This window comes from Paraburkholderia atlantica (assembly GCF_009362785.1).
Taxonomy (GTDB): domain Bacteria; phylum Pseudomonadota; class Gammaproteobacteria; order Burkholderiales; family Burkholderiaceae; genus Paraburkholderia; species Paraburkholderia atlantica.
Map to the genome: position 1 here is coordinate 57,360 of NZ_WHNQ01000009.1, position 54,949 is coordinate 112,308.

The 54,949-nt window shown below is 62.4% G+C and carries 57 protein-coding genes, 2 tRNA genes and 1 riboswitch (2 of these 60 only partly in view); of the genes, 35 read left to right on the plus strand and 24 right to left on the minus strand.

Going from position 1 to position 54,949, the window contains the following annotated elements:
* Positions 1-165: the final stretch of a nucleotide pyrophosphohydrolase gene (locus GCT19_RS15260; protein ID WP_018437752.1), read on the plus strand. It extends 186 nt beyond the left edge of the window; only the last 165 of its 351 coding nucleotides appear in the window; its start codon lies beyond the left edge, outside the window; its stop codon occupies positions 163-165.
* 57 nt (positions 166-222) lie between these two features.
* Here GCT19_RS15260 and GCT19_RS15265 read toward each other — a convergent pair whose 3' ends face one another.
* From GCT19_RS15265 to recA, 8 genes are all read right to left on the minus strand, one after another.
* On the minus strand, positions 223-2,007 hold the full coding sequence (locus GCT19_RS15265) for a PglL family O-oligosaccharyltransferase (protein WP_193727400.1): 1,785 nt from the start codon (positions 2,005-2,007) through the stop codon (positions 223-225).
* A 163-nt stretch (positions 2,008-2,170) separates the two neighbouring features.
* Positions 2,171-2,794 carry a pilin gene (locus GCT19_RS15270; protein ID WP_152852430.1) on the minus strand — a complete coding sequence of 208 codons (624 nt, stop codon included), beginning with the start codon at positions 2,792-2,794 and terminating at the stop codon, positions 2,171-2,173.
* Between the two features lie 157 nt (positions 2,795-2,951).
* Positions 2,952-3,656 carry a TerC family protein gene (locus tag GCT19_RS15275; protein WP_018437749.1) on the minus strand — a complete coding sequence of 235 codons (705 nt, stop codon included), beginning with the start codon at positions 3,654-3,656 and terminating at the stop codon, positions 2,952-2,954.
* Between the two features lie 165 nt (positions 3,657-3,821).
* The gene (gene sucD, locus GCT19_RS15280; protein WP_013090441.1) at positions 3,822-4,703 is read right to left on the minus strand and encodes a succinate--CoA ligase subunit alpha; all 882 of its coding nucleotides are present in this window, start codon (positions 4,701-4,703) and stop codon (positions 3,822-3,824) included.
* Positions 4,704-4,833: 130 nt separating this feature from the next.
* Positions 4,834-6,003 (minus strand): ADP-forming succinate--CoA ligase subunit beta, encoded by a 1,170-nt coding sequence (sucC, locus tag GCT19_RS15285; RefSeq protein ID WP_013090442.1) that lies wholly within the window; start codon positions 6,001-6,003, stop codon positions 4,834-4,836.
* A 55-nt stretch (positions 6,004-6,058) separates the two neighbouring features.
* Positions 6,059-6,733, minus strand: coding sequence for a DUF2889 domain-containing protein (locus tag GCT19_RS15290; RefSeq protein WP_013090443.1), 675 nt, complete (start codon positions 6,731-6,733; stop codon positions 6,059-6,061).
* A 129-nt stretch (positions 6,734-6,862) separates the two neighbouring features.
* Positions 6,863-7,630 carry a recombination regulator RecX gene (gene recX / locus GCT19_RS15295; RefSeq protein ID WP_176136024.1) on the minus strand — a complete coding sequence of 256 codons (768 nt, stop codon included), beginning with the start codon at positions 7,628-7,630 and terminating at the stop codon, positions 6,863-6,865.
* Positions 7,631-7,637: 7 nt separating this feature from the next.
* Positions 7,638-8,714 (minus strand): recombinase RecA, encoded by a 1,077-nt coding sequence (recA, locus tag GCT19_RS15300; protein WP_013090445.1) that lies wholly within the window; start codon positions 8,712-8,714, stop codon positions 7,638-7,640.
* Positions 8,715-8,967: 253 nt separating this feature from the next.
* Between recA and GCT19_RS15305 the strand changes: the two genes are divergently transcribed.
* From GCT19_RS15305 to GCT19_RS15335, 7 genes are all read left to right on the plus strand, one after another.
* The gene (locus tag GCT19_RS15305; protein WP_018437746.1) at positions 8,968-9,765 is read left to right on the plus strand and encodes a response regulator transcription factor; all 798 of its coding nucleotides are present in this window, start codon (positions 8,968-8,970) and stop codon (positions 9,763-9,765) included.
* A gap of 9 nt (positions 9,766-9,774) precedes the next feature.
* Positions 9,775-11,313, plus strand: a complete 1,539-nt coding sequence (locus GCT19_RS15310) for a sensor histidine kinase (RefSeq protein WP_018437745.1) — start codon at positions 9,775-9,777, stop codon at positions 11,311-11,313.
* A 229-nt stretch (positions 11,314-11,542) separates the two neighbouring features.
* Positions 11,543-13,201, plus strand: a complete 1,659-nt coding sequence (locus GCT19_RS15315) for an MFS transporter (RefSeq protein WP_018437744.1) — start codon at positions 11,543-11,545, stop codon at positions 13,199-13,201.
* An 86-nt stretch (positions 13,202-13,287) separates the two neighbouring features.
* Positions 13,288-13,364 (plus strand) — tRNA-Met (locus GCT19_RS15320).
* A gap of 167 nt (positions 13,365-13,531) precedes the next feature.
* Complete coding sequence (locus GCT19_RS15325; RefSeq protein WP_152852431.1) at positions 13,532-14,494, plus strand: ABC-three component system protein; 963 nt, start codon at positions 13,532-13,534, stop codon at positions 14,492-14,494.
* Positions 14,481-14,741: an ABC-three component system middle component 6 gene (locus tag GCT19_RS15330; RefSeq protein ID WP_152852432.1), complete on the plus strand. Its 261-nt coding sequence runs from the start codon at positions 14,481-14,483 to the stop codon at positions 14,739-14,741. The genes GCT19_RS15325 and GCT19_RS15330 overlap by 14 nt, the downstream gene beginning before the upstream one ends.
* Entirely contained in the window at positions 14,732-16,465 is a 1,734-nt protein-coding gene (locus GCT19_RS15335; RefSeq protein ID WP_152852433.1) for a DUF2326 domain-containing protein, read from the plus strand. The genes GCT19_RS15330 and GCT19_RS15335 overlap by 10 nt, the downstream gene beginning before the upstream one ends.
* A gap of 186 nt (positions 16,466-16,651) precedes the next feature.
* On the opposite strand, the gene GCT19_RS15340 is transcribed toward GCT19_RS15335, so the two are convergent.
* The 3 genes from GCT19_RS15340 to GCT19_RS15350 are packed head-to-tail and all read right to left on the minus strand — an operon-like array spanning position 16,652 to position 18,656.
* Positions 16,652-16,966: a hypothetical protein gene (locus GCT19_RS15340; protein WP_152852434.1), complete on the minus strand. Its 315-nt coding sequence runs from the start codon at positions 16,964-16,966 to the stop codon at positions 16,652-16,654.
* Positions 16,963-18,018 (minus strand): phage integrase, encoded by a 1,056-nt coding sequence (locus GCT19_RS15345; protein WP_152852435.1) that lies wholly within the window; start codon positions 18,016-18,018, stop codon positions 16,963-16,965. Before GCT19_RS15345 ends, GCT19_RS15340 begins: the two co-directional genes overlap by 4 nt.
* A complete protein-coding gene (locus GCT19_RS15350) occupies positions 18,018-18,656 on the minus strand; it encodes a hypothetical protein (protein WP_152852436.1) in 639 nt (212 codons plus the stop codon). The genes GCT19_RS15345 and GCT19_RS15350 overlap by 1 nt, the downstream gene beginning before the upstream one ends.
* A gap of 158 nt (positions 18,657-18,814) precedes the next feature.
* Here GCT19_RS15350 and GCT19_RS42740 point away from each other — a divergent pair, with 158 nt between their 5' ends.
* The 13 genes from GCT19_RS42740 (at position 18,815) to GCT19_RS15410 (ending at position 27,163) form a co-directional block, all read left to right on the plus strand.
* Positions 18,815-18,976, plus strand: a complete 162-nt coding sequence (locus GCT19_RS42740) for a hypothetical protein (RefSeq protein WP_193727401.1) — start codon at positions 18,815-18,817, stop codon at positions 18,974-18,976.
* Positions 18,973-20,277, plus strand: coding sequence for a replication initiation factor domain-containing protein (locus GCT19_RS15355; protein WP_321576811.1), 1,305 nt, complete (start codon positions 18,973-18,975; stop codon positions 20,275-20,277). The genes GCT19_RS42740 and GCT19_RS15355 overlap by 4 nt, the downstream gene beginning before the upstream one ends.
* Entirely contained in the window at positions 20,256-20,567 is a 312-nt protein-coding gene (locus GCT19_RS15360) for a hypothetical protein (RefSeq protein ID WP_076929418.1), read from the plus strand. Before GCT19_RS15355 ends, GCT19_RS15360 begins: the two co-directional genes overlap by 22 nt.
* Positions 20,568-20,569: 2 nt before the next feature.
* Positions 20,570-20,773, plus strand: a complete 204-nt coding sequence (locus GCT19_RS15365) for a hypothetical protein (protein WP_152852437.1) — start codon at positions 20,570-20,572, stop codon at positions 20,771-20,773.
* Entirely contained in the window at positions 20,770-21,069 is a 300-nt protein-coding gene (locus GCT19_RS15370; RefSeq protein WP_152852438.1) for a hypothetical protein, read from the plus strand. Before GCT19_RS15365 ends, GCT19_RS15370 begins: the two co-directional genes overlap by 4 nt.
* 46 nt (positions 21,070-21,115) lie before the next feature.
* A complete protein-coding gene (locus GCT19_RS15375) occupies positions 21,116-21,346 on the plus strand; it encodes a hypothetical protein (protein ID WP_152852439.1) in 231 nt (76 codons plus the stop codon).
* 161 nt (positions 21,347-21,507) lie between these two features.
* Positions 21,508-23,046 carry a hypothetical protein gene (locus GCT19_RS15380; RefSeq protein WP_152852440.1) on the plus strand — a complete coding sequence of 513 codons (1,539 nt, stop codon included), beginning with the start codon at positions 21,508-21,510 and terminating at the stop codon, positions 23,044-23,046.
* Between the two features lie 8 nt (positions 23,047-23,054).
* Positions 23,055-23,348, plus strand: coding sequence for a DUF2523 family protein (locus GCT19_RS15385; RefSeq protein ID WP_152852441.1), 294 nt, complete (start codon positions 23,055-23,057; stop codon positions 23,346-23,348).
* A gap of 4 nt (positions 23,349-23,352) precedes the next feature.
* Complete coding sequence (locus GCT19_RS15390; RefSeq protein WP_152852442.1) at positions 23,353-24,465, plus strand: zonular occludens toxin domain-containing protein; 1,113 nt, start codon at positions 23,353-23,355, stop codon at positions 24,463-24,465.
* Positions 24,462-25,856 (plus strand): type II secretion system protein GspD, encoded by a 1,395-nt coding sequence (locus GCT19_RS15395; RefSeq protein ID WP_152852443.1) that lies wholly within the window; start codon positions 24,462-24,464, stop codon positions 25,854-25,856. Before GCT19_RS15390 ends, GCT19_RS15395 begins: the two co-directional genes overlap by 4 nt.
* 222 nt (positions 25,857-26,078) lie before the next feature.
* Positions 26,079-26,315: a hypothetical protein gene (locus GCT19_RS15400; RefSeq protein ID WP_152852444.1), complete on the plus strand. Its 237-nt coding sequence runs from the start codon at positions 26,079-26,081 to the stop codon at positions 26,313-26,315.
* A 97-nt stretch (positions 26,316-26,412) separates the two neighbouring features.
* Positions 26,413-26,985 carry a hypothetical protein gene (locus GCT19_RS15405; protein WP_152852445.1) on the plus strand — a complete coding sequence of 191 codons (573 nt, stop codon included), beginning with the start codon at positions 26,413-26,415 and terminating at the stop codon, positions 26,983-26,985.
* Positions 26,986-27,091: 106 nt separating this feature from the next.
* A tRNA-Met gene (locus tag GCT19_RS15410) sits at positions 27,092-27,163 on the plus strand.
* Positions 27,164-27,231: 68 nt separating this feature from the next.
* Here GCT19_RS15410 and GCT19_RS15415 read toward each other — a convergent pair.
* Positions 27,232-28,443 (minus strand): MFS transporter, encoded by a 1,212-nt coding sequence (locus tag GCT19_RS15415; RefSeq protein ID WP_152852446.1) that lies wholly within the window; start codon positions 28,441-28,443, stop codon positions 27,232-27,234.
* A gap of 343 nt (positions 28,444-28,786) precedes the next feature.
* On the opposite strand from GCT19_RS15415, the gene GCT19_RS15425 reads away from it, so the two are divergent.
* On the plus strand, positions 28,787-29,122 hold the full coding sequence (locus tag GCT19_RS15425) for a hypothetical protein (RefSeq protein ID WP_152852448.1): 336 nt from the start codon (positions 28,787-28,789) through the stop codon (positions 29,120-29,122).
* A 77-nt stretch (positions 29,123-29,199) separates the two neighbouring features.
* Here GCT19_RS15425 and GCT19_RS15430 read toward each other — a convergent pair whose 3' ends face one another.
* Positions 29,200-29,643 carry a MarR family winged helix-turn-helix transcriptional regulator gene (locus tag GCT19_RS15430; RefSeq protein ID WP_026229127.1) on the minus strand — a complete coding sequence of 148 codons (444 nt, stop codon included), beginning with the start codon at positions 29,641-29,643 and terminating at the stop codon, positions 29,200-29,202.
* Between the two features lie 194 nt (positions 29,644-29,837).
* Here GCT19_RS15430 and GCT19_RS15435 point away from each other — a divergent pair, with 194 nt between their 5' ends.
* Positions 29,838-31,325, plus strand: a complete 1,488-nt coding sequence (locus tag GCT19_RS15435; protein WP_152852509.1) for a DHA2 family efflux MFS transporter permease subunit — start codon at positions 29,838-29,840, stop codon at positions 31,323-31,325.
* Positions 31,326-31,348: 23 nt separating this feature from the next.
* On the opposite strand, the gene GCT19_RS15440 is transcribed toward GCT19_RS15435, so the two are convergent.
* Positions 31,349-32,062 (minus strand): FadR/GntR family transcriptional regulator, encoded by a 714-nt coding sequence (locus tag GCT19_RS15440; RefSeq protein WP_018437737.1) that lies wholly within the window; start codon positions 32,060-32,062, stop codon positions 31,349-31,351.
* A gap of 134 nt (positions 32,063-32,196) precedes the next feature.
* Here GCT19_RS15440 and dgoD point away from each other — a divergent pair, with 134 nt between their 5' ends.
* Together dgoD and GCT19_RS15450 are read left to right on the plus strand one after the other, a co-directional pair.
* The gene (dgoD, locus tag GCT19_RS15445; RefSeq protein WP_018437736.1) at positions 32,197-33,345 is read left to right on the plus strand and encodes a galactonate dehydratase; all 1,149 of its coding nucleotides are present in this window, start codon (positions 32,197-32,199) and stop codon (positions 33,343-33,345) included.
* Positions 33,346-33,525: 180 nt separating this feature from the next.
* Positions 33,526-33,828 carry a hypothetical protein gene (locus GCT19_RS15450; protein WP_018437735.1) on the plus strand — a complete coding sequence of 101 codons (303 nt, stop codon included), beginning with the start codon at positions 33,526-33,528 and terminating at the stop codon, positions 33,826-33,828.
* A 180-nt stretch (positions 33,829-34,008) separates the two neighbouring features.
* On the opposite strand, the gene GCT19_RS15455 is transcribed toward GCT19_RS15450, so the two are convergent.
* Both GCT19_RS15455 and copC read right to left on the minus strand, forming a co-directional pair.
* Positions 34,009-34,938: a CopD family protein gene (locus GCT19_RS15455; RefSeq protein ID WP_152852449.1), complete on the minus strand. Its 930-nt coding sequence runs from the start codon at positions 34,936-34,938 to the stop codon at positions 34,009-34,011.
* On the minus strand, positions 34,935-35,312 hold the full coding sequence (gene copC / locus GCT19_RS15460) for a copper homeostasis periplasmic binding protein CopC (protein WP_152852450.1): 378 nt from the start codon (positions 35,310-35,312) through the stop codon (positions 34,935-34,937). The genes GCT19_RS15455 and copC overlap by 4 nt, the downstream gene beginning before the upstream one ends.
* Before the next feature lie 350 nt (positions 35,313-35,662).
* Between copC and GCT19_RS15465 the strand changes: the two genes are divergently transcribed.
* The 4 genes from GCT19_RS15465 (at position 35,663) to GCT19_RS15480 (ending at position 40,253) form a co-directional block, all read left to right on the plus strand.
* On the plus strand, positions 35,663-36,394 hold the full coding sequence (locus tag GCT19_RS15465; RefSeq protein ID WP_035492164.1) for a c-type cytochrome: 732 nt from the start codon (positions 35,663-35,665) through the stop codon (positions 36,392-36,394).
* Positions 36,395-36,415: 21 nt separating this feature from the next.
* Positions 36,416-37,717, plus strand: coding sequence for a c-type cytochrome (locus tag GCT19_RS15470; RefSeq protein ID WP_152852451.1), 1,302 nt, complete (start codon positions 36,416-36,418; stop codon positions 37,715-37,717).
* Positions 37,718-37,849: 132 nt separating this feature from the next.
* On the plus strand, positions 37,850-38,470 hold the full coding sequence (gene trhA / locus GCT19_RS15475) for a PAQR family membrane homeostasis protein TrhA (RefSeq protein ID WP_013090468.1): 621 nt from the start codon (positions 37,850-37,852) through the stop codon (positions 38,468-38,470).
* A 226-nt stretch (positions 38,471-38,696) separates the two neighbouring features.
* Positions 38,697-40,253: a DEAD/DEAH box helicase gene (locus tag GCT19_RS15480; protein ID WP_018437729.1), complete on the plus strand. Its 1,557-nt coding sequence runs from the start codon at positions 38,697-38,699 to the stop codon at positions 40,251-40,253.
* Positions 40,254-40,312: 59 nt separating this feature from the next.
* Here GCT19_RS15480 and GCT19_RS15485 read toward each other — a convergent pair whose 3' ends face one another.
* From GCT19_RS15485 to ggt, 4 genes are all read right to left on the minus strand, one after another.
* Complete coding sequence (locus GCT19_RS15485) at positions 40,313-40,846, minus strand: hypothetical protein (RefSeq protein WP_026229124.1); 534 nt, start codon at positions 40,844-40,846, stop codon at positions 40,313-40,315.
* A gap of 99 nt (positions 40,847-40,945) precedes the next feature.
* Positions 40,946-41,773 (minus strand): ferritin-like domain-containing protein, encoded by an 828-nt coding sequence (locus tag GCT19_RS15490; RefSeq protein WP_018437727.1) that lies wholly within the window; start codon positions 41,771-41,773, stop codon positions 40,946-40,948.
* Between the two features lie 341 nt (positions 41,774-42,114).
* A complete protein-coding gene (locus GCT19_RS15495) occupies positions 42,115-43,485 on the minus strand; it encodes an MFS transporter (protein WP_152852452.1) in 1,371 nt (456 codons plus the stop codon).
* A gap of 184 nt (positions 43,486-43,669) precedes the next feature.
* Positions 43,670-45,310 (minus strand): gamma-glutamyltransferase, encoded by a 1,641-nt coding sequence (gene ggt / locus GCT19_RS15500; protein WP_018437725.1) that lies wholly within the window; start codon positions 45,308-45,310, stop codon positions 43,670-43,672.
* Positions 45,311-45,646: 336 nt separating this feature from the next.
* On the opposite strand from ggt, the gene GCT19_RS15505 reads away from it, so the two are divergent.
* The 3 genes from GCT19_RS15505 (at position 45,647) to GCT19_RS15515 (ending at position 47,684) form a co-directional block, all read left to right on the plus strand.
* A complete protein-coding gene (locus GCT19_RS15505) occupies positions 45,647-46,426 on the plus strand; it encodes a DeoR/GlpR family DNA-binding transcription regulator (RefSeq protein WP_026229122.1) in 780 nt (259 codons plus the stop codon).
* Positions 46,427-46,733: 307 nt separating this feature from the next.
* The gene (locus GCT19_RS15510; RefSeq protein ID WP_013090475.1) at positions 46,734-46,931 is read left to right on the plus strand and encodes a hypothetical protein; all 198 of its coding nucleotides are present in this window, start codon (positions 46,734-46,736) and stop codon (positions 46,929-46,931) included.
* 99 nt (positions 46,932-47,030) lie between these two features.
* Positions 47,031-47,684: a TetR/AcrR family transcriptional regulator gene (locus GCT19_RS15515; RefSeq protein WP_152852453.1), complete on the plus strand. Its 654-nt coding sequence runs from the start codon at positions 47,031-47,033 to the stop codon at positions 47,682-47,684.
* A gap of 59 nt (positions 47,685-47,743) precedes the next feature.
* On the opposite strand, the gene GCT19_RS15520 is transcribed toward GCT19_RS15515, so the two are convergent.
* Entirely contained in the window at positions 47,744-48,103 is a 360-nt protein-coding gene (locus tag GCT19_RS15520) for a hypothetical protein (protein ID WP_018437722.1), read from the minus strand.
* Between the two features lie 213 nt (positions 48,104-48,316).
* Here GCT19_RS15520 and glpD point away from each other — a divergent pair, with 213 nt between their 5' ends.
* The 3 genes from glpD (at position 48,317) to GCT19_RS15535 (ending at position 52,322) form a co-directional block, all read left to right on the plus strand.
* Positions 48,317-49,846 (plus strand): glycerol-3-phosphate dehydrogenase, encoded by a 1,530-nt coding sequence (gene glpD, locus GCT19_RS15525; protein WP_184251365.1) that lies wholly within the window; start codon positions 48,317-48,319, stop codon positions 49,844-49,846.
* Between the two features lie 166 nt (positions 49,847-50,012).
* Positions 50,013-51,512: a glycerol kinase GlpK gene (gene glpK, locus GCT19_RS15530; protein WP_152852455.1), complete on the plus strand. Its 1,500-nt coding sequence runs from the start codon at positions 50,013-50,015 to the stop codon at positions 51,510-51,512.
* A 123-nt stretch (positions 51,513-51,635) separates the two neighbouring features.
* Entirely contained in the window at positions 51,636-52,322 is a 687-nt protein-coding gene (locus tag GCT19_RS15535) for an HAD family hydrolase (protein ID WP_152852456.1), read from the plus strand.
* Between the two features lie 94 nt (positions 52,323-52,416).
* Here GCT19_RS15535 and ribB read toward each other — a convergent pair whose 3' ends face one another.
* The 3 genes from ribB to GCT19_RS15550 all read right to left on the minus strand — a co-directional run.
* Complete coding sequence (gene ribB / locus GCT19_RS15540) at positions 52,417-53,136, minus strand: 3,4-dihydroxy-2-butanone-4-phosphate synthase (protein WP_152852457.1); 720 nt, start codon at positions 53,134-53,136, stop codon at positions 52,417-52,419.
* A 146-nt stretch (positions 53,137-53,282) separates the two neighbouring features.
* A riboswitch (FMN riboswitch) is annotated at positions 53,283-53,466 on the minus strand.
* 115 nt (positions 53,467-53,581) lie between these two features.
* Complete coding sequence (locus GCT19_RS15545) at positions 53,582-54,289, minus strand: helix-turn-helix domain-containing protein (protein ID WP_152852458.1); 708 nt, start codon at positions 54,287-54,289, stop codon at positions 53,582-53,584.
* A gap of 130 nt (positions 54,290-54,419) precedes the next feature.
* Positions 54,420-54,949 carry the final stretch of an MFS transporter gene (locus tag GCT19_RS15550; protein ID WP_152852459.1) on the minus strand. Its footprint extends 637 nt past the window's final position, so 530 of the gene's 1,167 nt are visible here — the last part of the coding sequence; the start codon falls outside the window, past its right edge — the gene reads right to left on this strand; it ends in the stop codon at positions 54,420-54,422.

The following is a 54,949-nucleotide window of genomic DNA, read 5'->3' on the forward strand; positions in this document are numbered from 1 at the left end:
AACCTCCGGCACGAGTGCGCCGACGTGTTCATGTACCTGCTGCTGGTCGCCCATACTGCGGGCTTCGATCTCGTCGACGCGGCAGCGGAAAAACTGAAGCTCAACGAAGCGCGCTACCCCGTCGACAAGGCGAAAGGCACCGCCGCGAAGTATTCAGAGCTTTGAGCTTCGTGGCGCGGAGACCCGTCTTGGCGCGAGCATGGCCAAGCCTCCGCAGTCCGATCAGTCTTCGTCGCTGTCGTCATCCGGTGCCGCGTCCGATGCCGGCGTGCCATAGCGTTTCACCAACTGCTCCCTGAAGCCCGCGAGCGACTTCTGCTCATCGACGAGCTGGTACAGATAGCCGAGCTGCACCGGCCAGTCCTTCAGTTCCTCCGCGAAAATCCGCAAGCGTTCGACCGTATCGAGCGCCGCCGCGGTGTCGCCGGCCAGCGCCTGCAGCACCGCGTAGCGTCGCAGCACCGTTTCGCCCGGCAACAGCGCGATCGCCCGCTTGTGCATCGCGAGCTTGCGTTGCAAGTTCAGTGGATTCATCGGTTGCAGCGTCGCCAGACCATATTCGCCCCACGCGCCGAACATGAACGACGGATCGGCGCCGTACTGCTCGGCTGGACGCTGGCCGTAGTACAGCACCTCGGCACGCGCATAGTCGCGATACACCGGATACAGCGCGGCGAGTCCGCCGAATACCACCACCGCGAACGCGCCGAGCGACAGATTCGCCGGCACCATGCGCAAGGGCCGCGTTTCGAGCAGACCGAACACGAACATCGCGGGCAGCAGGAAGAACATGTACTGCTGCGGATACTCGACGAGCGCATGCATCGTGAGCACGCCGATCAGCGCGATGCCGAACACGCGCGTGGCGCTTTGCGGCGCACGCACGACGCGCACGAGCCAGGCAACGAGACCCACGAGCACGATCGCGAGACCGATCAGGCCGGTTTTCGCGAGCAGATCGACGAAGATGTCGTGCGAGTTGTTGGCGATTTCGACGCCGCCGAGTTGCCTGACGAGCTCGAACTGATAGCTCGGGAATTCGCCCCAGCCGACGCCGAGCAGCGGATGCTGCTTGAACATCGTCCAGCCGTATTTCAATAGCGCGATGCGCGGCGCGATCTGACCGGCATCCTGGAAGCGCTCGGCCGCCGACTGCCCGAGTTCGAGGTGAAAGCGCACGTTGGCCCAGCGGATCACCGCATTGACGACGAAAAACAGCACCCCGAGCGCGATCGGCACCAGCCAGTCACGGTTGCTACGGCGCGATCGCGGTTCGTTGCGAGTCTGCGCGAAGGCCATCCAGAAGCCGGCCACGACGATCACACCCATCTGCAGCCACGGACCACGGGACACGGTCAGCGCGAGGCCGACCGAGAAAATCGTCGACACGAGCAGCCAGATAGGCACCGCGATGCGGCGCGTCTGCACGAGGTACAGCGCACCCGCCATCGCGAACGCAATATACGTCGCGAGGTGGTTCGCCTGCGCCATGTTGCCAAACGGCCGGCGGTCGACGGTGATGTTGTACGCGACGACGAGCGGAGCCACGCGCGCCTCGAGGTGAAACAGCTGGATCACCTGACTGAACACCGCGAACAGACCGCCCACGATCAACGCCCCCGCCGCCCAGCGCAACGCGGTCTCGTCGAGCTTCACGCGCGCGAAGCCATAGCCCACGTGCACGGCCATCCACGCAGCGAGCAGGAAGCCCGCGCCGAGCCAGTTCATCGACGGCTCAGCGACCGGCAGCACGAACGTCTGCACGACCAGCACGAGGCCGAACAGCAAGGGCACGAGCGCGACCGTCGGCGACGCGAAGCTCACGCGCGGCCGCGTGGTCGCGACCATCAGCATGACGGCCGCCCCGGTCAGCAGATACAGCGCAAGTGACGTGAATTCGGAGTAGAAGGTTGGGATCGGATACGTATGGTTGGCAACCGCGTAGGGCAGAATCAACGCAAGAGCCAGCAGTACGAGAGACAGGTAGCGCGCGAAAGGGGTGGGCATCGAATCAACGGTGGGCGTCAGCAACCGGCGCACTATACAAAAATTTCGTTGCACTGTGCGCCGGTTCGGCCGAAATAGGCTGCAAATCAGCCCTTTACGTTGTGGCTTCGAGTCGTCCGGTCAGCGCCGGGTCGTCGTCTCGTTCGCCCATTCATCTGCCCCCTTACGATCGGCATTCAGGCGGTGCCAGGTTCGCTGCGAGCGTGGGTGCTTCGCCCGGCATCGGCCCCGAACCCGGCGCCGGCAACGACGACGCGCTCTTGCCGCTCGCGAAGCATTCCCACGTCAGCGCGCCCGTCTGCACCGTGTCCTTGCTCAACGCGACACGTGCGCTCGGCGCGTCGGCGTTGTCCGGCACCGAGGGCACCAGCGTCATCGTGTTCGCGCCGGCCTGCGCGACGCGCGTCGAGTACGTGATCGTGATCTGGCCGGTGTCGTCGTCGATCTGGATGGACTCGACGTTGCGCGTGGCGGGCGGCGACGCATAGCCGCCGCTGAACGCGTTGCCGCTCGCGGCGTTTTCTGCCACCGCGAGCCGCGCCGACGCCGCCAGCGACAAGCCCTCGCCGACCCGGCTGCGCGCCAGATAGTCCTGATACGCGGGTATCGCGTAGGCTGCGATCACGCCGACGATCGCCAGCACGATCATCAACTCGATCAGCGTGAAACCGACGCCGCAGCGCCGGCAAAGGCGTGCGAACCAATGCTCGCGCCAGCGTGCGCGGCGTGACCTACGCGAAAATTGCGTCGATTGAGAGTAAGGGGAATATGGCAGGGTAACGATCATCGGCAGACTCCTGATACGAGAAACGCCTGGCCCGTGGATCGGGAACAGGCGTTTCAATCGTAGCGAGCGAAGCTCGCGCGTCACAGTCAGCCGGATGGCCAGGCTTGCATTCGGACGTCATCGCGGATTAGGCCGCGGCGCACCGTCAATGCCGTGCTCACACCGCCGCCCGTTTCGCGTTACGGCGCTTCAACAAATAACCGACGATCACGACGAACAGCGCGCCCGCGATGCTCATCCCGTATTCGGCGACGGGCGTGTCGAGGATCGGCCAGCGGTCGCCGGCCGGGTCGTTGACCATCAGACCGCCCGCGATCCAGCCGAGCAGACCCGCACCGAATAGCACGATGCCCGGAAAGCGATCGAGCAGCTTCAGAATCAGCTGGCTGCCCCACACGATCAGCGGAATGCTCACGACGAGGCCAAAGATCACCAGAGCCAGCCTGTGCTCGTGCTCCGCGGCCTCGGCCGCGCCCGCGATCGCGATCACGTTGTCCACGCTCATCACCGCGTCCGCGATGATGATCGTCTTCACCGCCGAGATCAGCTTGTCGGCCGGCTTCACGTTGTCGTGAACGTCGTGCGCGGGCGCGAGCAGGCGCACACCGATCCACAGCAGCAGCAGGCCGCCCGCGAACTTCAGGAACGGCACATCGAGCAGCGCGACCGCGAACGCGATCAGCACGACCCGCAGCAGGATCGCGCCGGCGGTCCCCCAGACGATGCCGCGCATGCGCTGCGACTGCGGCAGGTTGCGACAGGCGAGCGCAATGACGACCGCGTTATCGCCGCCGAGCAGAACGTCGATGACGATGATCTGAAAGACCGCGCCCCAATTGAGCGTCGTGAAGAATTCGAGCATGGAAAAAAGAATAAGAAAAAATCGACCGGGCGGACAGCAAGACGGCGCGAGCACGGACGAAAAAAAGCGGGGGAGTCTGCACTCCCCCGCTTTTCGGGACCGCTCGCTCACGAAAGGACTTCGTAAGCGTATCAAAATCGCGCGCCTACGGCACGCGAATTCGATTTACAGCATCGCCTTCAGAAGACGCGCCATTTCCGACGGGTTCTTCGTGACCTTGATACCGCATGCGTCCATGATTTCCAGCTTCGCTTCAGCGGTGTCAGCACCGCCCGAGATCAGCGCGCCGGCGTGGCCCATGCGCTTGCCCGGAGGCGCCGTGACGCCAGCGATGAAGCCAACCACCGGCTTCTTCATGTTGTCCTTGATCCAGTGCGCGGCGTTCGCCTCGTCCGGACCGCCGATTTCGCCGATCATGATGACGGCATCCGTATCCGGATCGTCGTTGAACATCTTCATCACGTCGATGTGCTTCAGACCGTTGATCGGGTCGCCGCCGATACCGACTGCCGACGACTGGCCGAGGCCGATCGCGGTCAGCTGGCCGACTGCTTCATACGTCAGCGTGCCCGAACGCGACACGACGCCGATGCGGCCCTTGCGGTGGATGTGACCCGGCATGATGCCGATCTTCAGCTCGTCCGGCGTGATCGTGCCCGGGCAGTTCGGTCCGAGCAGCAGCGTCTTGCGGTTTTCGCGACGCATACGGTCCTTGATCTCGATCATGTCGCGGACAGGGATGCCTTCCGTGATACAGATTGCGAGATCCAGGTCGGCTTCGACTGCTTCCCAGATGGCTGCCGCAGCGCCTGCCGGCGGAACGTAAATCACCGACACGGTTGCGCCCGTTTCAGCCTTGGCTTCAGCGACGCTCGCGTAGATGGGGATGCCTTCGAAATCTTCGCCGGCGCGCTTCGGGTTCACGCCCGCGACGTACGCTTCGCGGCCGTTTGCGTATTCACGGCATGCACGCGTGTGGAACTGACCGGTCTTGCCGGTGATGCCCTGCGTGATGACCTTGGTGTCTTTGTTGATCAGAATCGACATGTATTGACCTCTGTTCGTTTGGCGTCGCGCGGTAGCGCCACGCGGCGCGATGCTTCACGCCTGTGTCGCTCGCGCGCCGCCACTCGTCATTTTGGCAAATGAGCTGGTAAATGCGCCGTAGACAGGTGGCTTACGCCTTGCCCGAAGCAGCCGCGACGACCTTCTGAGCCGCTTCTTCCATGCTGTCCGCCGAGATGATCGGCAGGCCGGATTCGGCGAGCATCTTCTTGCCCAGGTCTTCGTTCGTGCCCTTCATGCGGACCACGAGCGGCACCTTCAGCGACACGGCCTTCGACGCCGCGATCACGCCTTCCGCGATCACGTCGCAGCGCATGATGCCACCGAAGATGTTGACCAGAATCGCGGTCAGGTTCGGGTTCTTCAGCATGATCTTGAACGCTTCGGTGACCTTCTCGGTCGTCGCACCACCGCCGACGTCGAGGAAGTTCGCCGGTTCGCCGCCGAACAGCTTGATGGTGTCCATCGTTGCCATTGCGAGGCCAGCGCCGTTCACGAGGCAGCCGATGTTGCCGTCGAGCGAGATGTACGCGAGGTCGAACTTCGACGCTTCGATTTCAGCCGGATCTTCTTCGTCCAGATCGCGGTACGCGACGATTTCCGGGTGACGGAACAGCGCATTCGAGTCGAAGTTGAACTTCGCATCGAGTGCGATGACCTTGCCGTCGCCGGTCAGGATCAGCGGGTTGATTTCGGCGAGCGATGCGTCGGTTTCCCAGAATGCCTTGTACAGGCCTTGCAGGATCGCGCGGGCTTGCGGGATCGAAGCGTCGGGCACGCCGATCTTCTTCGCGAGGTCGTCTGCTTCCGAGTCCTTCAGGCCGGTCGACGGATCGACGGCAACCTTGTGGATCAGCTCAGGCGTCTTTTCCGCAACTTCTTCGACGTCCATGCCGCCTTCGCTCGACGCCATCACGACGATCTTCTGCGAAACGCGATCGATCACGAGACCGACATACAGTTCCTTCTTGATGTCAGCGCCTTCTTCGATCAGAAGGCGATTGACCTTCTGGCCTTCCGGACCGGTCTGGTGCGTGACGAGCTGCATGCCGAGGATCTGGTTCGAGTACTCGCGAACCTGTTCCAGCGACTTGGCGACCTTGACACCGCCGCCCTTGCCACGGCCACCTGCGTGGATCTGAGCCTTGACGACCCACACCGGGCCGCCGAGCTCTTCAGCGGCCTTGACCGCATCATCCACCGAGAAGACCGGCTTGCCGCGCGGTACCGCGACGCCGAATTTCCGCAGGATTTCCTTACCCTGGTACTCGTGAATCTTCATGCGTGATTCCCTTCAGTCTGAGAGTTGGATAGAACTTCGATTCCGTTGCCGCCGTTCAGGCCGACGCGTCGCCGCTTGGTGCGCGGGCCGCCGCGTCGTCCGACGAGGCCGCGCGTTCCGCCGGACGCGGTGCGTGGCCATACCAGCGCGGATAAAACTGTTTCACCGCCTCGCCGTCGAAACGCAGCGCGTGGCAGCGTCCCAACTGGAATGGCGGTTTGTCGTTGGAATGCTCGCCTGTGCCGTTGGACGATTCGTCTCCCGAACCCGCGTTCGCGCCCGGCGTGCCTTCATCGGTGTTCCACACTTCGCCGGCGAACGCCTGGATCGCGGCGGTCGGCAGCATCGCGCACAGCTCGGTGAGATGCGTGCAACCGGCCGTGCCGGCCAGCAAACGGGCAGCATCGCGACGGAAGTTGTGGAACAGATTGAGCCCGATGAGGGCACGGTAGGCGGGATTGCTGGCCTGGCATAACCCTGGATAGGGCACCCAGTCGGACGACGCCTCGGCGTCGACGACATTGAGCTTGCGATCGATGGTGATGCGAAGCCAGAGTTCATGGATCGGCTGACCATTGGGCCGGATTCCCGACGGAAGCGCCACATCGCGAGGCTTTTCGTCGGTCAGGCACGCTTCCACATCCCACAGGCCATCGGCTCGCTCGTAAGCTTCCGCTCTGATTGCGCGACGGTGGCGCAACTGACGGGACACTGGCGGGGAGAGCGACATGCGGGAAGGAAAGGCCGGATTGGAAAACCTCTGGATTTTAGCATAACGGGTATTTGGGACAGCCCCGATTGCGCATGGCCTCGAGCCGGGTTACGGCACGGCAATCGACCGGCCGTCAGGGCTGACGTGCTAGTCGCGGTTCCAGATGTCGTCGACACCCTTCAGGATCTTGCCGATCGTCGCGCCGGAGAAGCCGCGCGACGCCAGGAAGCGCGCCTGCTTCGCGCGCTCCGCCGGCGTTTGTGGCAGCTGGCCGAACTTCTTGCGCCAGACCGCCTGGGCGCGCGCGAGTTCGGTTTCGCGCAATTGCGCACTCGCCTCTTCGACGAGCGCCGGGTTCAGCGCGTGCTGCTTCAGTTCGCCGAGGATGCGGCTCGTGCCGAGCCGCGATGCGCGCCGGTGAACCAGACTTTCCGCGAAGCGCGAGTCCGATAGCCAGTTTTCGGCTTCCAGCGAGTCAAGCACCGCGTCGAGCGAATCGGTTTCCTCGACATACGGTTTCAGCTTGCGCGCGAGTTCGGCGCGGCTATATTCGCGGCGCGACAGATAGCCGAGTGCGCGTGCTTTCAACGAACGGGTTGGGCGTTGGGATTTTCTGCTGTCGTCCTGGTCGGCCTGCCCCGGCTTTGCTTCGCCGGCCTGGCGACGCGAGCGGGTGTAGGTGACTTCGGACGGGGGTGGGGAATCGCTCGCGGAGAAATCCGGGCTGGACGATGCTGCAGGGGATGCAGACCGCGTGCGCTGCGGGCCGCGGCCTGCGGCGCGGTCGTGTGCGTCGAACGATTCGAACGGATCGAATGGATCGCCGGAATCAGGCGATCCATCCGCCGTGTCGCGCGGGCCGTCCGGATAGCGTCCGGAGTCGGAACCGGACAACGGCCGGCCTTTGCGTATCACGTGATGCTTACTCTTCTTCGTCCGCGACTTCAGCGTCCGCGCCGGTCACGGCGTCCGCCATCGCGGTAACGCCCAGCGATTCGCGGATACGGTTTTCGATTTCGCGAGCGATGTCCGGATTTTCGCGCAGGAATTCACGCGCGTTGTCTTTGCCCTGACCAATCCGCTCGCCGTTGTAGCTGTACCATGCGCCGGCTTTATCGACGATCTTCGCCTGCACGCCGAGGTCGATGATTTCGCCCTGACGCGAGATGCCCTCGCCGTACAGGATGTCGAAGATCGCTTCGCGGAACGGCGGCGATACCTTGTTCTTGACGACCTTCACGCGCGTTTCGTTGCCGATCACTTCGTCGTTCTTCTTGATCGAACCGATGCGGCGAATGTCCAGACGCACCGACGCGTAGAACTTCAGCGCGTTACCGCCCGTGGTGGTTTCCGGGTTGCCGAACATCACGCCGATCTTCATGCGGATCTGGTTGATGAAGATCACGAGGCAGTTCGTGCGCTTGATCGTGCCGGTCAGCTTGCGCAGTGCCTGCGACATCAGACGCGCCTGCAGACCCGGCAGCGAGTCGCCCATTTCGCCTTCGATTTCCGCCTTCGGCACCAGCGCCGCGACCGAGTCGATCACGATCATGTCGATCGAGCCCGAGCGCACCAGCGCGTCGGCGATTTCGAGCGCCTGCTCGCCGGTGTCCGGCTGCGAGACCAGCAGGTCGGCGACGTTCACGCCGAGCTTGCCCGCATATTGAATGTCCAGCGCGTGTTCCGCGTCGATGAACGCCGCGGTGCCGCCGAGCTTCTGCATTTCGGCGATGACCTGCAGCGTCAGCGTGGTTTTACCGGACGATTCCGGACCGTAGATTTCGACCACGCGGCCGCGCGGCAAACCGCCGACGCCCAGTGCGATGTCGAGGCCGAGCGATCCGGTGGAGACCACCTGGATGTCTTCGACTGCCTCACCTGCGCCGAGCCGCATGACCGACCCTTTGCCGAACTGCTTTTCGATCTGCGCGAGCGCGGCGGCGAGAGCCTTGCTCTTTTCAGCAGTCAGTCCAGCCGAGCCTTTCTTGCTTTCTTCCATGAATCGTCCTTTGCTATGATGAACGGCGTCTGAGGCAGGTGTACGTCCGGAATTCGGCTCGAATTGAGCGCAGTCTTCAGGACATCACACGAAACGCAGACACTGTATAAAAAAACAGTGGTTTTGGCAAGCGCGATATGATGCGAACGCGCATTTTTACTGTCGCGTCACCCCCACTACCCACAATAATGTTCGGAGACCGCTGCGCGCCGGGGCAAGCCCCACGGTGCCGGCAAAGCCAGGCTGGCGCACCATGCGAATTCTGATTGCCGAAGACGACAGCATACTCGCGGACGGTCTGGTTCGATCACTCCGCCAATCGGCCTATGCGGTCGATCACGTCAAAAGCGGCGTAGAAGCCGATACCGCGTTGTCAATGCAGACGTTCGACCTATTGATCCTCGATCTGGGCCTGCCGCGCATGTCCGGGCTCGAGGTGCTGCGCCGCCTGCGCGCGCGCAATTCGAACCTGCCGGTGCTGATCCTGACCGCCGCAGACAGCGTCGACGAACGCGTCAAAGGCCTCGATCTCGGCGCCGACGATTACATGGCCAAGCCCTTCGCGCTGAACGAACTCGAAGCGCGCGTCCGCGCGCTGACGCGGCGCGGCGCCGGCGGCGGCCCGACCGTCGTGCGGCATGGCTCGCTGTCGTTCGATCAGGTGGGCCGCATCGCCTATGTCAACGACCAGGTGATCGACCTGTCCGCGCGCGAGCTCGGTCTGCTCGAAGTGCTGCTGCAGCGGATCGGCCGGCTGGTCTCGAAAGAGCAGTTGGTCGACCATCTGTGCGAATGGGGCGAGGAAGTCAGCAACAACGCGATCGAAGTCTACGTGCACCGGCTGCGCAAGAAGATCGAGCCGAGCGGCGTGCGCATCATCACCGTGCGCGGGCTCGGCTACTGCCTCGAAAAAGCGGCGCCGCCGGCCAATGCGAACGCGCCCGCCGCCACTGCCGGCTCCGAGTCGCAAACGGCACAAGCGGCACAAGCGGCACCACCGTCCACCGCGCCGTCGTCCGCCGCGATGCCGGCGAGCCATCACTACAAATAGAGGCCAGCGATGTCCGCACGCGCTGATCGCGCCACGGCGCACGCGGCGGACCTCGACGAGGCGCGCGACGCGCGCTACGCCAATCCGTTCGCCCCGCCCGACGAAACCGAGGCCGCAGCCGAAGCGCGTCCGCGCTCGCTGTTCGGCGAGATTCTCGACTGGATGCTCGCCCCGCTGCTGCTGCTGTGGCCGATGAGCCTCGCGGTCACTTATCTGGTCGCGAAGTCGATCGCGAACGGGCCGTTCGACCGCGCGCTCGAAACCGACGCCTATGTGCTCGCGCGCCAGATCCATCCGGTCAACGGCGTCGCGGAGCTGTCGCTGCCCGAGTCGACGCGCGATTTCCTGCGCGCCGACAACGTCGACAGCGTGTTCTTCCAGGTGCTCGGCACGCGCGGCGAACTGGTGGCCGGCGAGCGCGACATGCCGCTGCCGCACGAGGAAGACCGCCCGCCACCGGGCCTCGTCGAATTCCGCGACGACGTACTGCGCGGCAACGACATCCGCGTCGCATATACCACCGTCGAGTTTCCGCAGACGCCGGGCGCGCAGCCCGTGCTGGTGCAGGTCGCCGAAACGCTCGACAAGCGCAGCCAGCTCGCCAACGACATCATCAAGGGCGTGATCCTGCCGCAATTCGTGATCCTGCCGCTCGCGATTCTGCTCGTGTGGTTCGGGCTGTCGCGCGGGCTCGAGCCGCTGCATGCGCTGCAGGCCCATATCCGCGCGCGCCGGCCCGACGATCTGTCGCCGCTCGAAGCGCGCCGCGCGCCGCCGGAAATCGAGCCGCTCGTCACGTCGTTCAACGATCTGCTCACGCGCCTCGAACAGAACATGGAGTTGCAAAAGCGCTTCATCGCCGACGCCGCGCATCAGATGAAAACGCCGCTCGCCGGCCTGCGCACGCAGGCCGAGCTCGCGCTGCGCCAGAACGCGTCGGCCGAAGTGCATCGCTCGCTCGAACAGATCGCGACCAGCTCCGAGCACGCCGCGCGGCTCGTCACACAGCTGCTCGCGCTCGCGCGCGCGGAGAACCGTCGGTCGGGGCAGATCTTCACGCCGGTCGAACTCGGCGAACTCGCGCGCAGCGCGGTGCGCGAATGGGTGCAGGCCGCGCTCGCGAAGCAGATGGACCTCGGCTACGAAGCGCCCGACGAGCCGGTCGAAGTCGCCGGCAATCCGGTGATGCTGCGCGAAATGCTGTCGAATCTGATCGACAACGCGATCCGCTATACGCCGGCGGGCGGCCGCATCACCGTGCGCGTGCGCCACGACGCCCCGGCGCGGCTCGTGCATCTGGAAGTCGAGGACACCGGGCTCGGCATTCCGGCCAGCGAGCGCTCGCGCGTGGTCGAGCGCTTCTACCGGATTCTGGGCCGCGAGGGCGACGGCAGCGGCCTCGGTCTCGCGATCGTGCGCGAGATCGCGGCGATGCACGGCGGCGAGCTCGCCATCGACGACAACGTCTATCAGGAGTCGCCACGGCTCGCCGGCACCCTGGTGCGCGTCAGCTTGCACGTGCTCGAACGGGGGCGGGACTTACCCTAACATGGCCGGATCGCCAGCTTGACCGTCAGCGTGTTTTTGAGATATTTCAGGGCGGATTGCGCAAACATCGCCGCACATTGACCGAAGTTGAGCGTCTCTCTGCCGGTTTACCGGACTACCCCAGGTTGTGGCGTCGAGTCAGAACGCCGTAAGTTTCCACTCCAATAATCGGTTGCACGGGGACGCCTGCGCTGGCGATCCGTGTGTATATCAATATTGGAGACGACATATGGCTACCGTTGGCGGGCAACTCTCGCACGCGCCGATGACGCGCGATGAGAAGCGGGTGATCTTCGCATCGTCGCTGGGTACGGTTTTCGAGTGGTACGACTTTTATCTGGCCGGCTCGCTTGCGGCCTTCATCAGCAAGAGCTTCTTTTCCGGCGTCAATCCGACCGCGGCGTTCATCTTCACGCTGCTCAGCTTCGCCGCGGGCTTCGCGGTGCGGCCGTTCGGCGCGGTCGTATTCGGACGGCTCGGCGACATGGTCGGGCGCAAGTACACGTTCCTGATCACGATCATCATCATGGGCCTGTCGACGTTCCTCGTCGGCTTCCTGCCGGGCTATGCGGCGATCGGCATCGCTTCGCCGGTGATCTTCATCGCGATGCGTCTGCTGCAGGGTCTCGCGCTCGGCGGCGAGTACGGCGGCGCCGCGACCTACGTGGCCGAACACGCGCCGGCGAACCGCCGCGGCTTCTACACCGCGTGGATCCAGACCACCGCGACGCTAGGCCTGTTCCTGTCGCTGCTCGTGATCCTCGGCGTGCGCACTTTCATGGGCGAAGACTCGTTCGGCGCCTGGGGCTGGCGCATTCCGTTCGTCGTGTCGATCCTGCTGCTCGCGGTGTCGGTGTGGATTCGTCTGCAACTGCACGAGTCGCCGGTGTTCGAGCGCATCAAGGCCGAAGGCAAGACCTCGAAGGCGCCGCTCTCCGAAGCGTTCGGCCAGTGGAAGAACCTGAAGGTCGTGATTCTCGCGCTGCTCGGCCTGACGGCCGGCCAGGCTGTCGTGTGGTACACGGGCCAGTTCTACACGCTGTTCTTCCTGACGCAGACGCTGAAGGTCGACGGCACGAGCGCCAACATCATGATCGCGCTCGCGCTGCTGATCGGCACACCGTTCTTCCTGTTCTTCGGCTCGCTGTCGGATCGCATTGGCCGCAAGCCGATCATCATGGCCGGTCTGCTGATCGCCGCGCTGACCTACTTCCCGCTGTTCAAGGCGCTCACGCACTACACGAACCCGGCGCTCGAAGCCGCAACGTTGAAGTCGCCGATCGTCGTGATCGCCGATCCTGGCGAGTGCTCGTTCCAATTCAACCCGGTGGGCACGGCTAAGTTCGTGACCTCGTGCGATATCGCGAAGGGCGCGCTGTCGCGGGCCGGCCTGAACTACGACAACGTCGCGGCACCGGCCGGCACGATTGCGCAGATCCGCGTGGGTGATACGGTCGTCAACACGTTCGACGGCCGCGCCCCCGACGCGAAGGAGCAAGCCAAGACGTTCGAGAAGACGCTCGCCGCGACGCTGAAGGCTGCCGGCTACCCGCCGAAGGCCGATCCGGCGCAGATCAACTGGCCGATGAGCGTCGTGATCCTGACGATCCTCGTGATCTACGTGACGATGGTCTACGGGCCGATCGCGGCGATGCTGGTCGAGATGTTCCCGACGCGCATCCGTTATACGTCGATGTCGCTGCCGTATCACATCGGCAATGGCTGGTTCGGCGGCTTCCTGCCGGCGACCGCGTTCGCGATCGTCGCGGCGAGGGGCAACATCTACTCGGGGCTCTGGTATCCGATCATCATCGCGGTGATCACCTTCGTGATCGGCATGCTGTTCGTGCGCGAGACCAAGGACTCGGATATCTACGCGAAGGATTGAGTGGACCGACAGTTTGGGCTATCTGAAAAAGTTGTGCGCCGGGGGTTGACAGCCTCCGGTTGCCCCAGCATAATCTCGCTTCTTTCGGCGAATTAGCTCAGTCGGTTAGAGCGACGGAATCATAATCCGCAGGTCCGGGGTTCGAGTCCCTGATTCGCCACCAGATGTAGAGCGGCCCACAGCGATGTGGGCCGCTTTTTTTTCGCCTCCACTGTCAACGGAGTGTCAACGGCCGCTGGGCGACCGGCAGGCAAATTTGCGTGAAGCCGTCCTTGCCTCCAATGCTAGAATTGCCCTGACAAGAAAAGATTACAAGATGGAAGGTCGAAGATGACGAATGAGCGCAAACATCTCGCCCGAACGCTTTTTCAGCTCAAAGTGCTTAAGGCTGAGGGCTTTGCGTTCGAACAGCTATTCGGGCAGGTCATGGAGTACTCGCGGCCCGAATTCTTGAAGATCAAGCCATACGGCAATCAGGGCGATCGCGGCAACGACGGCTACGAGAAGGCACTCGGTAGGTATTTTCAGGTATTCGCGCCAGAGAGTCCGACCACAAGCAAGAGCGCGGCTATCGCAAAAGTAGCGGAAGACTTTGAGGACAAGCTGCTCCCGTATTGGGGCACGTTTTGCGTGCCGCGAGAGTACATTTTTGTATTCAATGATAAGTATCACGGAACCAACTTCAATATTGAAGAAACGCTTGCCGGGATCAAAACGAAACACAATCTCGAAGCCTGCGATGTCTTTCTCAGCAAGCATCTGGAGCAAGAGTTTATCTGCTTGCCAGAAGACCAGATCTGCATGATCGTAGGCGGTCTGCCGACGTGGGATTCGATGGAGGGACTGGACTATACCGTGCTGGGAGAAGTCATTCGGCACATTCAAGACTGCCCGCCCGAGAATGCTCCAACCGGCAAAAAAATTGCACCGGATTTCGACGAGAAGATCGAATTCAACGAGCTGGCGGAGTATGGCCCTTGGCTTCGGGTAAAGCAGCGTGAGACCTGGCAAATCGATGATTACCTGAGTCGGAACAGCGACTTCACCAAACAAGCACTTCGTGACTTTTTGGCTGGTTACTATGCAGAAAGCCTGGCTGCAGTGCAAAGCGATCAAAGCGGCGCTGGAGTAACGCTGGGTGATCTGCGATTCGCGTTTGTCTTGAATCGAATTGCGCCCCAATCGAATAATGCCGCAGCCGATCGGCTGCGACGCGACGCGGCCTTGGTGCTCATGGCGAAGTATTTTGAAGCCTGTGACATTTTTGAGGAACCGAACAATGTTACTTCCTGACAAGCACATCTCGTTTGCGGAGTCTTTGCTCGGCCTTGGCGCGTTTGTCATGGAGAACGTCAATCAGCCGATCACTGTCGACAATCTGTGGCGTGTTTTTCAGCGCCAAGCCTCAAGCTACCCAGCGTTCCAGACATTCGACAATATGGTGCTGGCGCTCGACGCGCTGTTTGCGCTTGGCCTTGTGCAGATGAATGACGCAGGTGAGCTGCGTCGCCACCGCCCGGAAGCGGCCCTATGCGCCTAATCGAGCTTACATCGAATAAAACTAGTTTTAAGACCGTCAAGTTCAATCGGACGGGCATTTCGCTCGTCATTGGCTCACGGAAAGATCAGTCGCATGGGGAAGATGACAGTCGCTCCTATAATGGAGTCGGAAAATCCCTGCTGATCGAAATCATCCATTTTTGTCTGGGCTCCAGCGCCAATGCCAGCTTTCGCCAACATCTTCCCGACTGGGAATTTACGTTGCGTTTTGAGGTCGGAAAAAAGCCCTACACTGCGAGCCGGAGTACCGATAAGCAAGGAAACATTACGCTGAACGGGGAGACGTTAAAGCTTAAAGCTTTCAACGAACTGCTGGGAAAGCTTTGCTTTCACTTCCCCGATTGGGGCGGATCGCAGCTTAGCTTTCGCAGCTTGCTGCCTCGCTTTATTCGAAGATCAAAAGCCGACTACAACGATCCGAAGATTACTTCCTCGGACAGGGAGCCGTATACGATTCTGCTGCGGAATCTGTTTCTGCTCGGCATCGATATATCTTTGGTCGAGACTAAATATTTACTTCGCACGCGTCAGTCTGAGCTGGAATTATTCGAGAGAAATTTCAAGAACGATCCGTTCATCCGAGAATACTATACCGGCAACAAGGATGCGTCGCTGCAAGCGAAGCATTTGGAAGAGCAGATCGCGAGATTTGAAGGTGATCTAGCTCAATTCGCGGTCGCTGAGGACTACTATCAAATCGAGAAAGAAGCAAACGATTTGACGGCTCGCCTTCGTCTGCTAAAAAACAAAAAGGCTGTTGTTGAAAATGCTCTTTCGAACGTTCAAAAGAGTCTTGAAACGCGCTCTGACATTCCTCGCGAGAAAATACTTGCCGTCTATGGTGAACTCGAAAGAGCATTTCGCGCTGAAACACTGAAGCATCTTCAGGAGGTTGAGGCATTTCACTCCCAGTTGCTGACAAATCGGATAGCCCGACTCGGTCAGGAAAGGATGAAGCTCGAGACCGAGAGAAAGACTCTCGAATCGGAGATCTATCAGCTTAATCAATCTGTCGATGCCAAGCTTGGATACCTGGCGGACAAACGAGCGTTAGATCAATACGCCGCGGTGAGCGCACAGCTGTCTGACTTGCGAGCCAAGCTCCATAAGCTCCAGGATTATCAACACTTGCTGCATAAGAGTCGCGAAGATGCGGCCTCGATCCGAATTAAGTTGGCGGAAGAAAACATAAAAACGAATGCTTATTTAGATGAAACGTCTAATGAACGTGAATTACGGCTTGAGGCTTTTTCGTCGCTAGCAAAGCGCTTTTATCCCGACGCTCCGGCAGGCATAACGCTTCAAAACAACCTAGGGGACAATAAAACTCGCTATGATTTCGACGTTCGGATTGAGGCGGACGGCTCGGATGGCATCAATGCGGTGAAATTGTTCTGTTACGATCTAGCAGTGTTGACCTCGCAACAAAACCATGAGATCGCATTCGTATTCCACGATAGCAGGCTCTTCAGTGATATAGATCCAAGGCAGCGTGCCGTGTTGTTTCAGACTGCGAACTCGCTCTCATCACATGAGGGGTTGCAGTACATAGCGACGGTCAATCAAGATCAGCTAGATGCGTTGCAGACAGATTTGTCGCCCAAGGAGTTCGACGAGCTACTCGGGAGGACGGTATTGCGACTTCAAGACGACGGACCCGAAAGCAAACTGCTTGGCGTTCAGGTCGACATGCACTATCAATAGTTGGGTTGGGAGTGCGGCTTTTGCCTCGTAGATGTGCCTGCGTCGGCCTGAGCTTGGCATAGTGCATTGCGATTCTCGCATGCGAGAACCCTGGATTCTGTGAGCGTGTTTTTGGGTTCTCGCATGCGAGAATCCGGTGTGGCGGCCCGCCGCACCGAGATAGTCGTCGGTACTGACTGGTGTTGCCTATAGCGGCTCAGTTGGCTCGTCAAAACGGCGAACTGATCCCTTGACCCGCTGCAGGGTTTCGAATTTGTTCGGATCACAAGCCGAAGCCCACCGTTCAAGTGGTACGTCCGTGTTAAGACCGAGCTGCTCCGCGGTTTCGATAGGCAAGCACAAAACAACTTCTGCACCAGACTGCTCGCGGGCGCAAAGCTCGGCGCTCACACCCTTTAGCTCCAAATAGACCACACCTGGTTCGAATACATCTTCGAAGAGGTGCCAAGATGGCTCGCTCCCCTTCGACTCATGGCTCTTGAGTGTCGATTTGGTGCTCACGCTGTCTGCCCCTCGGTGCCGGTTGCTCCTCGCTCGTGGTGCGCTCCTTCAAGCTCGACCTGCCGGAGCGGATTAAGCATCTTAGCCTCTTGCAGGTGCTCTGGCGCCAGATGTGCGTAACGCATTGTCATCGTTAGGCTTTGGTGCCCCAAGATTCGCTGTAGTGTCAAAATGTTACCCCCGTTCATCATGAAGTGGCTGGCGAACGTGTGGCGTAGCGCGTGGGTCATTTGGCCATCTGGTAGCGCGATTCCCGCCCGATCGATCCCTTCCCGAAACGCCGACCACGCGTAGCCGAATATCCGGTCGCCGTTGCCCTTTTCACGGTAGTGCTCTTGCACCGCTTGGGCAAGGTATTCAGATATCGGCACAGCTCGAACCCTACCTGACTTCGTTCTTGCAAACTGGATTAGCCCATCCCTGACCTGCGAGATTCGCATTTCTTCAACCTCGCTCCATCGCGCTCCCGTCGCGAGACAGATTTTTGTGATCAAGCGGACGTGCGGGTTACGGGCGTCCATGAGCGTGGCCAACAACGCTTTGATTTGGCCAGTTGTGAGATAGCTTAGCTCGGATTCCTGTATTTTGAACTGCCGCACTTTTGCCAATGGATTTTCCCGAGTCCACACTCCGAGCCGGGCCAGTTCATTGAACATCGCCCTCATGTAGGCTTGTTCTCGGTTCAGGTTGTTCGCGGTGATGCCCGCAGCGAGTCGCCTGGTGCGGTATTCCGCAAAGACCTCTGCGGTGAAGCGATCTGCGACTGGGTCGCCCATCGCAGTTGCCATTGCCTTCAGTCGGCGTAACGTATCGCCGGCCGAACGGAGTCCCGAGCCGTGATGAGAGAACCACAGCGCAATCAGTTCTGAAAGCTTGCGCGTGTCCCTTCGTTCTGGTGTCCAATCGGACTTCTGGTTAATTTGCGTGATAAGCCAAGCCTCCCACGCTTTTGCCTCTGCTTGCGTTTTGAATGTCTTCCGAAAGCGCTTCGCTCCCCTTCCTCCTGGTTGCAAGTCTGCCAACCACCCCGCATCAGTCTTTTTGATTGCCATTAGTCCTTCCATCTGCCATCGCGTTGTTCACGGAACTCGTGCACTAGGCGGAGTAATGCGGTCTCATCGTAGTTGTAGCGGATCACGTCGAGTATGGCTTCGATCTGCGGCGATTGGCCAACCTCATATCGGCGAGCTCCGCCACGTTCGTGAACTTCCTCCAGGCTGCGTTGTAACTCGCTGACCAGTTCAGGCTCCTGCTTGCCTTTATCCCACGCCCCGAGCGCTGTTCGCGGTACTTTGCCGACCGTCATCGGTTCGTCTGCGTCTGTGGTGGCGCCTTCATTCAAACGTTCGACTATGGCGAGTGCGCAGTCTTTCGCGCGTACTAACGCGCGGAAGTACTCAGCCGAAGCTGGCTTTGCCGCTTTCGCGTTTTCGGGGAATGCAAGAGCAGGCAATGGAGCCACGTGACCAAACTTGGCGTCAGTGGACCCACATGCAAGCCAGAAGGCGTTTTCCGGCCATGCTTTAGATACGGCTTCGATCATCTCCGCATCTGCCTTTTTCCGTCCAAACCAGAAGTTCTTCCAGCGATCGGCCGAGATCCCCGTGGCGTTTTCGAGTTGAACGTAGCGGAGACGGTCGTCCGTCCGCGTGGAGATAAGCATCTTCAATCGGTCGCCAATCTGTTCCATTCGAAATTCTCCCTCATCGGTTCTTGCGCCACAAAACATGTAGTGCTATTCTAGCCCCGTCACAGTGCTATTTCAGCACTGTTATAGTCTAGAAAACGTACGGAGCCAGTGCCGTGTCAACTATAGCCGAACTTCCATCACATGCGAGCGTGCCTTTGATGACCCGCGAGGCTTTCGCTGCAGCCATTGGCCTGCCGGTGTCTGTACTGGTAGCACAGGCTGAACGTGGCTACTGGCCAGAGGTACGCGTTGGGAAACGAGTCTTCATCAACGTCGAACTCGTTCGCAAGCGCGCGCTGGAAAAGGAGTTCGCGCTGTGAGCCGGGTCAAGTCCCTTCTTTTTGGAGCTGAGCCGCAGGCTCGCCACGGCCGCCTGCCCGCCCGCAGCGTGAGCGAGGACGGCCAGCCGGCCGTGGCGCACTCGGCCAAGTTGCGCGGCGGCGCCTCGGCTGGTGCCCCCCCCTTGACTAACAGGGGGGGAACGGAAAGGCCGGCCATCGCGACGGTTCAGGAATTGCAGATGGTGATAACGGACACGGGCGAATTGAAAACCATCCTGGTGCGCCGTCCGGTCAACGAACAGGTTGCGATGATCGACACGCTTCGCTTCACAGTGGGCGAGGAAACGTGGAGTCGGACGGCAGGCATTCAGCTTGTAGCGGATGAGGAGTTCATCTTAGAAGCAAGCAAGCATCTAACGGAAATCTTCGGCTTTGGCATCACGCGCGACCTTAAAAAAATGCGTGACTTCTATGCGAACGCGTGGGAACTCGGGGACAACTATGGCCACGTTGCTTTGGGTGGGGCTAGCCAGCGCCAGACCATGCTTATCAATCTAAACGGTCAAGGTTGCATTGCAGCCAAGGCCGGTTGGGAATCCCGTTTGCATGACTTTCTCGTTGATGCGGCATCTCGACCAACGATCACACGCATTGACCTCGCGCATGACTGTATGCAGGGCGAATACACCGTCGATCAGATTGATGGATGGTACGACGATGGCCTGTTTACTTGCTCGGTAAATGCGCCGCGCCATGAGTACAAGGGCGATTGGAAGAATCCGATCGGCAAGGGGCGCAGCGTGTACATCGGCGTGCGTGGCAACGGAAAGCTTTGTCGAGCCTATGAGAAGGGACGTGAACAAGGTGACGCGGATTCCGAATGGGTGCGAATTGAGGTCGAGTTCCACAACAAGAAGCGTGTTATCCCGCTCGACGTGCTGCTCGATCCGTCGAGCTACTTCGTCGGTGCCTATCCGTGCCTTCGCTTCCTCGATGCCTCGCGCATGCCAGAAAAGATTGAGATCAAGCGCAAAGCGGCAGAGATCAACGTTGATGCGAGCCTGAAGAACATTCGCACGAGCTATGGGAAATACGCATTCGTGCTGCGCAATCTGTTGGGCGACGCCGACTTTCTCGATGCGATCACGAATGATTCGGGCGATTGGCCCGAGCGCCTCAAGGTACCCGATTACGAGACCTGTTCGGTCCCGATCCACGTCTACGGCATGACGAAGCGTTTTAACGATTTAGACCCCTCTGGCGATGGCTGGACAGAGGAAACGGTCTTTGCACCAGCCGCTACGACAGGAAACGAACCATGCGATTCACGAGCAATGTGAAGGTAACGGGGATGAAGGCGAGCAAAGGCCAAATGGAAAACGGAACGAGCTTCGACAGCACGAAGGTCTACACCGAAACGCCGCTTGACGATTCGAAAGGCACAGCCAAAGGCTTCGCGGTTGCGGAGTTCACGCTCGGCACGTCTGCCGAGTTCGACAAGTATAAGCACCTGCCCTTCCCCTTTGAGGCTGCTGCGGATCTGGAGCTCGTGACGAATGGGAAGACGCAGAAGACCGTAATGCACTCGCTGAAGCCGGTGGAAATGTCCCGGCCGGCTAAGGCAGGCTGATCATGGACAGCGGGGTCGTGTACGTGGTGCAGGACCTTGTTTCCGGCTACTTCTTGCGGCCTGATTCCGGGGACGTGGGGCAGACCGAGCGCCTACGTGATGCTGTCGGTTTCGAAGATATCGGCGCGGCATATGAGGCCGGGGTTGACCATTGCGACGGGTCATTTGACGTCGTGCCGCTGATCTTCGCGCGGAAGGGGCATTGATTGTGTCGGTCGGCACTGTTCAGAACGTCCTGCTGTGTATGCCCGTCACGTCCGATCAGTCGTCGGCGCTCGATCAGCAGGTGTGCCCGCCCTCGGGCACTCAGTATTTCCATATTCAAACGCAGCAGGCGTACGTGATCGATCCGGCGAGTCAGCCCTTTCTTGATGGGCTTGCGGTGCCGTTCGATTACACGGCTGCGGGTGGTTTCTTCGCGCTGGCGTTCTCCATGGTTGTCGGAATCTGGATGGTGAGCGCGAGCGCGGGAAGCATTCTCTCGCTTATCAGGCGGGGGTGACGCGTTCCGGGCGCTTCCCGGTGTTCTGTTCTCGAAGGGGTTAGCAATGAAGGCAAAGCTTCAAGCGCTGAAGAAGTTCGCAGTAGGCGCAGCAGTCGCAGGTACAGCAGTGGCAGCGAACGCTGCTGGTACTGCGCCGGACTTCACGACGATCACGTCGGCGGTGGACTTCAGCACGGTCATCACCGCGATCATGGCCGTGGCCGCGATCATGGTCGGCGTGTACGTCGCGTGGCGCGGAGCCAAGTTTGCGCTGCGTGCTGTGAAGGGCCTGTAAGCCTCGCGCGGCTGGTTGTAGAGCTGGGGAGCCGCGTGGCTCCCCTTTTTTGTTTACGGGGGCGGTGTGATGAGTGCAACGGACTGCTGGTACTTGATGATTTTCGGCTGGGGAATCGTCTGCGGATGGGCGTGTGTTTCTGGCCTGAGTAAGGGGTGAGCATGCGTACGAGAAAGATTCTTTGCCTGTTGCTCGCGTTGGGTGTCGCTGTTCGGGCTGAAGCTGGGACGGTGTTGATCTTTGACGGTAAGGGGAATATCACGGGCAGTTATGTGGATCAGACTACGCCGTACTCGTACGGGAAGATCCAGACCGAAACCTCTGGACTCTTGTACAAAAAAACGGCAAGTCTCGGTCATGCGGTTACGGATGTGGAGGTGACGAAGACGATTCAAGCGGTGGAGACGGTCGCGACGGGCGCTGCAACCGGCGCCCGAGCGGGTTTCGGTGGGGGATGGTTGGGGATTGTTGCCGGGGCGGTGATCGGGGCTGTGTTGCAAGCAGCGGTAGCGCTCGGTCTGGACAAGCTTCTTACGTGGCTGTTCGGTTCCGGTAATCAGGTCACTGCTACTGCTGCTGGGGCACCTTCGCAGAGTACCGGGTGGTATTTCTCGGTTGTGCGGGAGTGGCCGGATGCTTGCGGCAATACTGGTTTGGAGAAGGATTTTTGGGTCGATTTGGACGCTGCGAAGGCGTACCTTGCTGCAAACGATTCGCAGACGGGTACACCTGCGAAGTGCTATAACGCCCATCCCGGATTCACGTATGGTCCGCCCACCTGCGATGGCAATGGGGTGTGTACCTATGTTCAGACGCTCACTTCGGATGGTTCGACCAGTACGCAGACGGTGTTGATGTCTCGCTTGTACGGCACGCCTTCCAATATCCAGGACACCCAAGGTTCTGGCGGTAGTGGTACGCCGGTCATCACGGATTACGCGACGGCGACCGCTAATGTGTCGGACGCCGAGAAGGCGCAGCCGATTAATCCTGAGCTGGCCGCAGATACGGTCAATGCTTTGTGGCAGCAGGCGTCGCAGTCGGCGGGCTATCAGGGCGTACCTTATGACCCGAGCAATCCCGTGACGACGCAGGACGCCACGGACTGGCAGAACGCGAATCCTACCTATACGCCGACTGTCGGAGACGCCCTTGGTGTTGGGACCGGTTCTGGTACGCAGGGCGGTGCTAGCACCGGTGGTTCGCTTGGTTCATTGCCTATTTCGAGTACGCCGGGTTCTCAGGATACGACGCCGGGTGTCAATCCAGGCGGTAGCTCGGTTACCTGCTCGTCGGGCTACACGTGGAATGGAGCGTCGTGTATCCCGTCGTCGGGCACTGGCACTGGCACTGGCACGGGGACGGGGACGGGCACGTCAGGCGCGCAATGTGGCGGCCCCGGCGAGCCTGCGTGTGAGGTGGACTGGGGCACGAACCCGAATACGGCACAGCCGTCGTTGGAAAGCACGCCGACGATCGCCATGATCCTCGGGCCGATCATGAACATGCTGCCGGGTTTCAAGGGCTTCCAGATGCCTGCGCATACGGGTGTTTGTCCTACGGGCACGTTCTCGATGTTCGGCAACTCGTACACGATGGATCAGCACTGCACGCTGCTCGAGCAGAACCGGTCGGCCATCAGCGCTGCGTTCGCGCTGGTGTTTCTTCTGTCCTCGGTTTTCATCGTTCTTACTGCGTGAGGTGACCTATGTATGCAGTGCTGATGTCGGCGGTGTGGTCCGCGTTGTCGTGGCTGTTTCGCTCGGTGCTTATCAAGTTCGTTTTCTATTTTGCGCTGTATTTCTTCGTGACTGAGGCGGTCTCGTATTTGCAAGGGCAGGGCATTTTGCCGACGGCGGTTTCACTGTCTCAGGCGTTTGGCGCGGCTGGGTCGGGCGTCTGGTACTTCCTCGATCTATGCTCGGTGAGCTACGGCATGCCGTTGGTGATCGCTGGCTACGGGGCGCGTTTCATTATCCGTCGTATCCCGCTGATCGGGTGAAGCCATGCCGATTAATGCATTTGGCGGTGGTCCGGGGAGCGGCAAGACGTATGGCGTGATGGAGCACGTGATCTTGCCTGCGGTGTCGAAGGGTCGCTTCGTCATAACCAATATCGACGGTTTGGACCACGATGCGATTTATGCGTACGTGGCTGAGAACGCGCCGAAGGGAAAGATTGTTTGTATCGGGCACATCCGCAGCTGCGATCGCAGTGCGCCGGAAGAAGAGGACTTTTTTCCGGGCGAGGAAGCGCTCGACAAGCCACTGCCGGTGCCGGACCCGGAGCATGGGCGCGTGTGGCCGGGTGATCTGGTCGTGGTCGATGAAGCGACGCGTTACTGGTCGCAGGGCGAAAAGGTGAAGCGTGGCCATGCCTATTTCTTCCGTGAGCATCGGCACTTCACGAATGAGATGGGGCATAGCTGTGACCTCGTGGTGATCGACCCGGACTTGACGATGCTGGCTCGTGCGCTCAAAGGCAAGGTCGAGATGTCGTCGGTGACGCACAAGCCGAAGGCGATCGGGCTTAACCGCTACTCGGTGAACCTGTATCGCGGTGTGAAGCTGACCGGCAAGCCGATGTCTACGGGCGGGCCGTTCGCGTTCAAGAAGGAAATCTATTCGCTCTACAAGAGCTACAGCCACGCGCAGGCGAAGGAACAGCCGATCGATCGTCGCCAGAACGTGCTGCTGAACAAAGGGCTGTGGGTCTATGCGGCTGCGGTGTTGTTGCTGTTCGGTGGCGGCATCTACTTTGCGTACCGCTTTTTCACGCACAGGGGCAAACCGGCGGAGGGTCAGGCCGCTGTGTCCGGAAGTGCGCCAGGTGGTGTTGCTGTGTCGGTTGGGGCCTCGGGCGTGCCCTCTCCAGCCGCTGCGGTCAAGCCGCCTGAGGTGTCCGAGACGTGGCGCGTGATGGGTCGCTTTGAGTCGGGCGATTTGCAGTATGTGGTGCTCGCCGATGACTCGGGCCGGATGCGGGTCGATTCGCCCGCTTCCTATAACGGCATGGGTGCTGCGATGGCGGGACGCGTTGATGGTCAGCGCGTCACGATGTGGTCCGGGAAGGCTTCGGCTGGACCAGCTTCTCTTGTTCCCGGAGGTAAGTCGAAATGAACGTCAAGCGTCTGCTCACGCTTGCAGTGATCTGGCCGGCGTTGTCGGTGGCCGCGCAGCCGACTCCGTTGCCGATGGTGCCGCCGTTGCCGACTGTGCCGGCGCTGGTGGCGGCGGATACGTCGTTGCCTTCGTCGGTGCCAGTCACACCCATGCCGCCGATGGTGCAGCACTCGAAGGGCAATTCGTTTGATCTTCGGTTCGCTACGGTGTCATTCGTGGTGGACTTTGTGTACGAGAACGCGGTGAAGACGCCGCATGTGATCGGGCCGGACGTGCTAGCCGATCAGCGGCTGGTGTCTTTCCGCTACAAGGCGGGTGATGGCGAGCTGCGCACGTTCCTCGCGACGTTTCTTGATTCGTTAGGCTATGCGGTGACGGTGCGTGATGGTGTGGACTTCATCGCGAAGAAGCCGGACGCCGACAAGCCTAAGGAGACGCGGGAGCCGTTCGTGTATGTGCCGCGCTATCGCAAGGCCGATTACCTGATGCGGATGGTGCAGCCGCTTGTGGGCGGTCGTTTCACGACGCAGCGTGGAGTGTCTTCGGCTAGCGTTGCGACTACGACGAGCGGGGCCAGCTCGACGGCCGGTGAGGTCAGCAAGAACGTACCGCAGTCGTCGGCCGCGGCTCTGATCGATCAGAACACGGACGTACTGGTGTTCCTCGGCACGTCGACAGAGATCGAGACGTTGCGTCAGGTGCTGCCGCTCATCGATGTAGCGCGCGGTAAGGTGAACCTGAAGGGGACGGTATATGAAGTAAGCGACACAACGCAGAAACAGTCTGGCTTCTCGCTGGCCGTGAACATTTTGGGTCTAGGACTCGGAATCAACAACGGGTTCACGAACTCGGCTCAGTCTTCGGTGACTCTGCATGCTTCGAGCGGTAATAACACGATCGATGCGGCACTTCAGGCACTTGATTCTGACAGCCGGTTCAAAGTGTTGACGCGTCCGAACATGACGGTGCTGTCAGGCGAACGTGCCCGCCTGAACGTCGGGCAGCAGGTACCAACGCAGGGACAGGTGAGCTATCAAGGGACCAGTGGAACGCCTGTGCAGTCCATCGTCTACCAGGATGCCGGTGTGATCTTTGACGTGCAGCCGACAGTGATGAGGAACACGATTGATGTGGTGGTTGATGAAGAAATTTCTGACTTTGTGAACACCACGACCGGAGTGAATTCGTCGCCGACGAAAAACACGCGCACGTTGCAGACCACGACTTCGTTGCAGGACGGAGATCTGGTGGTTATCGGTGGCTTGGTCCAGACGCACGAAACGCGCGCGACTTCCGGGCTTGCCTTCCTACCACACTGGATGAATGGTCGGAACAATGCCGAGGACAATACGGAAATCGTGCTCGTGCTGCAAGTGACCAAAATATAGGATTTGGGGCCGAGCCGGTCGATGTCGGACTCCAGTTCAGCGCAGTCGCGCAGGCGGAACAGGCACGTGAGCTGATCCTCTACCCTTTGGTCGCTTTCTCGCATGCGAGAATGACATAGCGCGGGAGCACCGCCCTAGCCTTTCGTGAATTCTCGCATGCGAGAATCGCGCTTTTTGCATGCCGCATGCATACCAACTGAGCCGATCGATCAATGAGGCAGCATGGACTTGAATAATGCTCTTGCCGGTGCGGCGCCAGAAGATATTGGCGACATCATCGATGTGTGGCTTTGGGGGTTCTCTGAGCCGGCAAATTGGCCACTCCTGTCTGACGTCCGTCAAATGCAGGCTGTGTTGTCCGCTTTGCCTTATGCGGCACACCCCAGCGTACAGCAAGCGATTGAAGCTTGTATGGACTACATTCGCATTTTCGAGAGCGACGAAGAAGCTCCGCTTTGAACTTATCGCCCCCCTGATCTGCTCAAGTCTCCTCAGGCGGAGCCGTTAAGCATTTGCCGAATACCGGCAATAACCTGCATAACGGAGACGTACCCTGATGAGACTATTTAAGATTCTTGCTGGCATTTCGGCCTCTGCGGTAGTGCTACTTCCAACGATTGCGAATGCCCAGCAGGCGGTCGAGCCTGAAACTCCACCTGTGCATGTCAAAGTCGTAGTGTCGTCGAAATACTACGGCTCCTTTGCCAAAGAGCAGGACATAAAGGTGAATCAGACCGCGTCCTTCAACAACCTTTCCGCTCATCATAGCGGAGTGATATATCACGGCAAATGCGACCTTAAGGCTGATGCAAACGGGGCATATCCGGCTGACGTCGACGATGGAGTTGTCGTTAACATCGGCCCTGTCATGATCTCGCCGAACGGCACCGTCTCAGCTTCAAATGAAGTCAAGGCGGCGAAGCTGATTCGGTATAACAAATTCGACTCGGGCATGTGCGGTGAAATCTCATTTGCCCAAAGCTCACAGCATTCGACTCGCTCGGACCTTCTCTTTCGACCAGGTCAAGCGGTGACGGTGGATGAATCACACCAACATTCCGCGACCGACGGGGATAAGGATCTTCGCGTAACCGTCAGCTTTTCACCGGTAGCATCATCGGCGAATTGATGTTGGCGTATCGCAAGGATGTCAACCGGGAGTCAACGCTACTGCTGTGCATTGCGGTTTCATAGCGGCGCAGAGTGCGATAACCCTTTGAATTGCTGAATATTGCGGTAGCATTGCTGGGTGATACGACGGAATCATAATCCGCAGGTCCGGGGTTCGAGTCCCTGATTCGCCACCAGCTTCAAGAAAAAGCCGCTGTCTCACAAGGACAGCGGCTTTTTTGTTTCCAACGTCGGCAATGCGACGTTAGCGCGAGTCGTTATGACGTTCGGCCGGTGTCGGGTGAAAGAGCAGCAGCACGAGGGTCATCAGACCGAAGGCCGCACCCGCATAAAACGTCATGGCTGCGCCCACACGTTCCCACACCTGACCTGCGATAACGCTCGAAACCAGCGTCACGATGCCGCTCAGCAGATTGAAGAAGCCAAACGCAGTACCGCGCAGATGCGCCGGCGCCGTGTGCGCGACCATCGTGGCGAGCAGGCCTTGCGTCATCCCCATGTGCAGCCCCCAAAGCGCTACCCCGACGACGACTATGCTCCAGTGGGTGCCGTGTGCCAGCACGAGGTCGGCGCCGATCAACACGATCAGACCACCTATCAGCAGCCGCGTATGACGCATCGTGTCCGCGAGCTTCCCGAACGGATAAGCGGACAGCGCATAGACGACATTCATTACCACCATGACCAGCGGAACGAGCGCAATCGGTACGCCGCTGCCCATCGCACGAAGCACCAGGAAAGCCTCGCTGAATCGCGCCAACGCGAACACAGCGCCTATCCCCACGACCCACCAGTAGTCCAGGCCAAGGTCCCTGAGACTGTGCCACCGTACAGGGTTGCTTCTTTTGGCGCGAGGCTCGTGCTCAGGCTCCGTGATACCAAACGTCAACAACGCGACCGCGAGCACGCCGGGAATGACGGCAAGCCAGAAGGCAAGCCGAAAATTGTCTGCCCAGATCAGCATGGTGAGAACGGCCAGCAGCGGTCCGAGGAATGCACCGACCGTATCGAGCGACTGACGCAGCCCGAAGGCCGCGCCACGCAGGTGCTGCGGCGTGACATCTGCAATGAGCGCATCGCGAGGCGCACCACGAATGCCCTTGCCGACACGGTCGATCACGCGCGCCGCCACCACGACTCCGACCGACGATGCAACCGCAAAAAGCGGCTTGCTCATTGCGCCGAGCGCATACCCGGCGACGGCGAGCCACTTTCGATTGCCAAGGTAGTCGCTTAGCGTTCCCGAAAACACCTTGACGATTTGGGCCGTGGCCTCTGCGACGCCTTCGATGAGCCCAATCGCGCCGGCCCCGGCGCCAAGGCTCGCCAGCAGAAACATCGGCAGCAGGCTGTGGATGATTTCGGATGAGATGTCCATGAAAAGACTCACGCATCCTAGAACCCACACGCTGCGTGGAATCTGCCGCACGACATTGACTTGCGGTTCGTTTCGCATTCGATAGGGATGGCATCAAATAACACGGTCGAAACGGCACGGACGCATGCGGGCGCTAGTGCAGCTCGCTGCGACGGCTACATCTTATCTGGCATCGCTGAGTCGGATACCCCTGTGGCCCGTCACCGATGGCGGCGCAAAAATTGCTGCCCGAGCGGGTGAAATGCCCAGCGCTGAGTTCGGCTCGTTCATCGCGACCGTGGCTTGCCAGCGAGCGTTGCGCGAGCTTCCGATGGAACGAACGATGAGCAGCGGCGTCGCAGAGTATGGACAGTGAAGTGCCGCGGGTTTTGTTGGCAGGCCTGCTTCCGCAATTCCATCGCATTTTCGAGGAGGTTCCTTGATGACGTTCCGCACCGTCGCGCTTGCCGCAACCACCGCTGCGCTCACGCTCGCCGGCACGACCGCCGCCCTCACCGCACAGGCCCAAACGGCGGGCACATCCGACAGTCAATGGCGCGCCAGCTCGACCATGCTCGCGACGCTGCTGCAGGACGGCTACAAGATCGTCGCCGTCGTCAACAATGGGCCGGCCGACACGATCTTCGTGCAGCGCGATCAGAGCGCGTTCAAATGCATCGATCCGCAACAACCGGAAGCGAAAGCGAAAACGGCAGCAGCGGGCTGTTACGAGCTGGTGCCGCCGAGCGGCGCCGCCCCCGCGTCGGAATCCAAATAACGTGATTTGCAGCGCGAGCCCAACGTCGCTCGGGCTCGCGCGAAAGACTTCGGCGTCGCGCCAAACACCGCGACGCTTCAGCGATCCACCAGCCGGCTCAGATTGCCGCGCACCCGCTGCAGAAGCGCGATCAACTGCGCCGCTTCTTCATCGCTGAAACCATTGAGCGCTTCGAGCGCGACTTCGTCGCCGACCTTGCGCGCCTTGCCGAGCGTGCGCTCGGCCTTCGGCGTCATGCGCACCTGGCGCTCGCGGCGATCCTGCGGATTCGCGGTCCGCTCGATCCAGCCGCCCTCCTCCATCCGGTCGAGCAGCCGGCCCGCCGAGATCGGCGCGACCTCCAGCAGATCCGCGAGCCGGGCCTGATTGATCTCGCCGTAATGGCCGAGATAAGCCAGCACGCGACACTGCGCGCGAGTCAGATCGACCGACGACTTCGCGTGATCGTCGAAACGCTTGCCCGCCAGCCGGCCGACGTCGTAGATCAGAAAGCCGAAGCGCTCTTCGAATTGGGTTTTCATGCGCGGATTATACGGAAGCACTTCGGCTTGCAGCGCGCCTGCGCCTGCGCGTGCGTTCCAGGTTCAGCACAACTCCCGATAGCGCGAATCCGCATTGACGATATACTAAGCATGCTTACGATATCGACCCTCCCCACCCTTTCATGTCTTCCGTCTCCACGTCGGCGAGCGCCACTGAGTTGCTCAACCGGCCGATGATCACGATCTCGATCATGCTCGCGACGCTGATCCAGACGCTCGACAGCACGATCGCCAACGTGGCGCTGCCGCATATGCAAGGCGCGCTGTCCGCTTCGCAGGACGAGATCACGTGGGTGCTGACTTCCTATATCGTCGCCGCCGCGATCGCCACGCCGCTCACCGGCTGGCTGGCGGACCGCCTGAGCGTCAAGCGGCTGCTGCTGATCGCGATCGGCGGCTTCACGGTGTCATCGGCGTTGTGCGGACTCTCTGAAACGCTGCCGCAGATCGTCGTGTCGCGTTTGCTGCAAGGGGTTTTCGGCGCGTCGCTCGTGCCGCTGTCGCAATCGATCCTGCTCGACATCAACCCGCGTGAAAAGCAGGGCCAGGCGATGGCCGTGTGGGGCATGGGCGTCATGGTCGGGCCGATTCTGGGGCCGACGCTCGGCGGCTGGCTCACCGATAGCTACAACTGGCGCTGGGTGTTCTTCATCAACGTGCCGATCGGCGCGTTCGCACTGTTCGGCGTCGCGACCTTCCTGCCGACGCGCGAGCCCAAACACGACGTGAAGTTCGACGCGTTCGGCTTCGTCACCCTCGGCCTCGCGATCGGCGCATTGCAGGCGATGCTCGATCGCGGCGAGCAGCTCGACTGGTTTTCGTCGACCGAGATCGTGATCGAGGCGCTCGTCGCGGCGATCAGCTTCGCGTTTTTCCTCGTACACACGGCGACCGTCGGCGAGCGCTCGTTCTTCAAGTACAAGTTGCTGAAGGACCCGAACTTCGCGACCGGCACGTTCTTCATCTTCGTGATCGGTGCGGTGATGTACGCGACCCGCGCGCTGCTGCCGCCGATGCTGCAAAACCTGATGGGCTATCCGGTCGCGACCACCGGCCTCGTCACCGCGCCGAGCGGCGCCGGCACGATGGTCGCGATGCTGATCGCCGGCCGGCTGCTCAAGCGCGTCGACGCGCGGCTGCTGCTGCTCTGTGGTTTCCTGATTTCGGCGTTCGCACTGTGGCAGATGATGCATTACACGATCGTGCTGTCGGAGTCGAACATCGTGTGGCCCGGCGTGATCCAGGGCTTCGGGCTCGGCCTCGTGTTCGTGCCGCTGTCCGCGCTGACGTTCTCGACGCTGTCGCCGGAGCTGCGGGCGGACGGCACCGCGACCTATAGCCTGATGCGCAATATCGGCAGCAGTATCGGCATTTCGATCGTGCAGACTCTGATGACGCGCAACACGCAGATCTCGCACGCGGACCTCGCCGCGAACGTGACCGCGTTCAATCCGGCGCTGCAGTCGATGCTCGACGGCGGCTCGCGCTACGACATCGCGGCACTGAACGCGTCGATCACGCAGCAGGCGGCGATGGTCGCGTACCTGAACGACTTCAAGCTGATGTTCGTCGCGACGCTGCTGGTCATCCCGCTGTTGCTGCTGATCCGGCCGTCACACAGGGCGCCGGATGCGTCGGCCGCGCATGCGGCGATGGATTGAGCTCGAGCGCGGCGCCGTCCGTCTCAGCCTTCGATCCGCCCGCGCGTCACACCGAGCAATGACGCCATCGCCGCGTACGCCGCGGCGGCATCGCGCGCGCGGATCGCGTCGTACACCGCCGTATGCTCGGCGAGCGACGCGTTGAACACATCGGCGCGTTTCGCATTGAGTCGCAACTGTGCCTCGAGCGTGCGCTCGATCAGCGCGCCGAGCGGAATCAGCAATTCGTTGCTGCATGCGGTGAGCACGCACAGGTGGAACTGCAGATCCGCGCGCACCCATTCGTCGACGTTACGCGCCGCCACCATCGCGGTATGGGCGGCCGCAAGCGCGCCCAACGTGTCGTCGGTGTACGCGGCGGCCGCGAGGCCGGCGGCGTAAGGCTCGATCATCTCGCGCATTTCCTGCAGCTTGAGCGCGAACGCCATCGGCTCGGCGACGCGTGAATACCAATCGAGCAGATCGGCATCGAGCAGATTCCACGCGGACTTGACCCGCACCCGCGTACCCACGCGCGGCCGCGATTCGATCAGCCCTTTCGACGTCAGCGTGCGCAGCGCCTCGCGCAGCACCGTGCGGCTCACACCGAACGTCTCCATTAACTCGGCTTCGCGAGGCAGGATCGACTCCGGCACATAGTCGCCGCGCAGAATCGCGGTTGCGAGCAATTGGGTAACTCGCCCATGCAGATCGTGCGGAATGGTTTTCTCCTCGCGGGTGGTGGTCTCGTCGCGCAACGCGGCGACAAGTATTCCAAATCTCGCCACTATATGGCAAATAATACTATTAATAGTATTTTAGTGCACTTTTGTTGTAGCATGGAGTCCCCAAAATTCTTTGCGTGCCGGCAGATCGTCAGGAGACACACACCATGAAAATCACCAAGCTCGAAACCTTCATCGTCCCGCCGCGCTGGTGCTTCCTCAAGATCGAGACCGACGAGGGCATCGTCGGTTGGGGCGAGCCGGTGGTGGAAGGCCGCGCGCATACGGTTGCCGCGGCCGTCGAGGAACTCTCCGATTATCTGATCGGCAAGGACCCACTGTTGATCGAGGATCACTGGCAGGTGATGTACCGCGCGGGCTTCTATCGCGGCGGCCCGATTACGATGAGCGCGATCGCCGGCGTCGATCAGGCGCTGTGGGACATCAAGGGCAAGCATCATGGCGTGCCGGTGCATGCGCTGCTCGGCGGCCAGGTACGCGACAGGATCAAGGTGTACTCGTGGATCGGCGGCGACCGGCCAAGCGATGTCGCGAACAACGCGCGCGCGGTGGTCGAGCGCGGCTTCAAGGCCGTCAAGATGAACGGCTCGGAAGAGTTGCAGATCATCGACACCTTCGACAAGGTGCAAGGCGTGATCAACAACGTTGCGGCGGTGCGCGAGGCGGTCGGCCCGAACATCGGCATCGGCGTGGACTTCCACGGCCGCGTGCACAAGCCGATGGCGAAGGTGCTCGCCAAGGAACTCGACCCGTACAAACTGCTGTTCATCGAAGAGCCGGTGCTGTCGGAGAACGCCGAGGCGCTGCGCGACATCGTCAACCAGACCAACACGCCGATCGCGCTCGGCGAGCGTCTCTATTCGCGCTGGGACTTCAAGCACATCCTGTCGGGCGGCTACGTCGACATCATCCAGCCGGACGCGTCGCACGCGGGCGGCATCACCGAGTGCCGCAAGATCGCCGCGATGGCCGAAGCCTACGACGTCGCGCTCGCGCTGCATTGCCCGCTCGGCCCGATCGCGCTCGCGACCTGCCTGCAGATCGACGCGGTCAGCTACAACGCGTTCATCCAGGAACAGAGCCTCGGCATCCACTACAACCAGGGCAATGACCTGCTCGACTACATCAAGAACCCGGAAGTCTTCAAGTATGAAGACGGCTTTGTGTCGATTCCCCAGGGCCCGGGACTCGGCATCGAGGTCAACGAGCAGAAGGTGCGCGAGATGGCGAAGGTCGGTCATCGCTGGCGCAATCCGGTGTGGCGTCACGCGGACGGCAGCGTCGCCGAATGGTGATTCGTAGGCCATTGCGCCCGCGCGTTCCGGCCACGTAACGCGCGGGCAGCCGAACCTGCCTCAAAATCCCCGCACCGCCTTATTCCGCCTCGCTCCCGCGACGTTTGTTCGGTATCGGACAGACGCATCGTTTGCTCCTTGCTGAAATGCATGCCAACAACGCATGCAGCGGGGAACACCATGGGCGAATTCCTTCCTGACTATCTGATCCGCGAGCAGGCGGCGGTCGGTGCGCTGGTCGTCTTCGGCGTGCTGCGCATCATCGGCGCGATGGTCGCCTACGAGCGCGGCTGGAGCATCGCGCTGGTCGGGAAGTGCTTTATCGCCGCGGCAGTGCTGTACTGCCTGCCGCAGGTTTTCGATCTGCTCACGCAGATGGTCGGCACGCACGCGGCCGGCGCCGAACTCGAAGGCAAGGCAGCCGGCTGCGCGATCGCATTGTTCTGCGCGCCGATTCTCGGTCATCGCCTCGGCCTCGAGTAAGCGCGCAGCGAGCCGGGCCGCGCGATGCGACTGATGCCTGCATTGCTGGAACGGGCGCGCGACGACGCGCCGTTTGCCTGAAGAGTAGTAGCGGGTGCGCTGGCCACAGCCAGGCGACCGTGTGTATTGCGCCGCACGTGCTTCGCAGTGCGGCGCTTTTTTATGCAGCGCGCCTCGCGTTCAACCGAGCGCAGCGAACGCCGGCAAGGTGTGTGACAACGCTGCCGCGACGACGAACACGCCGATCATCACGAGCGCTTCCAGATACATCACGTTGACGAAAGTATGCGCGTCCATCGTCGACGCGGTGCGACGCAGGCGCGGCAGCGCCGACGTGCGGTTCAGCGCGCCGAGCACCAGCGCGAGGGCGACCAGCACGAGCTTCAACGTCAGCACGTGACCCCACGTGCTCGCCTGAATCGCTTCGAACGAGCCGCCCGAGCCGCGCACCGCATTGAAGACACCCGATAGCAACACCAACGCGACCGCGACGAGCGACACGTTCGACACCTGAGTGGCCGTGCGAATCAGCATGCCGCGCGCGGTCGATGCACCGAGCGCCGGCAGCACCGCGAAGCCCGCGGCCATCGCGACACCGCCCCAGACGCTCGTCGCGAGCACGTGCAGCGTCTGCATGCCGATCGCGGCCGATACGACGCCGGCATCGGCCGCATGACCGAGCGACGCCTTGCCCGCCGAGATCGCGAGCACCGCGAGCCACAGCAGCGTGTTACGCAGCATGCCCGTGCCATGGCTCAGCGCGGTGCCCAGCAGCACCAGCGCGCCGCCGAACGCGACGCTCCAGCCGTAGCCAACATGCGTTTGCGTCAGCACCGTCGGCACCGCGCCGAACGCCGCGGGCAACGCGACGCCGCTCATCGACGCCGCCTGATACAGCAGCCAGCCAAGATCCGCGAGCACCAGCACGATGGTGGCCGCGAGCATCGAGCGATGCGCGCGCATCCAGCCGGGGCGCGCGGGTGACGTGCCTTGCTGCCCGTCCTTCGCGAGCCATGCGCCGAGTAGCGCCGAGCCAACGGCGAAGCCGAACGCGACGTTCATGAGCGCGGCCATTGCGACCTGCCCGATCCACAGTCCGTCGAAGTTCATTTGACGTCGAACGCGAAGTCGCCTTGCGTACGATGGCCATCGGTGGCCACCGCGACCCAGTGCACCGCATAGCGGCCGCTCGTCAGCTGAGGCAGCGCGAGGTGCATCTCGCGGGCGTCCGCGCCATCGACTGTCGATGCGGTCGAAGTCGCGGGCTTGCCGCTCGTATCGGCGAGTGTGATCTCGCTGAACGCCGGCTCGAGCGGCTCGGTGAAATGAATGGTCACGTCGGCGGGCGCGATGGCCTCGGCGTTCGCGGCCGGCACGCTCGAGATCAGATGCGCATGCGCGAACGCGGTGGATGATATGGCCAGCGCCACCGCGCCGGACATCAACGCTCGCAGCGTCGACGAGGAGAAATCGAATAGCTTCATGTAGGGCCGATAGCGGATGAGAACGAACGGAACAGAGCGTGGCCGACGACGTGCATCGTCTGCACGACGGCCGGCGAGCCCGGAAGTGTACGCTTCGATGGCGCGCGCGGGGATCGGTTCAACATGGCTCGATGAGACAAAGGCATTGACCACGACGCACGACGCAACTGAAGTCCGAAACTGGCAAACGCGACACACGCGACACACTGTCGCATGGCGGTCACACCTGGAACCGCATCTAATGCGGCAAATAGTCACCATTACCCTTCGATGATAGAATGCTGCGTCGCCGCAGCGACGGCTGTCCTTCACACCGAGCCGCCCGAAGTTCGGTCAGGTCCCCGATTCTGATGGAGTTACGCGTGTCTTCAAGACGCCTCTTCCGCCCGTTGCTTGCCCTTCTGCTGATCGGCTCCGCGGGTGTCTATAGCGCTGCGAAAGCGCAGACTCAACCGAAGGCCCCCGACACGATGGAAGCGCGCGTGCAAGGCTGCACGGCCTGCCACGGCTCGCATGGGCAAGGCACCGACAACGACTACTTCCCGCGTCTTGCGGGCAAGCCGGCGGGATATCTGTTCAATCAGTTGCAGAACTTCCGTGAAGGGCGCCGCAAGTACCCGCCGATGAACTACCTCGTCACGTATCTCTCCGACGACTACCTGCATCAGATCGCCACCTTCTTCTCCCAGCAACGCCCGCCGTATCCGACGCCGGCCAAGCCGACGGCCTCGGCCACCACGCTCGCGCGCGGTGAGCAGATCGTGCTGCATGGTGATGCGAACAAGCAGGTGCCTGCTTGCGCGGCCTGCCACGGCAAGGCACTGACCGGTATGGAACCGGCGATCCCCGGTCTCGTCGGCCTGCACGCCGACTACATCAGCGCGCAGCTCGGCTCATGGCGTTCGGGCACGCGCCGTGCGATCGCACCGGACTGCATGCACACCATCGCCACGCGCCTTAGCGACGAAGACGTCAACGCCGTCGCGGCCTGGCTTGCCACGCAGCAGGCTCCGCAAAACCCCGTGCCGGCTCCGGCCCGCTCCTTGAAGACTCCGCTTGCCTGCGGCAGCGAACCGCAATAAGGCGCCGGGAGAGACATTCAAATGAAACGCAAGTCTTTGTTCGCCCTCTCGGCAGTCGTCGTGGTCGCGGCCGCCGCACTCGTTCCCGTCCTGTGGTCGGGCGGCGATCATCTGCATAGCAGCGGCGCGGCCGTCGCGGCAACGCCCGCGGACCAGGCCGACCTGATCAAGAAGGGCGAGTACCTCGCCCGCGCCGGCGACTGTATCGCCTGCCACACCGTGCGCGGCGGCCAGCCGTTCGCCGGCGGCCTGCCGATGGCCACGCCGTTCGGCACGATGTTCACGCCGAACATCACGCCTGACGACCAGTACGGCATCGGCAAGTGGACCCAGGACGACTTCTATCGCGCGATGCACACCGGCCGCTCGAAAGATGGCAGCCTGCTCTATCCGGGCTTCCCGTTCACGAGCTACACGAAGGTCACGCGCGCCGACTCCGACGCGATCTACGCGTACCTGCGCTCGGTCGCGCCGGTCAACGTACCGAGCCGTCCGCACGAACTGAAATTCCCGTTCAACCAGCGCAACATGCTGATCGGCTGGCGCACGTTGTTCTTCCGTGAGGGCGAGTTCAAGCCGGACCCGACCAAGTCTGTCGAATGGAACCGTGGTGCGTATCTGGTCGAAGGCCTCGGCCATTGCGGCATGTGCCATACGTCGATCAACGCGATGGGCGGCCCGGTCAGCTCGGCGGCGTTCGCGGGCGGTCTGATTCCGCTGCAGAACTGGTATGCGCCGTCGCTGACGTCGAACAAGGAAGCCGGCCTCGGCGACTGGGACCTGAAGGACATCGCCGATCTGCTGAAGACCGGCGTGTCGAGCCGCGGCGCGGTGTTCGGGCCGATGGCCGAAGTGGTCCACAACAGCCTGCAGTATCTGTCGACCGAAGACATCAACGCGATGGCGACGTACCTGAAGACGATTCCGCAGAGGAGCGAAGCACCGGAACCGCTGCAGCTCGAAACCTCGGAAAAGTTCGGCGGCGAACTGCTTAAGCAAGGTCAGAAGATCTACGCTGACAACTGCGCGAAGTGCCACGAAGACAATGGTCTCGGCCGTCCGCCGGCATTCCCGCCGCTCGCGAACAACCAGTCGATCCAGATGCCGTCGGCGGTCAACCCGATCCGCATGGTGCTGAACGGTGGCTATCCGCCGAGCACGGACGCGAACCCGCATCCGTACGGCATGCCGCCGTTCGCGCAGTCTCTGTCGAACCAGGAAGTTGCAGCGGTCGTGACGTACATCCGTATGTCCTGGGGCAACCACGGTACGGCCGTGTCGCCACAGCAAGTGGCCGAGCTGCGTTCGGCGCCGCTCGACTAAGCAGGGTTTGACGCACCCCGGGCGCGGCCTGCGAGTTTCGCGGCCGCGCCCTTCGTTTTTGCAGGACCGGTATCATGTGGGCCTGTTTGTGTTCGTGGTCGCCTTCGTGGGACCGTGCAGGAGGAAAGAGTCGTGCCTGTCGGTGAGCGTTTGAACAGCATTACCCATCTCGTCGGCGCCGTGCTGTCGGTGGTGGGGCTGGCGGCGCTCGTCACGATGGGCGCGCTCGCCGGCGACGCGTACAAGGTCGTCAGCTTCAGCGTGTATGGGGCGATGCTGTTCGTGCTGTATGCGATCTCGACGCTGTACCACAGCGTCAGCCATCCGCGTCTGAAGGCAATTCTGCAGAAATGCGATCATTCGGCGATCTACCTGCTGATCGCCGGCAGCTACACTCCGTTCACGCTCGTCACGTTGCGTGGACCGTGGGGCTGGTCGCTATTCGGCGTGAGCTGGGGGCTCGCTGCCCTCGGCATCGTGCAGGAACTCACGCTCGGGCGACGCACCCGCAGCGTGTCGATGGTGCTGTATGTGTTGATGGGATGGCTCGCGCTCGTAGCCGTCCGCCCGCTGGTGCAGGCGTTGCCGGCCGCGGGGACCGCGTGGCTCGTGGCCGGCGGCGTCATCTATAGCGCCGGCATCTATTTCTTCATCAACGACGAGCGCATCCGCCACGGACATGGTATCTGGCACCTGTTCGTACTGGCGGGCAGTCTGTGTCAATTCGTCAGTGTCGCGCGATATGTCGCGTGACGTTCCACGGCGACGAATTGCAACTTAAGGCCAGTCGACGTGTCTGCATAGCGCGTTGAAACCATTCGGCACATCTGTGATCGTGCCGCCGATTTCTCCGTGAACGGAACCGGGCTGCGGCCTCGCACACGCCATAGAGGCGTGTCGATGCCGCGCTGGTTTTTCCGCGTTGGGGTCCTATGGGCTCAGCGGGGCCGTTCGCGAAACTGCATTGCAAAGAGCTTTTATGTCTTTTGATTCCCTCGGCTTGTCCGAACCGCTGGTCCGCGCTGTCAACGAACTCGGCTACACCAGCCCGACTCCGATCCAGACTCAGGCGATCCCGGCCGTGCTCAACGGCGGCGATCTGCTCGCCGGTGCGCAAACCGGCACCGGCAAGACTGCCGGCTTCACGCTGCCGATCCTGCAACGCCTGAATTCGATGGCCCCGGCCGCCGGCGGCAAGCGCGTGGTGCGCGCGCTGATCCTCACGCCGACGCGCGAACTCGCCGCGCAGGTCGAAGAAAGCGTGCGTGCGTACGGCAAGTATCTGAAGCTGAAATCCACCGTGATGTTCGGCGGCGTCGGCATCAATCCGCAGATCGATGCGTTGAAGCGCGGCGTCGATATCGTCGTCGCGACGCCGGGCCGTCTGCTCGACCATATGCAGCAGAAGACCATCGACCTGTCGCATCTCGAGATCCTCGTGCTGGACGAAGCGGACCGCATGCTCGACATGGGCTTCATCCACGACATCAAGCGCGTGCTCGCGAAGCTGCCGCCGAAGCGCCAGAACCTGCTGTTCTCGGCGACCTTCTCCGACGAGATCAAGGCGCTCGCCGACAGCCTGCTCGACTCGCCGGCATTGATCGAAGTCGCGCGTCGCAACACGACGGCCGAAACGGTCGCGCAAAAGATTCACCCGGTCGATCGCGACCGCAAGCGCGAGCTGCTCACGCATCTGATCCGGCAGCACAGCTGGTTCCAGGTGCTCGTGTTCACGCGCACCAAGCACGGCGCGAACCGCCTTGCCGAGCAGCTGACGAAGGACGGCATCAGCGCGCTCGCGATCCACGGCAACAAGAGCCAATCGGCCCGCACGCGCGCGCTCGCCGAGTTCAAGGACGGCACGCTGCAGGTGCTGGTCGCGACCGACATCGCGGCACGCGGCATCGATATCGATCAATTGCCGCACGTGGTCAACTTCGATCTGCCGAACGTGCCGGAAGACTACGTGCACCGCATCGGCCGCACGGGTCGCGCGGGCGCGACGGGCGAGGCGGTATCGCTCGTGTGCGTCGATGAACTGCAGTTGCTGAAGGACATCGAGAAGCTGATCAAGCGTCCGGTGCCGCAGGAAGTGATCGCCGGTTTCGAGCCGGACCCCACCGCGAAGCCGGAGCCGATCCAGCGACGCGGCCAGGGCGGCGGCGGGCGTTCACCGCGCCAGGGACAAGGCGCAGGACGTCGTGACGGCGGTGCTGGTGGCGGCGCATCGGCCAAGCCGGCTCAAGGCTCCGGTCAGCGTTCGGGCCAGCGTGCTTCGAACGCTCCGCCCGCGCCCCGGACGCAAGGTGCGAAGCCGGCCGGCAATGGCGGTCAGCCGCGTCGTGAGACGCAGCGGCACGACGATCGGCCGCGCGCCGCCGCGCAGGATGGCGCTCCCGCCCACCATGCGCCGCGCAAGCCGCAAGGCAATCGTTCGGCCAACGGCAATCCGGGCGCGTTGCTCGGCGGCGGCGTAAAGCGCAACGATGCGCCGCGTGGCGCGCAGCCGTCGCGCAACGGCGACCGCGGCCGTTAAGCGTCGCTCTGCCTAAAGGTTGCCGGCATAGCAGCCGTTAGCGCTTCCCTGCTAGAAGACTAACGGCTGCTCGCGGCGGCAGCCCGCTTCAAATGCTCGACCTGCTGTTCCCATCGCTCGAGCACCGCACTCCCCTCTCCTTGCAATTCGAACGTGATGCCGCTCGTCAGGCGCGCATAACGGACGCTTTGCGCTTCCGCTGTGTCGATCGAGCCGAGCAGATAGACGAGGCCGCTGTCGTCGCCCTCGACGCCGGGCAGCGGCACGATACGCAATTGCGCCTGATAGAACGCCGCATCGCAGACGAAACTCAACGCCGCGCGCCCGCTTTGCGCGATCGCGCGCGTCGCGCGCGCCTGCGGCCATAGCGCGATGCACAGCGTGCGCGAATCGGGTGCATAGAGTTCGCCGACGCTCAGCAGCGACGTGCGAACGTGGCCGTTCACATCGACGCTCAGCAGCGACGCGGTGAAGCCCAGCTTGTCCGCAAGCGACGAACCGTCGAACAAAGCGCGCACGTTGGCCGGCCATTCATCGAACGCGCTCTGTTCGAGCGGACGCGCGGACGTCGATGAGGAGGAGGAATCGCTCATGCCATCGATCCAGTCGAAGTAGTCGGTAAAGCTCAATCATGCCTTGAAAGAAGCAAAGCCCGCATCAGCGGGCTTTGCTTTTTGATTCTCTTCGAAGGCTCAGCGAAAGAACACGTGCTGCGTGATCTTCGCGAGCGGGTAATGCACACCCGGCTGAATGCGCGCCGGCAGATCGAGCGGCTTGAGCAGCATCTTCACGCACATGTCGGCGGACAGATTGCGCCGCACCAGCTTATTGATGCGCGCCGCGCGCTCGCGGTTGTACGCACAGTCGTGTACCCGCTCCGGATAGCGAATCGCGAACACGTGCCGCAATGCGATCTCCGAATCTTCGTTCTTGATTTCCATCACGCGACGCATCAACGCGCCGAGCACCGCGAGCCGGCCGTTGCCCTCGATCCGGTTGTACTTCTTGAAGTACTTGAAAAAGTGCTTGTAGTGACGGACTTCATCGGTGCGGATGTTGTCGGTGATCTGCTTGAGCACCGCTTCGTCCGAGCATTCGTTGATCGCTCGATACAGCGTCGCGGTACCTGTTTCGACTACGCAACGCGCGACCATCTCGAGCGCGCGGGTCTTTTCGAAGTCCTCGACCGAGCACGTCAGCGAATACTCGCCCATGAAATTGCGGAACGCGGTATGCCAGTCGAACTCGGGCCATACATACGCGATATAGGTTTGCAGCGCCCGGCCGTGCTGCATTTCCTCGGGCTCCCACTCGTGGTTGAGCCAGGCCGAGACCTCGGGGTCGTCGTTGAAAAAAGTACTCAGATTACTGGTGTAGAGATCAGTGCCGCTTTCGATGAACGAAGCAGCGCATAGCAACAGCAGCAGGTCTTCGTTGGCCGCGGCCTTCTGCCGGTCGATGCGCGTCAGATCGATGTCCTCGATCCGCCAGGGCATGACATGGTTCAGCTCCGTGTGCATTGTGTCTTGCTCCCATGCTGTACCGACCCGTGGAGTTCTTCGCAACCGCCCCCGCGCTCGCCGTGATGTTCTCCGTGCCGGATACAACGCCGTGAATTAGAGTTAGGCCCTTGTACTCTGCATGTTAGCCGGAGATATCCGACCATGCAGTTCACACAGCACAGACCATGCCGCAACGACGCAGTTCCGATTTCAAGATAGTCGAAATCTTGCAGCGTATTAAAACGATGTGCGCAAGGCAAAAAAAAAGCCAGCCCAAAAGGCTGGCTTTTCGGACAGACACCAGGTCCGGCGGGCTTGGGGACACGGGTGGAGCGAAGCGCCCGGGCGGCCCCTCCTCGTCAGGCAGGTTGTATCTCGCCCGACAGCGGACGCACGCGACGCATGCGCAGCGCCACGAGGATCAGGGATACGCCCGACAGCACCGCCGCAAGCAGCACGTAATAACTCGGCGCGAGCTTGTCGCCGGTCAAATGAATGAAGGTTTCGACGATGGTCGGCGCGAAGCCGCCGAAGATCGTCACGCCGATGCTGTAGCCGATTGAAAGGCCAGTCGAGCGCACCTGGGTCGGGAAGATTTCCGACATCAGCGCCGGCATCGGCCCCGAGTACGAGGCCTTGAAAATCCCGGCGACGCCTTGCAGCACGAGCAGCCAGCCAATCGTCGGATGGGTCTGCAACCATGCGAACATCGGATAGATCAGCAGGCCCATCAGGATCGACGTGCTCAGCATGATGCGAATTCGTCCGATGCGATCGGACAGCGCGCCCATGATCGGCGAGAAGATGAACTGCATGCCGCCGTTCAGCACGACCACGCCGAACGACGCGGCCGCCGCCATATGCAGCTGCTTGACCGCGTAGAGCGGCATATAGAGCTGCAGCACGTACACGCCGACCGTCGACTGCGCAACGATGCCGATCGCGAGCAGCAGGTTGACCCACTGATTCGCGAACGACGCGTCCTTCGATCCGTTCACGACCTTGCGCTCGCCGGCGGCCTCGCCAGCCTCGCGTGCTTCACGCAGTGCGAGGAATTCGGGCGTCTCGTCGAGATGCGAGCGGATGTAGTAGCCGACCGGCCCGACCAGCAGACCGAACACGAACGGCACACGCCAGCCCCAGCTGTTCAGGTGCTCGGCCGGCAGCCATGCGGTCAGCAGTGAACCGAAGGCCGCCGCGGTGATCGCCGCGAGGCCCTGGCTCGCGAACTGCCAGCTCGCGTAGTAGCCGCGCCGCGTCGCGCTGTGTTCGACCATGAACGCGGTCGCGCTGCCGAACTCGCCGCCGACCGCGAAGCCCTGCACGAGCCGCGCGAACAGCACCAGCAGCGGCGCCGCGAGACCGATCGTCGAAAACGGCGGCATCACGGCCATCGTGAAAGTACCGACCATCATCAGCGCGATCGCGAGCGTGAGCGCCGCCTTGCGGCCCTTGCGGTCGCCGTACACGCCGAGCACGATCGCGCCGAGCGGGCGCATCAGGAACGAGATGCCGAAGGTGGCGATCGCGAGCAGCGTCGACAGCCACTCGTCCTGCATCGGGAAGAACTGTTTCGCGATGATCGTCGCAAAGTAGCCATAAACCAGGAAGTCGAACCACTCGAGCGCGTTGCCAATCGACGACGAGAAAACGATCCGCCGCACCATCGCTTTCGAAAGCGGCGCGGCGTGAGGGAAAGCGGTCGTCGAATGCGACGCGGGCGTGTTCATGATGGTCTCCTGCTTGTCTGCTGCGTGATAGCTGTCTTGGGCGCGGCTTCGCCTGCATCGGCGAGGCGGCTGGTGGGCGCGCAATAGCGCGGCATCCGGAATGCCGCGCGTTCGTTGCCCGTTGCCTGGGTGCCGGAGCTGAGTTCCGGCGTGGACCTCAGTCCGGGCGTTGCCTCGTCGTGCGCTAGAAGCCGGCGGCGAGACCGTCGCGGCGGCTGTCGCTGGCCGCCACGTAGCCGCGTTCCGGCTCGTTGCGATCGAGCTTCCAGATGAACTGGCCGGAACCGAAGTCCATGTACGGATCGTCGACCGACTTGATCGTGTGGCCGAGCTTCTGCAGGCCCTCGGTGGTCTTCGGATCGAGCGTCGACTCGATATCGACCGTGAAGTCGCGGTTGACCTTCCAGCGCGGCGCATCGCACGCGGCCTGCGGCTGCTGACCGTAGTCGAGCATGCGCACCACGGTCTGCAGATGGCCTTGCGGCTGCATGTCGCCGCCCATCACGCCGAAGCTCATCACCGCTTCCTGCTGGCCGTTCACCTGCTGCGTGAGGAACGCCGGGATGATCGTGTGGAACGGCCGCTTGCCGCCCTCGACGACGTTCGGCGACTTCGGGTCCATCGAGAAGCCGCAGCCGCGGTTCTGCAAGGCGATGCCGGTGTCCGGCACCACCACACCCGAGCCGAAGCCCATGTAGTTCGACTGGATGAAGCTGACCATCATGCCGCTCTCGTCCGCGGCCGACATGTAGATCGTGCCGCCCGCCTTCGGCATGCCGAAGTCGAAGTGCGTTGCGCGCTTCGGGTCGATCAGCTTCGCGCGCGAGCTCAGGTACGCGTCGTCGAGCATCTGCTCCGGCGTGACTTCCATCGACCGCGGATCGGCGACGTAGCGATACAGATCGGCGAACGCGAGCTTCATCGCTTCGATCTGCAGATGCTGCGACTCGACGCTGTCGACCTTCAGCGACTTCACGTCGAACTTTTCGAGGATGCCGAGCGCAACCAGCGCCGCGATGCCCTGGCCGTTCGGCGGAATCTCATGCACCGTGTAGCCGCGATAGTCCTTGCCGATCGGCTCGACCCAGTCCGCACGGTAGTTGCGCAGATCGTCGGCGGTCAGCGCGCCGCCGCCTGCGCGCGCGAACGCGGCGATCCGCTCGGCGATCTCGCCTTCGTAGTACGAGCGCGGACCTTGTTCTGCGAGCAGGCGCAGCGTCTTGGCGTGACCGGGGAAGCGGACCAGCTCGCTGACCTCAGGCGCGCGGCCGCGCGGCATGAAGGTCTGCGCAAAGCCCGGCTGATCCTTCAACTCCGGCACCGCGGCCGCCCACTTGTACGCGACGATGCTCGCCACCGCGTGACCGCGCTCGGCGATCTCGATGGCCGGCTCCATCAGGTCGGCGAACGGCAGCTTGCCGAACTTCTGGTGCAGCGCTTCCCAGCCGGCGATCACGCCCGGCACGGTGACCGCATCCCAGCCGCGCTTCGGCTGCATCGAGAGGCCGTTTTCCTCGCCGTATTTGCGCTTGAAGTAGTCGACGTTCCACGCGGCCGGCGCCACGCCCGACGCGTTCAGACCATGCAGCTTCTTGCCGTCCCACACGAGCGCGAACGCGTCGCCGCCCAGGCCGCACGACACCGGCTCGACCACCGTGATCGCGGCGGCGGCCGCGATGGCCGCGTCGACGGCATTGCCGCCCTTCCACAGCATGCGCAGCCCGGCCTGCGCGGCGAGCGGGTGCGAGGTCGAAACGATATTGCGTGCGAATACGGGCAGACGTTGCGTCGGATAAGGGTTTTGCCAGTTGCTGAAGCCAGTCATGTCGAACACTCTCGAAAGCGCAGGCCGGCACAAAAAGTCGCCGGACATCAGGGGAAAGGTTGTAAAGCAGGTAAATCGCGAAACCCAGGATTGCATCGCGAAGCGCGCCAAAAAACAAATTCATTTATTAAATGAATAAATGCGTAATGCGCCTGAATGGGGGTTCGAGCAGATCCGGCGTGGTCGGGCGAGTTCCAGCGGACTGCGCCAGTTGGCGGACAAGAGGCGCGATGGTCTTACAATAGCCGCAACCGCGTTCGTCCACGGCGGGCTTCCGGCCAGCCGCTCGCTGACGTCGACGGACTGCGCCGACATCACAGCCACGACACAACACACATGACACGAGACCCCCGCCTGACTCTCAACGCCCGGCAACAGGAATTGCTGGAGTGGGTGCAACGCGACGGCTTCGTGACCGTGGACGACCTCGCGAGCCACTTCGACGTCACCCCGCAGACGATCCGCCGCGACGTCAACTGGCTCGCCGATATGAACCTGCTGCGCCGCTATCACGGCGGCGCCAGTCTGCCGACCAGTTCCGAGAACGTCTCCTACACCGCGCGCCAGCGCATGTTTCATGACGAGAAGCGACGCATCGCGGCGCTGGTGGCCACTCACATTCCGGATCAGGCATCGCTGTTCATCAACCTCGGCACGACCACCGAGGAAGTCGCACGCGCGCTGAACCGTCACCGCGGCTTGCGCGTGATCACGAACAATCTGAACGTCGCGAGCATGATGAGCGGCTACCCGGATTGTGAGGTGCTGGTGACGGGGGGCATCGTGCGCCCGTGGGACAAGGGTATCGTCGGTGAACTGGCGATCGATTTCATCCGCCAGTTCAAGGTCGACTTCGCGATCATCGGCACGTCGAGCATCGAAACGGACGGTACGCTGCGCGATTTCGACACGCGCGAAGTGCGTGTCGCCGAGGCGATCATCGAGCATGCACGCACCGTTTTCCTCGCCGCCGATCACTCCAAGTTCGGCCGGCCCGCGCTAGTTCGTCAGGGACATCTGGAGCAGATCGACGCGCTGTTCACCGACGCCGCACCGCCCGCCGACATGGCCGAGGCGCTGAACGCCGCGAATTGTCAAATCTATATTGCCGGATAATTCCAGGCGTTCTCCGCCATGTTGCGGTGCACGCAAAACCTCGCGTGAAATCAAGAATCTGGCTGCACGGCCGGACCGCCTATCGTTCGGCCAATTGTCAAATGGAAAATTTACGGGGACCAGGTTGGCGTTTCATCGGTGCTCGCCTACACTCCAGTTCCCCAGCGTACGTTGCGAGTCTCGCACGGCGTCGGTTGTGTGAATCTGTCGTGTAAGCCGTACCTCCCGCCCTGATCCTTAGCGGACCCCGCCCCGACCTACCGGTCGACACCAAGGCTGTCCGCAATTTGCTGACATGGAGAGAACGATGCTGAGTCCGCATGAATTCGCCACGTTGTTGCTCGTCAAGGACGCCCCCAACCAGGTCGAAATGGACCGAGAAGAACTCGACGCGTTGCTCGAACGCCAACTGGTGCAACTCGAACGCCTCGCATCGGGCAACGAAGAATGGCGCGTGACGGAAACCGGCGACACCGCACTGCGGGCCATAAAACGTTATTCCTGAGTTATCCCCGCAGTTGACAGCGGGCCGCCTTCGCGGCCCTTTGTTGTGCGCAGCTCATTTACACAGTAAATTCGCGCGACGGACTTCCCACCCTCGCGCATGCCCAAGACGCTCTCCGCCGACGACATCCAGCAGTTTCGCGAAGCCATGCGACGCGTCGCGGAAAACGCGTTCGCGACCCGCGGAGCACAAGGCGTGACGATGCGCGAGCTGGCGAAGGAGCTGGGCTGCAGCGCGATGACTCCATATCGCTATTTCCGTGACAAGGAAGAAATTCTGGCGATGGTCCGCGCCGCCGCGTTCAACCGCTTCGCCGCGCGCCTCGAAGCGGCCGCGAAAGCCATCCCCGCGACCGCCCCCGCCATCGATCACAGCGCCGTCAGCCGGGCCTACGTCGACTTCGCGCTCGATGAGCCGCACGCCTACCGTTTGATGTTCGATCAGACGCCGCAACAGCAAGGCGCTTACCCTGAACTGGCCGCAGCGTCGCAACGCGCGTGGCGTCTGCTGGAAGCGCACTTCGAGCGGCTCGTCGAGGCGGGTGTTCTCGAAGGCGATCCACGCCTGATCGGCTACGCGTACTGGACGAGCCTGCACGGTTTCACGATGCTCGCGCTCGCGAACCAGTTGCCGCCGCCGGCGGCGCAACAGGCCGAGTCCGCCGGCGACGATGCACATCAGCCGTCGCGCGAAGCGGTGTTCGCGCAGATTCTGCGCATGCTGTGGCGGGGAGCGTTGGCGCCGCAGAAGTGAACCGGTGGGCCGCGCGGAGGCAGCGCGAAAGTCGGGCGCGCCAGTCAACCCGCTGGCACTTAGCCGCTACGCAAAGTCGAATCGACCGTCGCCCGCCAGCTGATCGCCCTTGCGCGCTGCTCGTTGAAGAACTCGACCCACTGGTTGCGCACCTTCGGATCGCTGCTCGTCCCCTCGCTCGCATGGCGCTGCGCGATCGACGCCTGGAACGCGCAGAACTCGTCGTTCGACAGCCGGCCGCGCCGGTTCGCCACATAGGCATCGAAGAACGTCTCGTAGACGATCTGCGCGTCGTGGCCGTAATCGACGGTTTGCGGCGAACACATCTTCTGCAACGCCTCGAACGACGTCGCGCCCCTCGTTCCTTCCAGACTCGGCGTGCTCACGCATCCTGCCAGAAGCGCGGCAGCGCCGATCATCAAAAATCCTCGCATTCATCACCTCGAAATGGCTGCTGCCAAGAGTATCGTCCGCGGTCGCGCGTTACGCCACTGCGTCGCCATTCGGTCCACGTTCGTTCAAATCAAGCGAACTTTACTTTTTCGGATATGTTCATTAAAGTTCGAAAACGAACATAATTCGTTCAATTGGCTTTCCAACCCAGTTCCGGATTCGATGCAGAGGGCTCGCAGGTGACGCAAGGCACGAAATACGATCTGCTCGTCGTCGGTGGCGGGATCAACGGCGCCGGCATCGCCCGCGACGCGGCCGGCCGTGGTCTGTCGGTGCTGCTGTGCGAACAGGATGATCTGGCCGCGCACACGTCGTCGGCGAGCACCAAGCTGATCCACGGCGGGCTGCGCTACCTCGAGTACCGCGAGTTCGGGCTCGTGCGCAAGGCGCTGCAGGAGCGCGAAACGTTGCTGCGCGCGGCGCCGCACATCATCTGGCCGCTGCGCTTCGTGATGCCGCACATGCCCGAGCTGCGCCCCGCCTGGCTGATCCGCGCGGGTCTTTTCCTGTACGACCATCTGGCCAAACGCGAACTGCTGCCGGGCTCGCGCGGCGTCGTGATGAGCCGGCATCCGGCCGGCGCGCCGCTCGTCGAAACGATCAAGCGCGGTTTCGTTTATTCGGACGGCTGGGTCAACGACGCCCGCCTCGTCGTGCTGAACGCGCTCGACGCGCACGAGCGCGGCGCCACGATCCTCACGCGCACGAAGCTGATCGCCGCTGTGCGCGCCGGCGGCGAGTGGCGCGCGCAACTGCAACGCGCGGACGGCACCACGCTCGACGTGCGCGCCGCCGCGATCGCGAACGCGGCGGGCCCGTGGGTCGGCGAGCTGCTGAAGGGGCCGCTCGGCCGGCCGTCGTCGCATAGCGTGCGGCTCGTCAAGGGCAGCCACATCGTCACGCGGCGCCTGTTCGAACACGACCACGCGTACATCTTCCAGAACCCGGACAAGCGGATCATCTTCGCGATTCCCTATGAGCACGACTACACGCTGATCGGCACGACCGACCTCGAATATCGCGGCGACCCGTCCCGAGTCGCGATCGACGCCAACGAAACGCAGTACCTGTGCGATTCGATCAACCGCTACTTCAGGCGGAAGATCTCGCCCGCCGACGTGCGCTGGAGCTATTCGGGCGTACGCCCGTTGCTGGAGGACGAGAACGCGGACAATCCGTCGGCGGTCACGCGCGACTACTCGCTCGAACTCGACGCGCCCGCGAACGAGGCGCCGCTGCTGTCGGTATTCGGCGGCAAGATCACGACTTTTCGCAAGCTCGCCGAGCAGGCCGTCGATACGCTCACCGACGCGCTGCGCCACGGCGCGCCAGCGTGGACCGCCGACGCGCCGCTGCCGGGCGGCGACATCGCACAGGCGAACTTCAATCGCTTCCTCGGAGAGTTCTCGCGCGAACATGCGTGGCTGCCGGCATCGCTCGCGCATCGGCTTGCGCGCGCGTATGGCACCCGTGCGAATCGCGTGATCGGTGCCGCGCGCTCACGCGCCGAGCTCGGTCGCGAGTTCGCGCCGGGTCTGCACGAAGCCGAGCTGGTTTATCTGCGCGATACCGAATGGGCGCGCACCGCGCAGGACGTGCTGTGGCGGCGCTCGAAGCTCGGCCTGCATGTCGAGCCGGGCACCCTCGAGCAGGTCACGCGCGACATCGACGCGTGGTTTGCGCATGAACCGGCCCGGCAGAGCGCATAGGGGACACGGTAGACCACACCCGCGAGCGGAGCAGGCCGCCACCGCAGCTTCGGCTGGACGACGCCGGCACACGCCCTCACACTATGGCGGCCCGCTCACAACAACACGCCGCCCGCATCGCCGGCCAGGCAATCCGGCGATCCGTACCATGCATGGAGAAGAGACAATGCAGGATCAGTACGTCCTCGCGCTTGACCAAGGCACCACCAGCTCACGCGCGATGCTGTTCGACCGCCGCGGCAACGTCGTGTCGACCGCGCAAAAGGAATTCCAGCAGATCTACCCGCACCCGGGCTGGGTCGAACACGATCCGCAGGAAATCTGGTCGACGCAGGCTGGGGTCGCCGCCGAGGCGGTCACGCGAGCCGTCATGAACGGCACGTCGATCGCCGCGATCGGCATCACGAACCAGCGCGAAACCACGATCGTGTGGGATCGCGAAACCGGCCACCCGATCTACAACGCGATCGTCTGGCAAGACCGCCGCACCGCCGACTTCTGCGACGAACTAAAGGCGCAAGGTCTCGAAGCGAGCGTGCGCGCGAAGACCGGTCTGCCGATCGACTCGTACTTCTCGGCGACCAAGATCCGCTGGATTCTCGACAACGTCGAAGGCGCGCGCGAAAAAGCGCGTCAAGGCCGGCTCGCGTTCGGCACCGTCGACAGCTGGCTCATGTGGAATTTCACGAAAGGCGCGCTGCACGTCACCGACGTGACCAACGCGTCGCGCACGATGCTGTTCAACATCCACACGCTGCAATGGGACGACGAACTGCTCGCCGCACTCGACATTCCGCGCAACATGTTGCCGGAAGTGCGGCCGTCATCGGAGGTGTATGGACCGACTGTGACCACCGTGTTCGCATCGAAGATTCCGCTCGCGGGCATCGCCGGCGATCAGCACGCCGCGTTGTTCGGCCAGATGTGCACCGAGTCCGGCATGGTCAAGAACACCTACGGCACCGGCTGCTTCCTCGTGATGAACACGGGCGCCAAACCGATCGAATCGAAGAACAATCTCGTCACGACGATCGCCTGGCAAATCGGCGATCGTATCGACTACGCGCTCGAAGGCAGCATCTTCATCGCCGGCGCGGTGGTGCAGTGGCTGCGCGACGGCCTCGGCATCATCAGGAACGCGGCCGAAATCGAAACGCTCGCGCGCAGCGTGCCGCATTGCGACGGCGTGTATCTGGTGCCCGCGTTTGCCGGCCTCGGCGCGCCGCACTGGAACGCACGCGCGCGCGGCACGCTGTTCGGCGTCACGCGCGGCACGACCTCCGCGCATATCGCGCGTGCGGCGCTCGATTCGATCGCGTATCAATCGCTCGACGTGCTGAAGGCGATGGAAGCCGACTCGGGCATTCGCATCGGCGAGCTGCGCGTGGATGGCGGCGCCTGCGCGAACAATCTGCTGATGCAGTTCCAGGCCGACATCCTCGGCGTCGACACGGTGCGCCCCCAGGTGTCGGAGACGACCGCGCTCGGCGCCGCCTATCTGGCCGGTCTCGCGGTCGGCTACTGGAAGGATATCGACGAGTTGAAAAGCCAGTGGAAGCTCGAGCATCGCTTCACGCCGGCGCTGCCGCACGCGGAGGTCAGGACCTGCCTCGATGGCTGGCAGCGCGCGATCCGCGCGGCGAAGGCCTGGGCCGATACACCGTAAGGCCGCGGGCGCGCACAGCATCGAAAGGACGTGGTTCGAAAGCACGTATGATGACGCTTTTCATCCCGGCGAGCGGGCCCGCAGCCCGCCGCCCGCGCGTCTTGCGCTTATCGTTCTTCAGGCATGATCGACCACCTCATCTGTGACTGCGACGGCGTGCTCGTCGACAGTGAAGTCATCGCCGATCGCGTAATGTTCGACACGCTGACGGCCACCTTCCCCGGCATCGATTTCGCCCCCGTCGTCAAAACCGCGTTCGGCCAGCAAACCTCGCGCTTTCTCGCCGGCCTCGAAAAGCAGTTCGACATCACGCTGCCCGCGAACTTCCTCGATACGATCGAGCACAACGTCGAGCTCGCGCTCGCCGCGTCCCTCGGTCCGATCCACGGCGTGCGCGATGCGCTGCAACGCGTGACACTGCCTGCCGCGGTCGTGTCGAACAGCCGTATGACGCGCGTCAGCGCATCGGTACGGCGTGCCGGTCTGCAGCAGATTTTCGGCGAGCGCGTGTTCAGTGCCGAGCAGGTCGCGCGGCCGAAGCCCTATCCCGATGTTTATCTATTCGCGGCCACGTCGCTCGGCGTCGAGCCGGCGCGCTGCCTCGTCGTCGAAGACAGCGTCTCGGGTTTGAACGCGGCGCGCGCGGCCGGCATGAAGACGATCGCTTTCGTCGGCGCGAGCCATATTCCGGACGGCTATGCGGATGCGCTGCGCGCGATGGGCATCACGCGGATCATCAAGCACATGGATGAACTGCCCGCGCTGATCGACGCGGGCGTGCGCGGCGAGTTCCGCGACGTGCAGTCGTAGCGGTTTTGCCCAACGCCGATAAAAAAGCCGGTTCTTCTAGCGAAGAACCGGCTTTTCGCTTAATGGCGTCGCGCGCCGCTCGATGGATGCTCCGTCAAGCCTCAGCCATCGCACCCTCGCGCACCTGCGCGAGCGTCTCGCGAAACTCGACCAGCTCGGCGATCGTCAGCATCGGCAGGTCGTGTTGCGCGGCAAAGCGCTCGACGTCCGCGCCGCGCGTCATCGTGCCATCGGCGTTCATCAGTTCGCACAGCACGCCGGCCGGCTTCAGCCCCGCGAGGATCGCGAGATCGACCGTGCCTTCGGTATGGCCGCGGCGCGCCAGCACGCCGCCCGGCATCGCGCGCAGCGGGAACACGTGGCCAGGGCGCACGATGTCGGCGGGCTTGGCCGAATCGGCGATCGCCGCGCGGATCGTGGTCACGCGATCCTGTGCCGACACGCCGGTGCTGACGCCTTCACGCGCTTCGATCGACACCGTGAACGCGGTGCCGTGACGGCTTTCGTTGTTGACGGCCATCGGCGGCAGTTCGAGCGCGCGGATCTTGTCGTCGGGCAGGCACAGACACACAATGCCGCTGCATTCGCGGATCAGCAACGCCATCGTTTCGACCGACAGGCGCTCAGCCGCGACGATCAGATCGGCTTCGTTCTCGCGGTCGTGGTCATCCTGAAGCACCACGGCGCGACCGTCGCGCAGCGCCTGCAAGGCGGCGGCGATACGCGGCGGAACGGCTTCGGTGGCAAGCAGAGGGAGATCGGCGAAGGCATCATCGGCGATCGTCGACGGAGCGGGAAAAGTAGCAAAGGACATGTTGAAACGCTCATCGCAAAAGTTGGGCGAGAAACGTTTCAGGGCATTGCAAACAGACTGACACGCTGCCGCCGAGCACCGCACGAAGCGGACGCTGATCGGCCGCCCACGCTACGGGCGGCGTCGCGGAACGCACATGACTATCTGCACATCTTCTTCCATCCGGACTATGACCGTCGGCTCTGGCTTCTGACCAGATCTGCTGACCCCGCCGCTGTCTCCACTACTGCGAAGACCACTCGATGCGGGCGCTCGCGGGCTTGCCGGCTCAAGCTATCGCGCTGCCGGCCTACCGCCGGTGGGGAATTGCACCCCGCCCTGAAGACGCACTGATTGCCGGCTTGACCGGCCGGCGAAGCATACAACAGTCGCGCAAGCGCTGCAGCGCGACGAATAAAGACCCTACTGACGGCGTTGGCCTTGCGTCATCGAACGCCGTCGATTCTCAACCCGGCGCGCCTTCGCGCGCGGCTTCGTCGCGTGCGGCGCTCGCGGCCCGCACTTCCCAGCGCGGCGGCGTCTCAGCCCGCAGCGTCACGCGAAACGCGCGCGCCTCGGTGTCGCCGGGATTGCGCAGGCTGTGCGGCTGGTCGGCGTCGAACACGATCGCATCACCGGTCGCGAGCAGTTGGCGCTGGTCGTGCACGCTGACTTCGAGCGTGCCGTCGCTGACCACCAGATTCACCGTGGTGCCCGGCGCGCGGCGAATGCCCGCCTCCGTATGCAGCGGCGCGATCCGCAGTTCGTGAAACTCGGCGGCGATCGACTCGTCGTCGGGATACAGCGGACGCACCGAGTAGCGCCCGTTCGCGCTGACCACGCGCGCCGAGCGCTCGGCCGGCAGATGCTCGAAGCCGTTGGTCGCGTGACGCCGCAGAAACGCCGCCACCGACACCTTCAGCGCCGCCGCCACCTTGCACAGCACCTTGATCGACGGCACGCTGCGCGCCGACTCGATCTGCGCGAGCATCGCGCGCGACACGCCGGACGCGCGCGCCAGCGCATCGAGCGAAAGCTGCCGTTCGGCGCGCAGCCGCGCCAGATTTACACCGACCAGTTGTTCGAGCGCATCGAAGGGTTCGGCGGAGCGCGGCCCGGCGTTGGAGTCGGCATCGGCCGAAGGATCGCGGACCAGCGCGAGCGGGGAATGCATATTGGCCTCCAGAGCGCCGCCACGCGGCGCAAGAGCAGTAAGTGGAGGCAAGATAGCATCGGCTTTCGCCGCGCCCAACGAAGTTATCTTCACACTGTTATCAGCATCGCAGAGGCAAGCAACTGACGACTTACGTGCCTTGCGCGAGCGCGCGCGCCGGCGCATCCATGCGCGCCGCGAACCACGTGAGCAGCAGCGCGGCCACGCTGACCGCGGCCGCGACCCAAGGCAAGGTATCCAGCGCATGACCGTGATTGATCACGAGACCGCCGAGCCACGCACCCGCCGCGTTGCCGACGTTGAACGCACCGATGTTCAGCGTCGACGCGAGATTCGGCGCGGCAGCCGCCTTCTGGACCACGCGCATCTGCAGCGGCGGCACTGTCGCAAACGCCGCGATGCCCCATACGAATACCGTGATCGCAGCGGCCACCGGCGAATGGCTGGTGCGCGCGAAGAGCGCCATCACGACCGCGAGCGCGGCGAGAATGCCCATCAGCGACGGCATCAGCGCGCGGTCCGCGAGCTTGCCGCCCACCATGTTGCCGACCGTCAGGCCCACGCCGAACAGCACGAGGATCAGCGTCACGCCGCGCGGCGAGAAGCCGCTCACCTGCTCGAGAATCGGCGCGATATAGGTGAACACGACGAATACGCCGC

What these genes read in the sequence shown, in the direction of transcription:
- GCT19_RS15305 (WP_018437746.1), top strand. Translation starts at nt 8,968, where the DNA reads ATGCGAATTCTGATTGCCGAAGACGACAGCATACTCGCGGACGGTCTG.
- GCT19_RS42740 (WP_193727401.1), top strand. Translation starts at nt 18,815, where the DNA reads ATGACCCGCGAGGCTTTCGCTGCAGCCATTGGCCTGCCGGTGTCTGTA.
- sucC (WP_013090442.1), bottom strand. Translation starts at nt 6,003, where the DNA reads ATGAAGATTCACGAGTACCAGGGTAAGGAAATCCTGCGGAAATTCGGC.
- GCT19_RS15450 (WP_018437735.1), top strand. Translation starts at nt 33,526, where the DNA reads ATGGGCGAATTCCTTCCTGACTATCTGATCCGCGAGCAGGCGGCGGTC.
- GCT19_RS15430 (WP_026229127.1), bottom strand. Translation starts at nt 29,643, where the DNA reads ATGAAAACCCAATTCGAAGAGCGCTTCGGCTTTCTGATCTACGACGTC.
- GCT19_RS15510 (WP_013090475.1), top strand. Translation starts at nt 46,734, where the DNA reads ATGCTGAGTCCGCATGAATTCGCCACGTTGTTGCTCGTCAAGGACGCC.
- GCT19_RS15435 (WP_152852509.1), top strand. Translation starts at nt 29,838, where the DNA reads ATGATCACGATCTCGATCATGCTCGCGACGCTGATCCAGACGCTCGAC.
- GCT19_RS15330 (WP_152852432.1), top strand. Translation starts at nt 14,481, where the DNA reads ATGTTACTTCCTGACAAGCACATCTCGTTTGCGGAGTCTTTGCTCGGC.
- GCT19_RS15275 (WP_018437749.1), bottom strand. Translation starts at nt 3,656, where the DNA reads ATGCTCGAATTCTTCACGACGCTCAATTGGGGCGCGGTCTTTCAGATC.
- GCT19_RS15315 (WP_018437744.1), top strand. Translation starts at nt 11,543, where the DNA reads ATGGCTACCGTTGGCGGGCAACTCTCGCACGCGCCGATGACGCGCGAT.
- GCT19_RS15515 (WP_152852453.1), top strand. Translation starts at nt 47,031, where the DNA reads ATGCCCAAGACGCTCTCCGCCGACGACATCCAGCAGTTTCGCGAAGCC.
- GCT19_RS15480 (WP_018437729.1), top strand. Translation starts at nt 38,697, where the DNA reads ATGTCTTTTGATTCCCTCGGCTTGTCCGAACCGCTGGTCCGCGCTGTC.
- GCT19_RS15345 (WP_152852435.1), bottom strand. Translation starts at nt 18,018, where the DNA reads ATGGCAATCAAAAAGACTGATGCGGGGTGGTTGGCAGACTTGCAACCA.
- GCT19_RS15310 (WP_018437745.1), top strand. Translation starts at nt 9,775, where the DNA reads ATGTCCGCACGCGCTGATCGCGCCACGGCGCACGCGGCGGACCTCGAC.
- ribB (WP_152852457.1), bottom strand. Translation starts at nt 53,136, where the DNA reads ATGTCCTTTGCTACTTTTCCCGCTCCGTCGACGATCGCCGATGATGCC.
- GCT19_RS15380 (WP_152852440.1), top strand. Translation starts at nt 21,508, where the DNA reads ATGCGTACGAGAAAGATTCTTTGCCTGTTGCTCGCGTTGGGTGTCGCT.
- GCT19_RS15455 (WP_152852449.1), bottom strand. Translation starts at nt 34,938, where the DNA reads ATGAACTTCGACGGACTGTGGATCGGGCAGGTCGCAATGGCCGCGCTC.
- sucD (WP_013090441.1), bottom strand. Translation starts at nt 4,703, where the DNA reads ATGTCGATTCTGATCAACAAAGACACCAAGGTCATCACGCAGGGCATC.
- GCT19_RS15325 (WP_152852431.1), top strand. Translation starts at nt 13,532, where the DNA reads ATGACGAATGAGCGCAAACATCTCGCCCGAACGCTTTTTCAGCTCAAA.
- GCT19_RS15425 (WP_152852448.1), top strand. Translation starts at nt 28,787, where the DNA reads ATGACGTTCCGCACCGTCGCGCTTGCCGCAACCACCGCTGCGCTCACG.
- GCT19_RS15470 (WP_152852451.1), top strand. Translation starts at nt 36,416, where the DNA reads ATGAAACGCAAGTCTTTGTTCGCCCTCTCGGCAGTCGTCGTGGTCGCG.
- dgoD (WP_018437736.1), top strand. Translation starts at nt 32,197, where the DNA reads ATGAAAATCACCAAGCTCGAAACCTTCATCGTCCCGCCGCGCTGGTGC.
- GCT19_RS15520 (WP_018437722.1), bottom strand. Translation starts at nt 48,103, where the DNA reads ATGATCGGCGCTGCCGCGCTTCTGGCAGGATGCGTGAGCACGCCGAGT.
- copC (WP_152852450.1), bottom strand. Translation starts at nt 35,312, where the DNA reads ATGAAGCTATTCGATTTCTCCTCGTCGACGCTGCGAGCGTTGATGTCC.
- recA (WP_013090445.1), bottom strand. Translation starts at nt 8,714, where the DNA reads ATGGAAGAAAGCAAGAAAGGCTCGGCTGGACTGACTGCTGAAAAGAGC.
- GCT19_RS15400 (WP_152852444.1), top strand. Translation starts at nt 26,079, where the DNA reads ATGGACTTGAATAATGCTCTTGCCGGTGCGGCGCCAGAAGATATTGGC.
- ggt (WP_018437725.1), bottom strand. Translation starts at nt 45,310, where the DNA reads ATGACTGGCTTCAGCAACTGGCAAAACCCTTATCCGACGCAACGTCTG.
- GCT19_RS15535 (WP_152852456.1), top strand. Translation starts at nt 51,636, where the DNA reads ATGATCGACCACCTCATCTGTGACTGCGACGGCGTGCTCGTCGACAGT.
- GCT19_RS15365 (WP_152852437.1), top strand. Translation starts at nt 20,570, where the DNA reads ATGGACAGCGGGGTCGTGTACGTGGTGCAGGACCTTGTTTCCGGCTAC.
- GCT19_RS15270 (WP_152852430.1), bottom strand. Translation starts at nt 2,794, where the DNA reads ATGATCGTTACCCTGCCATATTCCCCTTACTCTCAATCGACGCAATTT.
- GCT19_RS15335 (WP_152852433.1), top strand. Translation starts at nt 14,732, where the DNA reads ATGCGCCTAATCGAGCTTACATCGAATAAAACTAGTTTTAAGACCGTC.
- GCT19_RS15360 (WP_076929418.1), top strand. Translation starts at nt 20,256, where the DNA reads ATGCGATTCACGAGCAATGTGAAGGTAACGGGGATGAAGGCGAGCAAA.
- GCT19_RS15385 (WP_152852441.1), top strand. Translation starts at nt 23,055, where the DNA reads ATGTATGCAGTGCTGATGTCGGCGGTGTGGTCCGCGTTGTCGTGGCTG.
- GCT19_RS15485 (WP_026229124.1), bottom strand. Translation starts at nt 40,846, where the DNA reads ATGAGCGATTCCTCCTCCTCATCGACGTCCGCGCGTCCGCTCGAACAG.
- GCT19_RS15265 (WP_193727400.1), bottom strand. Translation starts at nt 2,007, where the DNA reads ATGCCCACCCCTTTCGCGCGCTACCTGTCTCTCGTACTGCTGGCTCTT.
- GCT19_RS15290 (WP_013090443.1), bottom strand. Translation starts at nt 6,733, where the DNA reads ATGTCGCTCTCCCCGCCAGTGTCCCGTCAGTTGCGCCACCGTCGCGCA.
- GCT19_RS15495 (WP_152852452.1), bottom strand. Translation starts at nt 43,485, where the DNA reads ATGAACACGCCCGCGTCGCATTCGACGACCGCTTTCCCTCACGCCGCG.
- GCT19_RS15405 (WP_152852445.1), top strand. Translation starts at nt 26,413, where the DNA reads ATGAGACTATTTAAGATTCTTGCTGGCATTTCGGCCTCTGCGGTAGTG.
- GCT19_RS15390 (WP_152852442.1), top strand. Translation starts at nt 23,353, where the DNA reads ATGCCGATTAATGCATTTGGCGGTGGTCCGGGGAGCGGCAAGACGTAT.
- GCT19_RS15545 (WP_152852458.1), bottom strand. Translation starts at nt 54,289, where the DNA reads ATGCATTCCCCGCTCGCGCTGGTCCGCGATCCTTCGGCCGATGCCGAC.
- GCT19_RS15505 (WP_026229122.1), top strand. Translation starts at nt 45,647, where the DNA reads ATGACACGAGACCCCCGCCTGACTCTCAACGCCCGGCAACAGGAATTG.
- GCT19_RS15490 (WP_018437727.1), bottom strand. Translation starts at nt 41,773, where the DNA reads ATGCACACGGAGCTGAACCATGTCATGCCCTGGCGGATCGAGGACATC.
- GCT19_RS15415 (WP_152852446.1), bottom strand. Translation starts at nt 28,443, where the DNA reads ATGCGAAACGAACCGCAAGTCAATGTCGTGCGGCAGATTCCACGCAGC.
- GCT19_RS15465 (WP_035492164.1), top strand. Translation starts at nt 35,663, where the DNA reads ATGGAGTTACGCGTGTCTTCAAGACGCCTCTTCCGCCCGTTGCTTGCC.
- GCT19_RS15395 (WP_152852443.1), top strand. Translation starts at nt 24,462, where the DNA reads ATGAACGTCAAGCGTCTGCTCACGCTTGCAGTGATCTGGCCGGCGTTG.
- GCT19_RS15375 (WP_152852439.1), top strand. Translation starts at nt 21,116, where the DNA reads ATGAAGGCAAAGCTTCAAGCGCTGAAGAAGTTCGCAGTAGGCGCAGCA.
- GCT19_RS15350 (WP_152852436.1), bottom strand. Translation starts at nt 18,656, where the DNA reads ATGGAACAGATTGGCGACCGATTGAAGATGCTTATCTCCACGCGGACG.
- glpK (WP_152852455.1), top strand. Translation starts at nt 50,013, where the DNA reads ATGCAGGATCAGTACGTCCTCGCGCTTGACCAAGGCACCACCAGCTCA.